The 42806-nt window shown below is 73.5% G+C and carries 39 protein-coding genes; 28 read left to right on the top strand and 11 right to left on the bottom strand.

All coding sequences use genetic code 11. The features are described from left to right. The 5 genes from VF202_10565 to VF202_10585 all read right to left on the bottom strand — a co-directional run. On the bottom strand, positions 1 to 398 hold a 398-nt coding region (locus VF202_10565; GenBank protein ID HEX7040548.1), incomplete at its 3' end, for an ATP-binding cassette domain-containing protein. A 61-nt stretch (positions 399 to 459) separates the two neighbouring features. Then, a complete protein-coding gene (locus VF202_10570; protein ID HEX7040549.1) occupies positions 460 to 1182 on the bottom strand; it encodes an ATP-binding cassette domain-containing protein in 723 nt (240 codons plus the stop codon). Beyond that, positions 1160 to 2119 (bottom strand): branched-chain amino acid ABC transporter permease, encoded by a 960-nt coding sequence (locus tag VF202_10575; GenBank protein ID HEX7040550.1) that lies wholly within the window; start codon positions 2117 to 2119, stop codon positions 1160 to 1162. Before VF202_10575 ends, VF202_10570 begins: the two co-directional genes overlap by 23 nt. Positions 2120 to 2184: 65 nt before the next feature. Then, a complete protein-coding gene (locus VF202_10580) occupies positions 2185 to 3066 on the bottom strand; it encodes a branched-chain amino acid ABC transporter permease (protein ID HEX7040551.1) in 882 nt (293 codons plus the stop codon). A gap of 33 nt (positions 3067 to 3099) precedes the next feature. Continuing rightward, positions 3100 to 4290 carry an ABC transporter substrate-binding protein gene (locus VF202_10585; GenBank protein ID HEX7040552.1) on the bottom strand — a complete coding sequence of 397 codons (1191 nt, stop codon included), beginning with the start codon at positions 4288 to 4290 and terminating at the stop codon, positions 3100 to 3102. Between the two features lie 218 nt (positions 4291 to 4508). Between VF202_10585 and VF202_10590 the strand changes: the two genes are divergently transcribed. From VF202_10590 to VF202_10610, 5 genes are all read left to right on the top strand, one after another. Further along, positions 4509 to 6095, top strand: coding sequence for a Na/Pi symporter (locus VF202_10590; GenBank protein ID HEX7040553.1), 1587 nt, complete (start codon positions 4509 to 4511; stop codon positions 6093 to 6095). 42 nt (positions 6096 to 6137) lie between these two features. Further along, the gene (locus VF202_10595; protein HEX7040554.1) at positions 6138 to 7373 is read left to right on the top strand and encodes a GNAT family protein; all 1236 of its coding nucleotides are present in this window, start codon (positions 6138 to 6140) and stop codon (positions 7371 to 7373) included. Positions 7374 to 7548: 175 nt separating this feature from the next. Then, positions 7549 to 7899, top strand: a complete 351-nt coding sequence (locus VF202_10600) for a hypothetical protein (GenBank protein ID HEX7040555.1) — start codon at positions 7549 to 7551, stop codon at positions 7897 to 7899. 43 nt (positions 7900 to 7942) lie between these two features. Continuing rightward, positions 7943 to 8158, top strand: a complete 216-nt coding sequence (locus tag VF202_10605) for a heavy-metal-associated domain-containing protein (GenBank protein ID HEX7040556.1) — start codon at positions 7943 to 7945, stop codon at positions 8156 to 8158. Then, positions 8155 to 8490: a metal-sensitive transcriptional regulator gene (locus VF202_10610; GenBank protein ID HEX7040557.1), complete on the top strand. Its 336-nt coding sequence runs from the start codon at positions 8155 to 8157 to the stop codon at positions 8488 to 8490. The genes VF202_10605 and VF202_10610 overlap by 4 nt, the downstream gene beginning before the upstream one ends. A gap of 90 nt (positions 8491 to 8580) precedes the next feature. Here VF202_10610 and VF202_10615 read toward each other — a convergent pair whose 3' ends face one another. From VF202_10615 to VF202_10625, 3 genes are all read right to left on the bottom strand, one after another. After that, positions 8581 to 9486 (bottom strand): NmrA family NAD(P)-binding protein, encoded by a 906-nt coding sequence (locus VF202_10615; protein ID HEX7040558.1) that lies wholly within the window; start codon positions 9484 to 9486, stop codon positions 8581 to 8583. 68 nt (positions 9487 to 9554) lie between these two features. Next, on the bottom strand, positions 9555 to 11165 hold the full coding sequence (locus tag VF202_10620; protein HEX7040559.1) for a gamma-glutamyltransferase family protein: 1611 nt from the start codon (positions 11163 to 11165) through the stop codon (positions 9555 to 9557). Beyond that, positions 11162 to 11677, bottom strand: coding sequence for an Lrp/AsnC family transcriptional regulator (locus VF202_10625; protein HEX7040560.1), 516 nt, complete (start codon positions 11675 to 11677; stop codon positions 11162 to 11164). Before VF202_10625 ends, VF202_10620 begins: the two co-directional genes overlap by 4 nt. Before the next feature lie 217 nt (positions 11678 to 11894). On the opposite strand from VF202_10625, the gene VF202_10630 reads away from it, so the two are divergent. Genes VF202_10630 through VF202_10640 form a run of 3 tightly spaced genes read left to right on the top strand, consistent with a single transcriptional unit; the run spans position 11895 to position 15267 of the window. After that, a complete protein-coding gene (locus VF202_10630; GenBank protein ID HEX7040561.1) occupies positions 11895 to 13412 on the top strand; it encodes an ABC transporter substrate-binding protein in 1518 nt (505 codons plus the stop codon). 23 nt (positions 13413 to 13435) lie between these two features. Beyond that, a complete protein-coding gene (locus tag VF202_10635; GenBank protein ID HEX7040562.1) occupies positions 13436 to 14380 on the top strand; it encodes an ABC transporter permease in 945 nt (314 codons plus the stop codon). Beyond that, entirely contained in the window at positions 14377 to 15267 is an 891-nt protein-coding gene (locus VF202_10640) for an ABC transporter permease (GenBank protein HEX7040563.1), read from the top strand. The genes VF202_10635 and VF202_10640 overlap by 4 nt, the downstream gene beginning before the upstream one ends. Before the next feature lie 10 nt (positions 15268 to 15277). On the opposite strand, the gene VF202_10645 is transcribed toward VF202_10640, so the two are convergent. Then, the gene (locus VF202_10645; GenBank protein ID HEX7040564.1) at positions 15278 to 16348 is read right to left on the bottom strand and encodes a hypothetical protein; all 1071 of its coding nucleotides are present in this window, start codon (positions 16346 to 16348) and stop codon (positions 15278 to 15280) included. Between the two features lie 240 nt (positions 16349 to 16588). Here VF202_10645 and VF202_10650 point away from each other — a divergent pair, with 240 nt between their 5' ends. From VF202_10650 to VF202_10670, 5 genes are all read left to right on the top strand, one after another. Then, a complete protein-coding gene (locus tag VF202_10650) occupies positions 16589 to 17728 on the top strand; it encodes an ABC transporter substrate-binding protein (GenBank protein HEX7040565.1) in 1140 nt (379 codons plus the stop codon). 127 nt (positions 17729 to 17855) lie between these two features. Then, entirely contained in the window at positions 17856 to 19088 is a 1233-nt protein-coding gene (locus VF202_10655; GenBank protein ID HEX7040566.1) for a branched-chain amino acid ABC transporter permease, read from the top strand. Beyond that, positions 19085 to 20476: a branched-chain amino acid ABC transporter permease gene (locus tag VF202_10660; protein HEX7040567.1), complete on the top strand. Its 1392-nt coding sequence runs from the start codon at positions 19085 to 19087 to the stop codon at positions 20474 to 20476. The genes VF202_10655 and VF202_10660 overlap by 4 nt, the downstream gene beginning before the upstream one ends. 3 nt (positions 20477 to 20479) lie before the next feature. After that, positions 20480 to 21286: an ABC transporter ATP-binding protein gene (locus VF202_10665; protein HEX7040568.1), complete on the top strand. Its 807-nt coding sequence runs from the start codon at positions 20480 to 20482 to the stop codon at positions 21284 to 21286. Then, the gene (locus tag VF202_10670; GenBank protein HEX7040569.1) at positions 21283 to 22059 is read left to right on the top strand and encodes an ABC transporter ATP-binding protein; all 777 of its coding nucleotides are present in this window, start codon (positions 21283 to 21285) and stop codon (positions 22057 to 22059) included. Before VF202_10665 ends, VF202_10670 begins: the two co-directional genes overlap by 4 nt. A gap of 15 nt (positions 22060 to 22074) precedes the next feature. Here VF202_10670 and VF202_10675 read toward each other — a convergent pair whose 3' ends face one another. Further along, complete coding sequence (locus VF202_10675; GenBank protein HEX7040570.1) at positions 22075 to 23292, bottom strand: MFS transporter; 1218 nt, start codon at positions 23290 to 23292, stop codon at positions 22075 to 22077. Between the two features lie 222 nt (positions 23293 to 23514). Between VF202_10675 and VF202_10680 the strand changes: the two genes are divergently transcribed. Both VF202_10680 and VF202_10685 read left to right on the top strand, forming a co-directional pair. Beyond that, positions 23515 to 23688, top strand: a complete 174-nt coding sequence (locus VF202_10680) for a hypothetical protein (GenBank protein HEX7040571.1) — start codon at positions 23515 to 23517, stop codon at positions 23686 to 23688. Then, positions 23685 to 25982, top strand: coding sequence for an alpha-glucosidase (locus VF202_10685; GenBank protein HEX7040572.1), 2298 nt, complete (start codon positions 23685 to 23687; stop codon positions 25980 to 25982). Before VF202_10680 ends, VF202_10685 begins: the two co-directional genes overlap by 4 nt. A gap of 103 nt (positions 25983 to 26085) precedes the next feature. Here VF202_10685 and VF202_10690 read toward each other — a convergent pair whose 3' ends face one another. Further along, entirely contained in the window at positions 26086 to 26616 is a 531-nt protein-coding gene (locus VF202_10690) for a GNAT family N-acetyltransferase (GenBank protein ID HEX7040573.1), read from the bottom strand. A gap of 260 nt (positions 26617 to 26876) precedes the next feature. Here VF202_10690 and VF202_10695 point away from each other — a divergent pair, with 260 nt between their 5' ends. The 13 genes from VF202_10695 to VF202_10755 form a co-directional block, all read left to right on the top strand. Further along, entirely contained in the window at positions 26877 to 27509 is a 633-nt protein-coding gene (locus tag VF202_10695) for a hypothetical protein (GenBank protein ID HEX7040574.1), read from the top strand. 125 nt (positions 27510 to 27634) lie between these two features. After that, positions 27635 to 28960 (top strand): hemolysin family protein, encoded by a 1326-nt coding sequence (locus VF202_10700; GenBank protein ID HEX7040575.1) that lies wholly within the window; start codon positions 27635 to 27637, stop codon positions 28958 to 28960. Continuing rightward, entirely contained in the window at positions 28957 to 30006 is a 1050-nt protein-coding gene (locus VF202_10705) for a hemolysin family protein (protein ID HEX7040576.1), read from the top strand. Before VF202_10700 ends, VF202_10705 begins: the two co-directional genes overlap by 4 nt. A gap of 9 nt (positions 30007 to 30015) precedes the next feature. Next, positions 30016 to 31314, top strand: coding sequence for an MFS transporter (locus VF202_10710; protein HEX7040577.1), 1299 nt, complete (start codon positions 30016 to 30018; stop codon positions 31312 to 31314). A 42-nt stretch (positions 31315 to 31356) separates the two neighbouring features. Then, positions 31357 to 33309, top strand: a complete 1953-nt coding sequence (gene iolD, locus VF202_10715; protein ID HEX7040578.1) for a 3D-(3,5/4)-trihydroxycyclohexane-1,2-dione acylhydrolase (decyclizing) — start codon at positions 31357 to 31359, stop codon at positions 33307 to 33309. After that, positions 33306 to 34349: an inositol 2-dehydrogenase gene (gene iolG, locus VF202_10720; GenBank protein HEX7040579.1), complete on the top strand. Its 1044-nt coding sequence runs from the start codon at positions 33306 to 33308 to the stop codon at positions 34347 to 34349. Before iolD ends, iolG begins: the two co-directional genes overlap by 4 nt. A 58-nt stretch (positions 34350 to 34407) precedes the next feature. Continuing rightward, entirely contained in the window at positions 34408 to 35373 is a 966-nt protein-coding gene (locus tag VF202_10725; GenBank protein ID HEX7040580.1) for a TIM barrel protein, read from the top strand. Continuing rightward, a complete protein-coding gene (gene iolB / locus VF202_10730) occupies positions 35370 to 36266 on the top strand; it encodes a 5-deoxy-glucuronate isomerase (protein ID HEX7040581.1) in 897 nt (298 codons plus the stop codon). The genes VF202_10725 and iolB overlap by 4 nt, the downstream gene beginning before the upstream one ends. Next, positions 36263 to 37390 (top strand): 5-dehydro-2-deoxygluconokinase, encoded by a 1128-nt coding sequence (gene iolC, locus VF202_10735; protein ID HEX7040582.1) that lies wholly within the window; start codon positions 36263 to 36265, stop codon positions 37388 to 37390. Before iolB ends, iolC begins: the two co-directional genes overlap by 4 nt. A 155-nt stretch (positions 37391 to 37545) precedes the next feature. Continuing rightward, complete coding sequence (locus VF202_10740; protein ID HEX7040583.1) at positions 37546 to 38547, top strand: ABC transporter substrate-binding protein; 1002 nt, start codon at positions 37546 to 37548, stop codon at positions 38545 to 38547. A 174-nt stretch (positions 38548 to 38721) separates the two neighbouring features. Next, positions 38722 to 40944 carry an iron ABC transporter permease gene (locus tag VF202_10745; GenBank protein ID HEX7040584.1) on the top strand — a complete coding sequence of 741 codons (2223 nt, stop codon included), beginning with the start codon at positions 38722 to 38724 and terminating at the stop codon, positions 40942 to 40944. A 106-nt stretch (positions 40945 to 41050) separates the two neighbouring features. Then, a complete protein-coding gene (locus VF202_10750) occupies positions 41051 to 42133 on the top strand; it encodes an ATP-binding cassette domain-containing protein (protein HEX7040585.1) in 1083 nt (360 codons plus the stop codon). After that, on the top strand, positions 42112 to 42806 hold a 695-nt coding region (locus VF202_10755), incomplete at its 3' end, for an HAD hydrolase family protein (GenBank protein HEX7040586.1). The genes VF202_10750 and VF202_10755, both read left to right, overlap by 22 nt.

Consider the following 42806-nt stretch of genomic DNA (forward strand, 5'->3'; position numbering starts at 1 on the left):
CCGGCCGGGACCCGGCGCTTGTCGTAGAGGTCGGGGAAGAGCTCGTAGACGGCCGCGAACCCCTCCTTGCGCCTGGCGCGCGCCGGCCTCAGGTAGGCGCCGAGGCCCAGGTTCTCCTCGACCGTCATGTCGGGGAAGAGCTGCCTGCCCATGGGGACGTGCGCGAGGCCGCGCAGCGCCAGCTCGTGCGGGGTGAGCCCGGTGACGTCCTCGCCCCCCAAGACGACGCGCCCGCGCCACGGACGGATCATCCCCGACACCGCGCGCAGGATCGTCGACTTGCCGCTGCCGTTGCCGCCGACCAGGCCCACGAGCTCGCCGGCGCCCACGCCGAGGCTGACCCCGAACACGACCTGCAGCTCGCCGTAGCCGAGGTCGGCGTCCACGAGCTCGAGCACCGGCTCCGGCGGTGGGGCGGCGTCCGGCGACGCTGCCGCCGGCGCGGGGGCCGCGCGGGGCTCACTCATCCTCGTCGACCCCCAGGTAGGCCTCGACGACGCGCGGGTCGCTGACCACCTCCCGCGGCGCCCCCCTGGCGATGAGCTCGCCGAAGGCCAGCACGTAGACCTCGTCGCAGAGCTCCGTGACCGCCTGCATGATGTGCTCGACCATCACGATCGCCATGCCGGTGCGCGCCAGGCCGCGGACGAACTCGATCATGTCGCGCAGCGCCGGCGGGTTCAGGCCGGCCATCAGCTCGTCGAGGAAGAGCACCTGCGGCTCCGTCGCCAGGGCCCGCGCCAGCTCCAGGCGCCGCCGGCGAGCGAGGTTGAGGTCGCCGGCCGGCTGCAGCGCCCTGTCGCCGAGTCCCACGGTGTCGAGGGCGGCGCGCGCTCGACGCTCGGCCTCGCGCCTGTCGGCGGTGCGGAGGAACGCGCTCACCAGCACGTTCTCGAGGACCGTGAGCGCGGAGAAGGGCCTCTCGACCTGGAAGGTCCTGCCCATGCCGAGGCGCGTGCGCGCGTAGGCGGGCAGGCGCGTGACGCGCCGCCCGAGCAGCCTGACCTCGCCGCGGGCGCGCACGTGGCCGGTGAGGGCGTTGAAGAGGGTCGTCTTCCCGGCGCCGTTCGGCCCGATGAGCCCGACGATCGCCCCCTGCGGCACGCTCAGCGACACGCCGTTCACGGCCGTGAGGCCGCCGAACGTGACGGTGACGCGCTCAGCCTCGAGCGCTGCGGGCATACCGCCTCCTCACGAGCCGCCTGTTCAGCTCGCCCACGAGCCCGTGGGGCGCGAACAGCACGACGACGACGATGAGAGCGCCGTAGATGAGCAGGTTCGCCTCGGCGAACGCGTTCCTGAACAGCTCGGCCGCCAGGGTGAGCAGGGCCGCGCCGACGAGCGGGCCGAACAGCGTGCCGCGCCCGCCGATGATCGCGACGAGGGCGATGCGCACCGAGAGGTGCAGCTCGAACATCGGCTGGGGCTGCAGCGCGGACAGCACGACGCCGTAGAGGCAGCCGCCCAGCGCGGTGAGGGCGCCGGAGATCGCGAAGGCCCGCAGCTTGACGGCCTCGGGGTCCACGCCGGCGGCCTCCGCCGAGGGCTCGTCCTCGCGCACGGCGCGCATCTGGTAGCCGAGGCGCCCGTGCGTGATCACCGCCACCACCGCCAGCGCCAGCAGCAGGTACCCGAGCGCGAACCAGAACTCGACGGCGCGGTCGAAGAGGTCGAGCCCGAACGGCTCCTCGAGGTCGAAGATGAACAGGCCGACGGCGCCGCCGGTGAGCCCCCGCTGGTTGATCGCCACGAGCCTGAGGATCTCGGCCACGGCGATCGTCGAGAGCACGAAGTAGGAGCCGCGCAGCCGGAACGTCACCTTGCCCCACAGCAGGGCCAGGGCGGCCGCCAGCGCCATCGCCAGCAGGGCGCCCCACCACGGGGCCAGGTCCCAGCGGTTGGCCGTGACGCCGATCGTGTAGGCGCCCAGTCCCACGAACGCCGCGTGCCCCAGCGAGGTCTGGCCCGACCAGCCGCCCAGCAGGTCCCAGGCGCTCGCCCAGCCGGCCAGGAGCATCAGGTTGACGCCCAGGGTGCGGTAGTCGGGCAGGAGCAGGAACCAGGCCAGGCCGAGGAGGGCGACGCCGCCGAGGCGCAGCCACGCGCCCCGCGGGCTCATGCGCGACTCCCGTGCGGGCTCATGCTCGGCTCCCGAGCGGGTTCATGCGGCCTTCCCCCACGGGCTCATACGCGCTTGACCTCGCGCCCGAACAGGCCCTGGGGCCTGAAGAGGAGCACGAGCAGGAACGCGAACAGGCCGTAGGCGTCGCGGTAGCCGGACGAGAGGTAGGAGGCGCCGAGGAACTCGACGACGCCCAGCAGGAGACCGCCCCCGATCGCCCCCGGCACGCTGCCGAGGCCGCCCAGGACCGTGACGACGAACGCCTTGAGCGTGTAGCTCGAGCCGACGGTCGGCACCGCGAACAGCAGCGGGGCGAGGATCACGCCGGCGCACATCGCCAGCGCCATGCCGACTCCGAAGACCAGCGCGTGGACCCGCCGCGTGTCGATGCCGACGAGCTCCGCGCCCAGGCGGTTCTGGGCGGTGGCGCGCACGGCGCGGCCCACCTCGGTGCGGTTGAGGAGCAGCCACAGCGCCGCGATCACGACCAGCGTGATGCCGCCGGCGATGAGCTGCGCCACCGGCAGGCGCACGCCGCCCACGCCCACGGTCGCGGTGGCGTAGGGGACGTAGATCGAGGCCGGCTCGGCGCCGAACAGCAGGAACAGCGCGTTGGCGACGACCAGCGAGAGGCCGAGGGTGGCGAGCAGGGTGCTGTCGCCCGGCGCGTCGACGAGGCGGGAGAGGGCGATGCGCTGGACGACCCAGCCCGCGATCACGCCGCCCGGCAGGGCGATGGCCAGCGTCAGGTAGGGGTCGAAGCCGAGGTCGCGGAACAGCGCGATGGCGAGGTACATGCCGATCGCGACGAAGTCGCCATGCGCGAAGTTGATCACCCGCATGACGCCGAAGATCAGTGACAGCCCCACGCCGATGAGCGCGTAGATGCCCCCGATCAGCAGGCCGCCGGTGACGTTCTGGAGGAGCGGGACGAGCCCTTCCACCTCGTCAGCTCGCCCCGCTCCTAGGACCCTGGCTCAGCGCTCGGCCCAGGAGGGCGTGTCGACCATCGGGCTGATGACCTGCCCGTTCACGTAGACGGTGACGAACTGGCCGTCCTGCACCTGCTGCGCGACCGCGGGCAGCCGGGCCTGGTTCGTGTAGCCCTGGTAGTCGGTGAACGAGATCGGCCCGTAGACGGTGGTCGGCATGTTCGTGGCCTCGAGCGCGGCCCTCACGTCCTCGGGCGAGAACGACGCGGCGCGGCTGAGGACGTCGACGGCCGTGATCACGGCGGCGTAGGCCTGGGCCGCGTGGTAGCTGGGCGTGCGTCCGAGGACCTCGGCGAGCCTGTCGTTCAGCTCCTGGGCGCCGGGGTAGGGCACGTCCTTCGTCCACATCGTGGCCGTGTAGACGTAGTCGGCGGCCGGTCCGGCGCCCTCGATGAAGTTCGGCAGGGCGAAGCCCGCGGCGCCGCCGGCGAACACCTTGGCGTCGAGGCCGACCTCCTGGATCTGCCTGGCCAGCGCGACCGAGTCGGCGGCGTAGGAGACCATGAACACGATGTCGGGGTTCAGGCCCTTGAAGCGGTTGAGGATGGGCCTGAAGTCGGAGCCTGACTGGTCGTAGTCCTGGCGGTCGAGCACCGTGTAGCCGCGCTCCTCGGCGAGGAGGTCGACGGCGTCGGCCACGGCGGTCTCGAAGGCGCCGTTGCCGTGGACCGTGACGATCGTCTGGAGGTAGTCCTCGCCCTTGTCCGCCCTGATCTGGTCGAAGACGTCGAAGAGGATCTCGGCGTAGGCGAACGACGGCTGGTTGATGCGGAAGACCCACTCCGAGCCGGGCCGGGTGATGGCGTCGTCGGAGGAGGTGAACACGAGGAACGGGCGCTCCTGGCGCGTGAAGTACTGCGCCAGCGGGTTGGTGATCGAGGAGGAGTAGGCGCCCATGACGAGCGGCAGGTCCTGGTTGACGAGGCGCTCGGCCGCGGCCAGGGCGGCGTTCACGTCGGAGGTGTCGTCCTCCCACACGATCTCGACCGGCCTGCCGTTGATGCCCCCGGCGGCGTTGACGTCCTCGAGGGCCACCTGGATGCCGGCCTGGTGCTGCTCGCCGAACTCGGCGAAGCGGCCGGTGATGCTGGTGATGACGCCGATGCGGACGGGTTCCTGGGCCAACGCCACGCCGGCCATGAGGACGGCGAGGACGATGGCGACTCGCGACAGCATGGTTCCCTCCTAGCGCACTATGGCTTGTGGACTGACCCGCGAAGGTTATCACGCGTCCCGCTCCGCGCGGACCCCGCCGCGGACGGTGGGAGACACGGCGCGCGCGTCCGCGGGCGGCGGGTCGGGTGCGCGGGGTCACGTTTCACGGGGCCGCGCCGCGGCTTCGTCATAGACTCACTCCTCGACGGCGCCCCGGGCGCGGAAGGGACGTAGGCGGCATGCTCCTCACGATGCTCGGCGGCCTCGCGCTGTTCCTGCTGGGCGTCAACCGCGTCTCGGAGGGGCTGGAGGCCGCCGCCGGGCCCACGGCGCGGCGCTGGATGGCCGCCGCCACGGGCTCGCCCGTCGCGGCCCTCGGCACCGCCACGGCCGTGGGCGCCATGACGCAGAGCGGCACGGCGCTGGCCGTGACGGCGCTGACGATGGTCGCCACGGGCATCGTGTCGCCCGCCAGCGGGCTCGCGATGTCGGTCGGCGCCAAGCTCGGGGCCACCGGCGCGATCCAGCTGGCGGCCTTCAACGTCTCCGAGTACGCCCTGCCGCTCGTGGGAGTCGGCTTCTTCCTCTCGCTGTGGGGGCGTGGCCGCGCGCTGGGCGGCCTGCTCCTGGGCGTCGGCCTGCTGTTCCTCGGCCTCGACCTGACCGTCGACGCCATCGAGGGCCTCGCCGAGGGCGAGGTGTTCCGCCTCGTCATGGCCGCCGCCGAGCAGCAGCCCCTCTCGCTGCTCCTCGTCGGGGTGGTGCTGGGCGCCGTGCTGGCCAGCTCGAACGCCGGCGCGGCGGTGGCCATCGGCCTCGCGGCCAGCGGGGCGGTCTCGCTGCCCACGGCGTTCGCGCTGGTGGCGGGCGGCAACCTCGGCGGCACGTTCCTGCCGCTGGTCGTGTCGCGCGGCCTCGACTCGGCGGCGCAGCGCGTGGCGATCTCGCACGTGATCGTGGCGGGTCTGGCGGCCATCGCCGTGGTCTTCGCCGCCCACCCGACCGCCGAGCTGCTGGCCCTGCTGGGCGGCGACGGCGCCAGGCAGGTCGCGAACGCGCACACCTTCTTCAACCTCGCCGTCGCGCTCGTCGCCACGGCGCTGGGCGGCCCCGTGACCCGCCTGGTGGCGCTGATAGTGCCGACCAGCGAGGACGACTCGACCCCGAAGTACCTCAGGCGCGACGCGCTCGGCGACCCCGCGCTGGCCATCAAGCTCGCCCTGCGCGAGACCGTGCGGATCAGCGACCAGGTGGCCGTGATGGCCGAGCTGGCCGTGGCGAACCTCGGCTCCGGCAAGTGGGACCCGGGGCCCATAGAGGGCCGCGAGGCGAAGACCGACAGGCTCACGCGGGAGGTCGTCGACTACCTCGCCCAGCTCCGCAGCCAGAGCGACGAGCAGAACGACGCCAGCGAGCGGCTGATGCTGGTGGCCACCGAGCTCGAGAACGTGGGCGACCAGATCAGGCGCCTCTACCGGCGCGAGCAGCGCCTGCGCCGGGAGGGCATCGAGTTCAGCGAGCAGGGCAGGGCGGAGCTGGTGTCCACCGCGGCCATGGTCCTCGAGAGGATGAGGCTGTCCTTCACGGCGCTGGCCACCGCCGACGTGGAGATGGCCAGGCAGGTGATCGAGGGCCGCAAGGCGCTGGAGGAGCACGTGGCGGACATGCGGCTGGCGCACCTGGCCCGGCTCGAGGCCCGCCTGGCGCAGTCGCGGGCGTCCAGCTCCCACCACCTCGAGGTGCTCACCCTACTTAGGCAGGTCGACGCTAGCGTCACGCGGGTGGCCGGGTGGATCCTCGACATCTACGCGCCCGCTACCGACTGAGGGGCGGCGACGCGGCCGCCGGGCCGAGGGCGGGGACGTGCGATGATCCGGGCGGAGGTCGAGGTGGGCGACTCTCGTCACCCCAACTACCCGGCACCGGACCACTGCTTCGCGCTGAGGCTCGACGACGAGCTGGCGCTGCGCCTCACCGAGCTGCACCACGCCGCCGGCGTCTACGAGCTGGTGGAGCGCGACCGCGAGCACCTGCGTCGCTGGATCCCCTGGACCGCGACGGCCACGCGGGAGTGGGTCGAGGAGCTCGTGGCCGACGAGCTCGCGCGCTTCGGCGCGGGGCGCGGCTGGCGCGCCGAGCTGTGCTACCGCGGCGAGCCGATGGGCCTGATCTGGCTGCACGAGTGGGGCGGCGCGGGCGGCTCCACGGAGGTGGGCTACCTCGTCGCCAAGGAGCACGAGGGCAAGGGGCTGGTCACGCGCAGCCTGCGCGCGCTCATCGACCACTTCTTCGCGGAGCGGGGCGTGGGCCGGGTGGCCATAGGCCTGGATGCGCGCAACGAGCGCTCCCTGGCCGTGGTGCAGCGCCTGGGCCTGCGGCCCGAGGCGGTGCTGCGCCGCGTGATCGTGGTCGACGGCGAGCCCGCCGACCTCAGCATCTTCGGGCTGCTGCGCGAGGAGTACGAGCCCCCCGCCGGCGCGGCACGCGCGGCGGACCGGCCGCCGCGCTTCGCCCTGCGCGCCGACCCGGACGACGACGTCTACCTGGCGCTCTTCGAGCGCGACGACGCCGCGGACCTCTACCGGCTCGTGGAGGCCAACCGCGAGCGCCTGGCACGGTGGATGCCGTGGGCCAGGTCGGGCGGGCCGGAGGCGCAGGAGCGCTTCATCGTCGAGCAGGCCATGCCGTCTTTCGCGCGCGGCCACGGTGTGGAGGCGGCGATCTGGCGGGGCGGGGAGCTCGTGGGCGCGGCCGGCGTGCACGACGTCGACGCCCGGTCGCGCAGCGGGGCGGTCGGCTACTGGATCGACGCGCGCCACGAGGGCCAGGGCGTCGTCACGAAGGTCGTGAGGGCCCTCGTCGACCGCTGCTTCAGCGAGCCCCTCCTGGGCGGGGAGCCGTTCGAGCGCCTCGAGGTCCTGGCCCAGGTCGAGAACCTGCGCAGCCGCGCCGTCGCCGAGCGCCTCGGCTTCACCTTCGAGGGCGTGCTGAGGCGCCAGAACCTCGGTCCCGACCGGCCCGACATGGCCGTCTACGGCCTGCTGCGCAGCCAGTGGGAGGCGAGCGCCGCGTCCCCTCGCTCCGCCGCGGTCGTGTCCCGGTAGCCGCCCGCGCACGGGCTCACTTCGTACTCTCCCAGCGTCTGCCGCGGGCCGACCATCCCGGCCCGGCGGACCCGCTCGGTAGCCCATGGCACGGGCATGCCCGTCTCATGTGGGCAACCTAGGTTGAGCGCATCCGCCGAGGCACCGCCGACGCTCGGCGGGAGGAGGCACCCACATGGAGCGCCGCGAGGGACGTCCGGGGCAGCAGCAGGACCGGCGCCTCGAGGAGCTGGAGGCCCGCGCCGAGGCCATCGCCGAGGAGCTGAGCTACCGGGAGCGCCTCGAGTACGAGGAGCGCCACGGGGCGGGCAAGGACGCTCGCCTCGCCGAGGGACGAGGCGACCTCGAGCTCGACGAGGCCGGCGACCAGTCGTTCCCCGCCTCCGACCCGGCCTCCGCCGCGCGCACCGGCGACGCCAGGTCGCAGCAGCGGGCGCTCGACGCCGAGCTCGACGAGGCGCTCGACGACACGTTCCCGGCCAGCGACCCGCCGGCGATACTGGCGCCCAAGGGTCCCCCCGAGTAGGCCGGCCCACAGCACCCCACCCGGGGTGGGGTAGAGTGGGGCCATGAGCGAGACGACCACCGACCTCAGGATCGAAGGCATGAGCTGCAACCACTGCGTCGCCGCCGTCAAGGGCGCGCTCGAGAGGGTGCCTGGCGTCGCGGAGGCGCGGGTCGACCTCGCCACCGGCACGGCCAGGGTCGTCGGCACCGCCGACGCCGCCCAGCTCGTCGCCGCCGTGACAGGCGAGGGCTACAGGGCCGCGCCGCTGCAGCCGTGACCGACGCCGCGGACGCCGGCACGGCGCCGGCGCGGGGCGCCCCGGACGCAGACCACTGCCTCCACCTCGACCCCCAGACCCGCCAGGACGCCGCGCTCAGGCTCAAGAGCGTGCGCGGCCACGTGGACGGCGTGCTGCGCATGCTCGAGGACCCCGACGTCTACTGCGTGGACGTCCTCAAGCAGGTCAGCGCCGTCCAGGGCGCGCTGAAGAAGGTGTCCGAGGCCGTGCTGAGGGCACACGTGCGCGACCACGTCGCCACGGCCGCCCAGCGTGGCGACACCGAGGCGATAGTCGAGGAGCTCATGGAGGCCCTCAAGTACAGGCCGTGACGGCGCGGGGCGAGCTCGCGGCCGGCGTCGCCGCGGCGCTGGGCCGAGCGGCGAGCCGCGGCCCTGCGGCGCGGGCCGAGCGCCCGGGGGTCACGCCGGTTGCGGGGCCAGCGCCCGGCGCAGGAACGCGTCGATGCCCGTGAGCCCGACCCCGTAGCGGTCCGCGACGCCCCTCTCGACGGTGTCGAAGGCCGGCGCCACCGCGTGCAGCGTCAGCAGGTGGGTGACCACCGACCTCACCTCGGGCGCGACCGTGGTCACCTCGGCGCCGATGGGGACGTAGCGGACGCCCAGCTGCGCCCCCATGAGCCTCCCGATGCGGGCTACGACATCGGGGAAAGTGGCGCGCTCCGCTGCCAGGTGGACGACCTCGGCCGGCCCGGTACGCTCGTCGCGCGCCAAGTAGGCCGCGACGGCGGCGACGTCCGGCTCGTCCACGAACGCGGTGGCCTGCGAGCCGTCGCCCACGAGCTCGACGACCCCGCCGCCGAGCTGCGCGCCGACGAGGAACCCGATCCAGTCGCCCATGAAGCGCCCCGGACGCAGGATCACGTGGGGCACCCCGCTCGCGCGCACGGCTTCCTCGCCGCGCCACTTGTCCTGGAACACCCCGGGAGGGGCGTCGGGTCCGGCGCCGCCGGCCGAGACCAGGAGCAGCTTGTCCACCCCCGCCGACGCCGCAGCGCGTGCCAGGTTGGCGGTGCCCGACGCGTCGACGGCCGCCGTCGTGTCGGGGGGCGCCCGCTTCGTGCCGGAAGCCGTGCTCACGACGACGCGCACGCCCCGCAGCGCCGCCCGCAGGCTCCCGAGGTCGTGGAGGTCGCCGTGCACGACCTCCGCGCCCGCCCGCCTCAGCTCGTCCGGGTCCGTGTGCGCTGCGGCGGACCGGGCCGGCGACGACTCGCGCACCAGCGCCCGGACCTCCTCGCCGTCCTCCAGCAGCCTCTTGGCGATGCTCCCGCCCAGCGTCCCCGTGGCTCCCACGACCAGGTACATGACCGACCTCCTTCGCGGTCATGGGACCAGCCGTGGCGTCACACCGGCGTTACAGCGCGGGCGCCGGCTCAGAACCCGACGGCCTGACCGTCCTTGCGGTGGTCGCTGCCGGCCACGTAGCCGCCGCCCGCCAGGCGCGCGATGAGCTGGGCGCCGCCGAAGGCCCCCGCCTCGTGCGGCTCGGTGACGCGCACGTCGTGGCCGCGGTCCGCGAGCTCCTGCACGACCTCGGGCGGGAAGCCGGGCTCGAGCAGCAGCCGGCGGCCGCCCGCGACCTGCCAGCGCGGGGCGTCGCTGGCCGCCTGCGGGTTCTGGCCGTGGACGACCATCCGCAGCGTCACCTGGAGGTGGCCCTGCGGCTGCATCGGCCCGCCCATCACGCCGAGCGCCGCCAACGCCGTGCCGCCGCTCGTGAGCATGCCGGGGATGATCGTGTTGTAAGGGCGCGCGCCGGGGGCCACGGCGTTCGGGTGGCCCCGCACCGTGGAGAAGCAGTTGCCGCGGTTGGTCAGGGCGATGCCCGTGCCGGGCACCACCACGCCGGAGCCGAAGCCGCGGTAGTTCGACTGGATGAAGGACACCATCATCCCCGACGAGTCGGCGGCGCAGAGGTAGACGGTGCCGCCGGGGCGCGGCTCGCCGTGGCCGGGGTCGCCGGCGCGCCGGCGGTCGATGAGGCGGGCGCGTTCCGCCAGGTAGCCGTCGTCGAGCAGGTCGCGCGGGTCGAGCCCCATGCGCGCGGGGTCGGCCACGTGGGCGTGCGCGTCGGCGAACGCCAGCTTCATGGCCTCCACCTGGACGTGCACCCAGTCGGCGCTGTCCACCTCGAGCTCCTCGACGCCCGCCAGGCGGGCCAGCGCCAGCGCCTCCAGCGCGGCGATCCCCTGGCCGTTGGGCGGCAGCTCCCACAGCTCGTACCCGCCCACGCAGGCGCTCAGCGGCTCGACCCACTCGGGGGCGTGCGCCGCCAGGTCCTCGTGGGACATGGCCGCGCCCTCGGCCCGCGCGTGCGCGACGAGCGCGTCTCCCAGCTCGCCGCGGTAGAGCGCCTCCCCCTTCGTCTCACCGATGAGCCTCAGCGACCTGGCGTGCGCCGGCGAGCTGAATGTCTCGCCGGCGGCCGGCGCCCTGCCGCCGGGCATGAACGCTGCCGCGAAGTCCTCGCGGCGCCCGAGGTGCTCGACGGCGCGGGCCCACTGGGCGGCTATGAGCGGCGAGACGGGGAAGCCCTCCTCCCCGTAGCGCACGGCGGGGCCGAGGACGGTCTCGAGCGGCATGCGCCCGAAGCGCTCGGACAGCGCCGCCCAGGCCGATGGGGCGCCGGGCACCGTGACCGCGTCCCAGCCGACGCGCGGGACCTCGGCGAGGCCCAGGTAGCGCTCGGGGTCGAGGCCCAGGGGCGAGCGTCCCGAGGCGTTCAGGCCGTGCAGACGCCGGCCGTCCCACACCAGGGCGAACGCATCGGAGCCGATGCCGTTGCCCGTGGGCTCCACGACCGTGAGCGCGGCCGCCGTCGCGATCGCGGCGTCGACGGCGTTGCCGCCGCGGCGCAGCATCTCGAGCCCGGCCTGGGCGGCCAGCGGCTGCGAGGTGGCGACGACGTCGCCGGCCATGACCGGCTGGCGCGACGAGGCGTAGGGCAGGTCCCAGGTGGGTTCGTACTTGGCGTGGGCGCTCAACTTCTCCTCTTCCCTTCGGCCGGCAGCTCCGTCGCGCCGGGCTCCCCGTCCGCCTCGGCGAACCAGGCGCGCCACTCCCACGAGCTCTTGAGCACGTCGGCGAGCTGCAGGGTCTCGGTGCTCACGATGTCGGGGGCGAGGCGGGGGAGCTCCACGGCCACGAAGTCGTGCAGGGCGCGGATGTCGCGGTGGAGGGTCTGGATCACGACGTCGGCGGAGCCCAGCGAGACACCGACGAACCTCACGTTGGGGAGCTGCGCGAGCCTGCCGGCGACGTCGTGCACCGTGCCGGGGCGCGTCCTGATCAGCGTGATCGCGGCCGTGCTGACGCCCAGCGAGAGCGGGTCGCCGACGGCCGTGATGCGGATGAGGCCGGCGTCCGAGAGGCGGTTCACGCGCGCCCTCACGGTGGCCTCGGCGATGCCGAGGTCGCGCGCGATGTCGCGGTAGGGCCGGCGCCCGTCCTCCTCCAAGGCCACGATTATGCGCTTGTCGAGGTCGTCTATGCGCACGGGCTCCCTCCCCTGCCTGAACTGGCGCGAGCGCGGCCCGCGGACTACGCCGGTTCAGCCGCGAGCATAACGTGCCGCGCCGACCTGCGCATCGCGCGGCGTTCCGAGCCTTCGACGTTGACCATGCGCGGCGCTGCGTACTAGTCTTCGCGCGAAGGGCAAACGCCGGCCGTTAGCGACGACACCGCTCGTCGCGGCCGGCGCCGGGAGGGGAACCATGGTCGCGAGTCTCAGGCGTCATCTGGCCGTCGTCACGGCGGCGGTCCTGGTCACCGCCGCCCTCGCCCAGTCCACGCTTCGCATCGGGCTGGCCGAGGACCCGGACATCCTCGACCCAGCGCTGGCGCGCACCTACGTGGGGCGCATCGTGTTCGCCAGCCTCTGCGACAAGCTGTTCGACATCGACACGTCCGCGAACATCGTGCCGCAGCTCGCCACCGGCTACACGGTGTCGGAGGACGGGCTGACCGTCACCATCGACCTGCGGACCGACGTGGTGTTCCACGACGGCACCCCGATGGACGCCGAGGCCGTGAAGTACAGCCTCGACAGGGCCAAGAACCTGCCCGGCTCGAACCGCGCCAGCGAGCTCGAGCAGCTCGAGTCCGTGAGCGTGGTCGACGCCGACACCGTCGAGCTGCACCTGACCACGCCGTTCGCGCCGCTGATCGCGCAGCTCGCCGACCGCGCCGGCATGATCGTGTCGCCGACGGCGGCCGAGGAGCTCGGCGAGGACTTCGGCAACGCGCCGGTGTGCGCGGGGCCGTTCCGGTTCGTCGAGCGGGTGGCGCAGGACCGCATCGTCCTCGAGAAGTTCGAGGACTACTACCGGGCCGACGAGATCAACTTCGACAGGGTCGTGTTCCTGCCCATCCCCGACACCAGCGTGCGCCTGGCGAACCTGCAGTCTGGCGACCTCGACATGATCGAGCGCCCGGCGCCGACGGACCTCGGCGTCATGCGCTCCGACCCCAACATCGTCATCCCGAGCGTCCCCAGCCTCGGCTACCAGGGCATCACCATCAACATCGCCAACCCCGAGCCGCGCACCGACCCGCTGTCTTCCGACCCGCGCGTCCGCGAGGCGTTCGAGCTCGCGATCGACAGGAACACGATCAACGATGTCGTCTTCGGCGGCGAGTTCGTGGTGGGCAACCAGCCGGTGCCGCCGTCGAGCCCGTGGTACGTGCCGGAGATCGCTGTCCCCGAGCGCGACGTCGAGAGGGCGCGTCAGCTCCTCGACGAGGCCGGCGTCGACCGCGTGCAGTTCGAGATGATGGTCGCGAACAACCCCGAGGCGATCAGGGTGGGCGAGGTGATCCAGGCGATGGCCGGCGAGGTCGGCTTCGACATCACGCTGCGCGCCACCGAGTTCGCGACCGCGCTCGACCTCCAGGAGCAGGGCCAGTACGCCGCGTTCCCCGTCGGCTGGTCGGGACGCATCGACCCGGACGGCAACATCCACCAGTTCCACACCTGCGAAGGGGCGCTGAACGAGTCGGGCTACTGCGACCCGGAAGTGGACAGGCTGCTGAACGAGGCGCGGGCGGCGCCGACCATGGAGGCCCGCTACGACCTGTACCGGCAGGCGCTGGAGCGCTACCTGCCCGACAGGCACATCATCTACCTCTACCACACGGTCCTGTTCTTCCCGCACCGGGCCGACCTGCAGGGCTTCCAGGCGTACCCTGACGGTCTGATCAGGCTGCAGGGGGTGAGCCTCGCCCAGAACTAGCGGCCTGAGGTAGGGAGAAGCCAGTGCTGCCCTTCGTCGGTCGGCGAGCGCTGACGGCGATACCGACGCTGTTCATCGTGACGCTGATGGTGTTCGCCATCCAGCGCTCGCTGCCCGGCGACCCGGCGCTGATCCTCGCGGGCGAGCAGCAGGACCCGGAGGTCATCGCCTTCATCAGGCAGAAGTACCGGCTCGACGACCCGCTGCCGGTCCAGTACGTGGCCTGGCTGGCGCAGCTCGCGCGCGGCGACCTCGGCCTGTCGCTGCGCACGAACGAGCGCGTGCTGGGGCTGATCGGTTCGAAGCTGCCGGTCACCATCGAGCTGGCCGTCCTCTCTATGCTCGTGGCCGTGGCGATAGCGCTGCCCATCGGCGTGCTCGCCGCCGTCAGGCGCGGCACCGCCGTCGACTACGGCGGCACCGTGTTCGCGCTGACCGGCATCTCGGTGCCGAACTTCTGGCTCGGCATCATGCTGATCCTCCTGGTCTCCGTGCAGCTCGGCTGGCTGCCCGCTTCCGGCTACGTGCCGCTCTCCGAGGGCGTCTGGGAGAACCTCAAGCGGATGATCATGCCGGCGTTCGTGCTCGGCACGGGCCTGGCCGGGGTCCTCATGCGCCAGATGCGCTCCTCGATGCTCGGCGTGCTGAGGCAGGACTTCGTGCGCACCGCGCGCGCCAAGGGCCTGCGGGGCGCCGCCGTCGTCGTCCGCCACGCCGCGCGCAACGCGCTCATCCCCGTCGTGACGATCCTCGGCCTGCAGCTGGGCGCGCTGCTGTCCGGCGCCGTCCTCACCGAGCAGGTCTTCACGATCCCCGGCTTCGGCAAGCTCATCGTGGACGCCGTGTTCAACCGCGACTACGCCGTGGTGCAGGGCGTCGTGCTCATCACGGCCACCGGCTACATCCTCATCAACCTGGTCGTCGACGTGGCCTACGCGGTGCTCGACCCGCGGATCGGCGCGCGGTGACCGTCGAGGCCCTCCCGGCCGCGAAGGCCGGCGCCCAGGAGGCCGCGGCGCGCGGAACGCTGGGACGCCCGCTGCGGCGCCTGCTGCGCCGTCCCCCCGCCATCATCGGCGCCGTGGTCATCGTCGCGTTCGTGGCCGTGGCCGTCCTGGCGCCGTGGCTGGCCCCCTACGACCCGTCGCGCCCCGACTTCCTCGCCGTGCGCCAGCCGCCTTCGGCGGAGTACCCGCTCGGGACCGACGAGATCGGCCGCGACGTGCTCTCGCGCACGCTCTTCGGCGCCCGCGCCAGCCTCGTGGCCGGCGTGATCTCGGTGGCGATCGCCGTGGGCATCGGCGTGCCGCTCGGCCTGCTCTCCGGCTACTACCGCGGCGCCCTGGACGAGCTCATCATGCGCGTGACCGACGCCGTGCTGTCGTTCCCCTTCCTGATCCTCGCCATCGCACTGGCCGCCGCGCTCGGCCCCAGCCTGACGAACGCCATGATCGCCATCGGCATCGCCACCACGCCGACGTTCGTGCGGCTGACGCGCGCCCAGGTGCTCTCGGTGGCGGCCGAGGAGTACGTGCAGGCCGCGCGGGCTCTGGGCGCCTCCGACGCGCGCATCATCGCCAGGCACGTCTTCCCGAACAGCTTCGCGCCGCTGCTCGTGCAGTCCACGCTCACGATCGCTCAGGCCGTGATCGCCGAGTCGGCCCTGTCGTTCCTGGGCCTGGGCGTCCAGCCGCCCACGCCCTCCTGGGGCGGCATGCTCAACACGGCCAAGAACTTCCTCGTCCAGGCGCCGTGGATGGCGGTGTTCCCGGGCCTGTCGATCTTCCTGACCGTGCTGGCCTTCAACCTCTTCGGCGACGGCCTGCGCGACGCCCTCGACCCGCGAGACGAGTGAGGCGGCGCGCCTAGCGCAGCGCCCCCAGCACCCGCGAGCCGAGGAGCGCCAGGCCGAACTGCTCCCTGATGAACTCCTCGAGCGTCATCGTGCCGTCCTCGAACGTCAGCTCGAGGTTCTCGCCGGGCACGCCGTCGCCGTCGGCGTCGTCGAGCACGCCGTCCCAGGTCACGGCCAGCTCGCCGTCGATGGTCAGGCGGCCGTTCGTCAGGGCCAGACCGGTAGTTTCCGCCGTAGAGGGGTCGGTGACGGGCGCGAAGTCGGTGGCGAAGCCGACGCTGCCCTCGCCGTCCTCGGCGTCGACGCCGGCGTCGACGCGCAGCCGGCCGGAGGTCACCTTCCCGTCGGTGATCTCGCAGGTCGCCTCGTCGCGCGTGATGTCGAGCTCGAGGCTCGCGTCCCAGTCCACCCACGCCCGTCCGGCGGGCACCGTCAGCTCGAGGCCGCCCGAGCCGTCAGCGGTGGCCGTCGCCTCGCCGGCGTCGACGCTGAACCCCACCATGTCCACGACGAGCGTCGCGTCGCCGTGCGTCACCTGGCCGTCCAGGTAGAGGTCGCCCGGCTCGGTAAGCGTGCCGCACTGGTTCTCCGGCCAGGTGCCGGTCTGGTCGAGGTCGACCACGACCTCCCCGTCCACGGTGAGCGTGGCGTTCGCCCCGGTGGGCAGCTCGACCTGACCGCCGGCGGCGAGCGTCCGCGTCACGGTCGGCCCGGAGGCGTCCCAGTCGACGAGCAGCTCGGCCGGCAGGCCATCCGGGTCAGTGGTCCAGTCGAGCTCGAGGTCGTCGGAGTCGCCGACCTGCACCCAGGTGCCGCTCTCGGAGTCCAGCTCGTAGACGCCGCGAGGGAGCTGGTGACCGTCGCCCTCCGGCAGGCCGGCCGGCGCGATGTCGTCCAGCGCCTGGCCGAGGTCGGCGACCGCCGGGTCGGCGAGCACGCCGCCGGCCCCCATGCCCAGAGAGCTGACCCTGTCGGCGGCCTCCGCGGCCGTCATCGTCGGCCCGGAAGGCGTGGGGGAGCAGGCGGCGAGGCTGGCCGCGAGCGCCAGGGCTACCGCGGCGCGTGTGGCGTGTCTGCGCATATCTCCTCCGATCGCGGCGCCGGTCCTCCCCCCGGCGCTCCCTCGAGGCTGAGGATAGCGGGGCAGGACGTGAGGCGTTGAGCACACTCGCGTTTCCCCGCGCTCGCGTCCCTTCGTTGACAGCCCCCGTGGACGCGCCTATCATCGCGCTGTCGGCCACGACGCAAGAAGTCGCCCTGGGACGCGTTTCCGCGTGGCCCCGCGGGCCAGAGGGCAACCGCTCACGTTGGGAGGAACGGGATGAGAAGGTTCGTTCTGTTGTCGGCTCTGTTCGCCGCGCTAGGCGCCGCGGCGGCGCAGGAGCCCATCGTCATCGGCGTCAACCTCGAGCTGTCAGGGCGCATGACCGTGACGGGCAACGACACGCTCAACGGCATCAGGGTCGCCCACATGCAGCAGGACGAGGTCCTCGGCCGCCCGATCGAGCTCTCGATCTGCGACAACGCCAGCACGCCGGAGGGCTCGATCGCCTGCGCGAACCGCTTCGTCGACGAGGGCGCCGTGGCGGTGCTCGGCACCTACGCCTCCTCCCACTCGATCCCGGCCGCGGGCGTGCTGCAGGACGCCGGCGTCGTGATGGTGTCGACCGGCTCGACGAACCCGGCCACCACGCAGGTGGGCGACTTCATCTTCCGCATCCCCTACACCGACCAGTTCCAGGGCCGCGTCGCGGCCCAGTGGGCCTGGAACGAGGGGCACGGTGAGCGCGTCGCCATCTTCAGGCAGCAGGACGACGACTACTCGGTCGGCCTCAGCGGCTTCTTCCAGGAGGCGCTCGAGGAGATGGGCGGACAGACCATCGTCCTCGACTTCACGGCCAACACCGTCGACTTCTCGGCCCAGATCAACGACCTGCGCTCGTTCGACCCGACGATGATCTACTACACCGGCTTCTGCGCCGAGGCGGCGACGCTGATCCCGCAGGTCAGGCAGCAGGGCTTCGACGTGCCGATCCTCGGCGGCGACGCCTCCGACGACGCGCAGTGCCCCGAGGGCGGCGGCCAGGCGTTCGACGGCTACACGTTCACGAGCTTCGGCGAGCCCGAGGTGCTCTCGGGCGAGGCCGCGGAGCGTGCCACGGCGTTCGGCGAGGTCTACCGCGAGCAGTACCCCGACGCCGGCTTCACCGGCTTCGTGCTGGCCGGCGCCGACGCCTACAAGGTCGTCGTCGCGGCGATCGAGGCCGCCGGCTCCGACGACCCGGCCGCCGTGCGCGACGCCCTCATGCAGCTCGAGAACTTCCCCGGCGTCTCGGGCGAGATCACCTTCGTAGGCACCGACGGCACGCCCGCGAACCGCGTGATGGGCCTCTACGCCTACGCGGTCGCCGACGACGGCAGCTGGGAGAAGGTGGTCATCAGGGGCATCCAGCTCGAGTGAGGCGAGGACAGGCGCGCCGCGCTCACGTGCCGGCAGCGCCCCACAGGCGGCGAGGGCCCCCGGCGGCCCTCGCCGCCGCCTGTTATCGTGTTCGGGTACCACTCAAGGCTAGAGACGGGGTAGCAGCTTGACCACGCCAGCCCATGCCGCCACGCCGCACGGACCCTCCCGGCGAGGGGCCGGCCTGGCGCGCCGGCTCGCGCCGTGGTCCGCGGCCGCGGTCGTGGCCGCGCTGGCCGTGTGGCGCATGCTCTACCTGCACGGCGTCAACGACAACTTCAACGCGGCCTTCTTCGCCGGGGCCGTCGTGAGGTCGCTGCAGCTCGGCTCCCTCTACGCCCTCATCGCGCTCGGCTACACGATGGTCTACGGCATCATCCGCCTCATCAACTTCGCCCACGGCGAGGTCTTCATGGTGGGGGCGTTCGCGGCCTACTTCCTGTTCAGCGCGACCCCGTACCCGTGGCCCGTCGCGGTGCTGGTGGCGGCCGTCGTCGCCTACGGCTTCCTGCGCTTCCTCGGGTTCTTCCGCGTGCTCGGCCGCCCCGTGGTGCTGGCCGCCGCGTCCTCGTGCTTCGTCGCCGTGGCCTTGGCCCTGGCCTCGGTGCGGCTCGGCTGGCTCGGCGCGATGGTCGCGAGCATGTTCGTCACCGGCGTCCTCGGCATGGCCATCGACCGCGTCGCCTACAAGCCGCTGCGCGGGGCGCCGCGCAACTCGATGCTGATCACGGCGATCGCCGTGTCGTTCTTCCTGCAGAACTTCGGCCTGCTGGCGTTCTCGAACCGGCAGACGCCCTTCCGGCCGCAGTCGTTCTTCACCGGCCAGCTCACGTTCCCGGTGGCCGGCGAGACGGTGTTCACGACCTGGATGGTCGTGCTCGTCCCCGCCGTCACGCTGGTCCTGGTCCTGGTGCTCACGACGCTGGTCACGCGCACGCGCCTGGGACGGGCGATGCGCGCCACCTCGCAGGACGCCGAGACCGCGCGCATGATGGGCGTCGACGTCGACAGGGTCATCTCCTCCACGTTCCTGCTCGGCTCGATGCTCGCCGCCGCGGCCGCCGTGATGTGGGGCATGAGCTTCGGCAGCATCAACCAGCCGGCGATCTTCGGGGTGCTGCCGGGCATCAAGGCGTTCGCCGCCGCGGTCATCGGCGGCATCGGCAGCCTGCCCGGCGCCGTGATCGGCGGGGTGCTGCTGGGCTTCCTCGAGAACTTCCTCACCGCGCTGTTCCCGCGCGTCGGCTCGTTCAGCGGCATCACCGAGTACAAGGACACGTTCGCGTTCCTGGCGATGATCCTGATCCTGCTGCTCAGGCCCTCGGGCATCGTCGGCGAGGACCTCTCGGAGAAGGTGTGACAGAGCGCCCCCGCCCCTCCGGCCAGCGCGGCGTCACGCTCAGGCGCCTGCTCAACATCGCGTCAGCGGCGGCGCTGCTCGTCGCGCTCTACCTCGTGAGCACGCAGGGCAGCGTGAAGCTGGGCCAGGTGTTCGCCCTGTTCGCGGTCTGGGGCATCGCCACCGTGAGCCTGAACCTCATCAACGGCGTCACGGGCATCCTCTCCCTCGGCCACCACGGCTTCATGCTGATAGGCGGCTACGTCACCGGCCTGCTGATGCTCCCCGAGGCCGCGCGCGAGAACCTCCGGTTCTCGGCGCGCAACTCGCTCTCGGACTTCGCCATAGGCCTGTCCGTCGAGCGCTGGATGTCCGCCCTCGGCCTCGACGCCCTGGCCACGCCCGAGACGATCGGCGTGCGCTTCGTGATCGCCCTGCTGCTCGGCGGCCTGCTGGCGGCCGTGTTCGGCCTCGTCGTCGGCTTCCCGTCGCTGCGCCTGCGCGGCGACTACCTCGCCGTCGTCACGTTCGCGTTCGGCGAGGTGATAAGGCTGCTGGCCTCGACGCCGCTGCTCGCCTCCTACACGAACGGCGCCCTGGGTTTCGCCGGCGTGCCCAGCGGCTTCGGCAAGAGCGTGTGGTGGACGTTCGGGGCGCTGGCGATAACCGTGTTCGTGTTCGCGCGGCTGAAGAAGGGCTCGTACGGACGGGCCCTGCAGGGCATACGCGAGGACGAGATCGCGGCCGAGGCCATGGGCGTGAACGTCGCCTACCACAAGGTGCTGGCGTTCGTGATCTCGGCGTTCTTCGCCGGCGTGGCGGGCGGCCTGTGGGTGAGCTGGGTCGGCACGGCGCGGCTCGACCTCTTCCTCTTCTCCCTGACCTTCTACTTCCTCGTCGCGATCTCGGTGGGCGGCACGGGCTCGATCACCGGCGCGCTCATCGGCACCGCGCTGGTCGTGTGGGTGCGGCAGTACGGGGACCCCCTCGAGCAGGCCTACCCGCTGGCGACCTGGGCCGGGGCCGCCGGGGCCGTGCTGGTCGTGGCGGCTCTCCTCGGCTACCTCTACCGGCGCAACAGGCGCATGCGCCCCGCCCTCCACCCACTCGCCGTGGGCGCGGCGGCGGTGGGGCTCGTCGTCGCGGCCCTCAGCCTGTTCGGGGTCCTCGACGAGGCCCTGGCGCGCCGTTGGCAGGGCTTCGGCATGAGGGCCATCGCCCTCTCGGTCCTGCTCGTCGTGATCATGGTGTTCAAGCCCGCCGGCATCATGGGCCGGCGCGAGTTCGAGTGGACGTGGCTGCTGCGCGACGCGCGCGACGTGCCCACCGAGGAGGAGCGCCGTCAGGACGCCTGGCTCGAGGCCGGCGCCGGCGCGACGGCTCCCCGACCGCGCGGGGCGGAGGAGTAGGCGGTGCTCGAGATCGAGTCGGTGAACAAGGCCTTCGGCGGCCTCCAGGCGATCTCGCAGCTCTCGCTGCGCGTCGAGCAGGGCGAGATCGTCAGCGTGATCGGCCCCAACGGGGCCGGCAAGACCACGCTGTTCAACCTCGTCACCGGCGTCTACCGGCCCGACTCGGGGCGCATCGTCTTCGAGGGCCGGAGGATCGACGGCCTGCGCCCCAACCAGATCGTGGACCTCGGCATCGCCCGCACGTTCCAGAACCTCAGGCTCTTCAACAACCTCACGGTGCTGCAGAACGTGCTCATCGCCCAGCACCACCGCCTGCGGACCACCTGGCTGGCCAGCGTGCTGCGCACCCCGGGCTACGTGCGCCAGGAGCGGCGCATGCACGAGGTCGCCATGGAGAAGCTGGCCTTCTTCGGCCCGCGCCTGATGACGTTCCGGCTCGAGCAGCCCGTCGAGGTGCTCTCGTACGCGAACCGCCGCCGCACCGAGATGGCCCGCGCGATGGCCACGGGCGCCCGCCTGCTGCTGCTCGACGAGCCCAGCGCCGGCATGAACCCGCGCGAGACGGCCGAGATCACCGAGATCATCAGGCGCATGCGCGACGAGGGCGGCTACACGATCATGCTCGTCGAGCACAAGATGAACCTGGTCAAGGACATCTCCGACCGCGTCGTCGTCCTCGACTACGGACGCAAGATCGCCGAGGGCTCGTACGACGAGGTCGTGAACGAGCCCGCCGTCATCGAGGCCTACCTCGGCAAGCGCGCCACCCGCGAGGGCGTGCCCGCCGGGCTGGGGCTGGAGCCGTGAGCGCCGAGGCGGCGTCGCGCCCGGCGGCGGGGCCCGCCGGCGCCGCGTCGGCGGGGCGCGAGAAGCTCCTCGAGCTGAGGGGAGTCGACACCCACTACGGACCCATCCAGGTCCTGAGGAACGTCGACATGGTCATCTACCCGGGCGAGATGGTCTGCCTGCTGGGCGGCAACGCCTCGGGCAAGAGCACGACCCTGAAGACTGTCCTCGGCCTCGTCAGGCCCAGCGCCGGCGAGGTGTGGTACCGGGGCGAGCGCGTCGACGGCCTCACCACGGCCGAGCGCATCGCGCGCGGCATGGCCGTCGTGCCCGAGAACCGGCGCATCTTCCCGAAGCTGACGGTGCTCGAGAACCTCGACATGGGCGCCTACCTGCGCGACGACAAGGACGGCATCCAGGAGGACCTCGAGTACGTCTTCACCCTCTTCCCACGCCTGGGCGAGCGTCTGAACCAGCTCGGCGGCACGATGTCGGGCGGCGAGCAGCAGATGCTGGCGATGGGCCGGGCGCTGATGAGCCGGCCGCGCCTGATCCTCATGGACGAGCCGTCGATGGGCCTGGCGCCCCTGTTCGTCGAGCGCATCTTCGAGATCATCAAGCAGGTCAACGAGCGCGGCATCAGCGTCTTCGTGGTCGAGCAGAACGCGAACATCGCGCTGCAGGTCGCCGACAGGGGCTACGTGCTGCAGACGGGGGAGGTCGTCCTGCAGGGCGACGCGCGGGACCTGCTGCAGAACGAGGCCATGAAGCGCGCGTACCTCGGCGAGGTCTGAGGGCGCGGCGCCGGCCTAGTCCGCCGCCCGGCTCGGCTGGGCCGCGGCCGCGAGCGCCGCGCGGTTGCGCTTGAAGACGTACGTCACCAGCGCCGCGGCCGGCAGGAGGAAGGCGAAGCCGAGCGCCACCGCCGGACCGATCCCGATGGCCTCCTGCAGCGCGCCGAACGCGATGTAGACGACGCCGGCCGTGCCCCAGGTGAAGCCCATGAGCAGCCCGGACGCGGCCGCGACGTCGTTCGGGGCCAGGTCCTGGGCGCTGAGGACGAGCAGGGGGATGCTGGCGTTGGTCAGCATGCCGGCCAGGGCGACGCAGGCGTAGAAGGGCAGGCCTCCCGCGTCGAGCGCGAGCGTGAGGAGCAGGAAGGGCAGCGCCGCGAGCATGCACGAGACCATCAGGCGCAGGCGACCGAACCGGGTCTCGAGCAGGCCGGCGAGGATGGTACCGGCCGAGGCGGAGGCGCTGTAGATGCCGAGCGTGAGGCCTATGGCCGGCGCGTCGGGCGCGAAGCCGCGGACGTTGGCGAGGAACAGGGGCATGCCGCTCGTGAAGCTGATGAACGCCATCGCCCGCAGGATGCCGGCCGCGGCCAGGGCGCCGACCGGACCGCGCACCAGCGCGAGGTCGATGAGACGGCGCGGGCGCCCGGCCGTCGCCGCCGGCGCCTGCGGCGGCGCGAAGAGCAGCAGCGCCAGGCCGAAGGCGACGCCTACCACCGAGAGCAGCGGCACGTAGCCGGCGCCGAGGCTGCGCACGACCCACAGGATCACGACCGGCATCAGGGCGGTGCCCAGCGACCCGCCGGCCGCGAAGAGGCTCATGCTCACGCTGCGCTGCGCGCCCGTGTCGCGGGCCAGCGACGCGGCGGCCGGGTGGAAGATCGCCGAGCCCAGGCCGCCGAACGCGAGGACGAAGAAGAGGGACCACACGCTGCCGACGACGGAGACGAAGCCCATCAGCGTGGAGCCGACGATCAGCCCCAGCGCCGCCGACTTGCGCCGGCCCCACCTGTCGACGAAGCCGCCGAAGACCGGCTGCAGGACGTTCGAGGAGAGCGAGATGACGGCCACCGCCACGGCCAGCACCGCCTCGCCGAGGCCGAGGCGGTCCTGCAGGGTGGGCAGGAAGACGGGCAGGACGTTCGTGAACGCGTCGTTCGCCGAGTGCGAGAAGGTGAGGAGGAAGGTGAGGCTCAGGCCGGACAACGCCGTCCGCCTCGCTGACGCGGTCACGGCCTAGAACGTACCAGGCGGGGGCGGCCGCCAGCGCGGCGCAAGATAGCCGGCGCTCGCCGGGGTCTCGGACCAGCGCGGCGGGTGACGGCCGGCGTCCCCCGAGGCCTCGGACGAGCACGGGCGGCGCCCAAGAGGAGCCGCGACGCCGTCCACCGGAGGCCCGGCGCCGCCTCGCCCGGCTGCGGGCCGGGCCGCCGCTGACTTAGACTACGCCTGCCCATGAGAGGCGCGTCCTCCCGGCCCCTGCTCGCGCTCGCCCTCGCCGCCGGCGGCGCGCTGGTCCTCTACCGCGCGTTCACCGGCGGCGGGCCCGTCGCCTACTTCGTGTCCGCGGTCCTCTTCGGCATGGCGCTCGCGGCGTTCCAGGCAGGGCGCAGGCCGCCGGGCGGATGACCGTCGGGAGGCTCGGCTCCGGCGTCGCCAGGCTGGCGACGCTGGCGTACCGCTCCGCGTTCACGCCCCCGCCCGCCCGGGCGGGGAGGTTGGTCCTCGAGGGCGACGCCCGTCCGGGCGCCTGGCGCGTGGGCGTCTTCGATGTCGTGCTGCGGCCCGACGGGCTGGTCGTGAGGCACCCCCGCAGCCCCGGCGGCGTCGCCATGTCGTCGGCGCGCCCGGGGGGCTTCGCCGCCGCCGTGAGCGGCGAGGTGCGCTTCGCGGGCGTGGCCGGTCACCTCGGCGTGGAGGAGCGTGTGGTGCGGCGCCTCGCGGACCAGACGGTCGCCTCGGTGGTCCACGCGGGCGGCGAGCTGAGGCTCGAGGGCCGTTTCCTGCACAGGGACGCCGCGGGCGGCCCGCCCTACGCGGCCACGTTCCGCGCCGTGGACGGCGAGACCCTGGAGCTGGAGCTGCGCCTCGGCCGGGCGGGGGAGCCCGCGGACCTCCGCGGCGGCACCGCGGGTCCCAGGTATCACGCGCCTCGCCTGTGGGCCGAGCTGCTGTGGGAGCGCCAGGCCGGCAGCAGCGTGTTCGGCGGCGGCGTGCAGTTCAGCCGCGTCGACCTCGCCGGCCGGCGCCTGCCGGTCCTGACCGCCGAGCAGGGCGTGGGCAGGGGCGCCCAGCCCCTCACGCTCCTCGCCGAGCTCTACGCCGGGGCGGGCGGCCGGTGGTGGAGCACCTACGCCCCGGTGCCGGTCCTCCTCGGCAGCGACCTGCGCGGCCTCTACCTCGTCGACACCTACCCCATGCAGCTGGACCTCAGGCACGAGACCACGGCGAGCGTCCGGGTCTACGCCCCGTCGCTGACGGCGCGGATCGTGGCCGGCTCGAGCCCCGGCGAGCTCCTGGAGGCCTACACGCGCCACGCCGGCCGCATGGAGCCGCTGCCGGACTGGGCCGACAAGGGAGCTTTCGTGGGCCTGCAGGGCGGCAGCGAGAAGGTGCGTCGCGTCGTCACGGACCTCGAGCGCCACGGCGCGCCGCTGGCCGGGGTGTGGCTGCAGGACTGGGTGGGGAACAGGTCCGTCGGCTTCGGTCAGCGCCTGTGGTGGGACTGGCAGCTGAACCCGGACCGCTACCCCGACTGGGGCGACCTGACGGCCTGGCTCCGCGAGCGCGGACTGGCGGCTCTCGTCTACGTGAACCCCTTCCTCGCCGACATGTCGCGGCGCCCCGGCGGACGGCCCGACCTGTTCTCCGTCGCCAAGGCGCAGGGCCGCTTCGTGAAGACGCGCTCCGGCGAGGCCTACATGACGGACCAGGGCGACTTCGAGGCGGGCCTCGTCGACCTCAGCGACGACGGCGCCGTGGAGTGGTACCTGGAGACGCTGGCGGAGAGGCTGGCCGAGACGGGCGCCGGCGGGTGGATGGCCGACTTCGGCGAGGGCCTGCCGTTCGACGCCGTGCTGGCGAACGGCACGGCGCACGAGTGGCACAACCGCTACCCGGAGGCGTGGGCGGCGTTCAACCGGCGGCTGCGCGAGCGCCTGGCCGAGCGTCTGGGCCGCTCGCCCGGCGACCTCGTGACGTTCTTCCGCTCCGGCTACACCCGCAGCCCGCGCGACGCCGGCCTCTTCTGGCTGGGCGACCAGACCGTCACGTGGGACGAGCACGACGGCCTGCGCAGCGCGCTCACGGGCCTGCTCTCCTCGGGCTTCGCCGGCTACAGCCTGCAGCACGGCGACGTCGGCGGCTACACGTCCACCGTCGCCCCGCTGCCCAGGCGCGTGAGGACGCGCGAGCTGCTGGCCCGCTGGGGCGAGCTGATGGCGTTCACGTCGTTCCTGCGCAGCCACGAGGGCAACAGGCCCCAGCTCAACGTGCAGGTGTACACGGACGAGCTGACCCTGGCGGGCTTCGCGCGCGCGGCGCGCACCTTCGTGGCCTGGCGCGGCCTGCGGCGCGAGCTGATGGAGGAGGCGAGCTCCCGGGGTCTGCCCGTCGTGCGGCACCCCTGGCTGGCCTACCCCGAGGACCCGGCGACGCGGCGGCTGCACGGCCAGTTCTTCCTCGGCCGCGGCGTGCTCGTGGCGCCGGTGACGCACCCGGGCCGCGCGTCCGTGAGCGCGTACCTGCCGGCCGGCTCGGGTCTGTGGACCGACCCGTACACGGGCGTCACGCACGACGCCGGCGACGGCGGGACGGTGGAGCTGAGCGCGCCCCTCGGGCGGCCCGGCGTGCTCGTCAGCGAGGCGCTCGCGGGAGGTCGCGCGCTGTCCGAGGCGCTGAGGGCGGCGGCGGAGCCGGGCTAGCCGGCGCGGTGCGCTGCGCCGCGGCGCGGGGCGGCGCCCGGCGGCCGGCCTCCGCGAGCGGCGGCGCCCGGCGGCCGGCCCCGGCGAGCGGCGGCGCCCGGCGTCAGGAGCTCAGCTCGGGCAGGCGGCTGCGTCGCTCGAGCAGCAGGGTGTCGCGCCAGACGCCGTGATGCTTGCCGATGCGCTCGCGACGCCCCACCTCCCTGAACCCGAAGGCGCCGTGCAGCGCGCGCGTGGCGGCGTTCTCGGGGAACACGGCGCTCTGCAGCGTCCAGATGCCGTTCGCCTCCGACTCGGCGATCAGCCGCCCCATCAGCGCCCGGCCGACGCCGCGTCCGCGTGCGCGCTCGGCGACGTAGATGCCCACCTCGGCGACGCCCTTGTAGACCGGCCGGCTGGAGACGGAGGAGAGCGCCGCCCAGCCGAGCACGTCGGCCTCGTCCTCCACCGGGTGGGCCACGAGGCGGCACACCGGCAGCTTGCCGGCCGACCACGTCTCGAAGTCGGCCGGAGCCTCGACCTCGAACGTCGCCTGGCCCGTCGCGATGCCCTCGACGTAGGCCCGGCGCACGCCGGGCCAGTCCTCCGGCCTGAGGGGCCGCACGAGCACGGTCGCGGCTCCTGTCGTCGTCATGGACAGACTCTACCCACGCGCGGTCCGGCATGAGCCGAGCGTGAGAGCGGCGCTCGCCTGTCGCGGCGCATAGGAGAAGCAGGATTAGCTCGGTAAGAGCATCACGAGCGCCCGATGGGCGGCGCGTTAAGGGCGTCTCACTGCCGCGGCGGGCCTTCTCACGGCCGATGGTTAACCGTGGGTCGCGGACGGTCCTCGGCGCGCCGAGGGCCACAGTCGCGAGAGGCCGACCCGCCCCGCGACCACGGAGGGAGGCCACAGTGAACGTGACGACGAACGCCTATGGCAGACCGCTGAGGCGGAGGCTGTTGGGGGCGCTGATGGCGCCCGCCATCGTGCTGGGGCTCGCCGCCTGCGACACGAACCAGGGCATCAGCGCCGAGGACGCCGCCGCCATCAGGGACCAGATACAGCAGGTCGCCGACCGCCTCGACGCGGTCGAGCAGCGCCTCATGGACCTCAGCGCCGAGGGCGAGCAGAACGAGCCGGCGCAGCTGATCAGCGAGGTGCGCGAGGTGAGCAGCGACGTGGGCGAGGCCCGCAGCCTCCTCGACGAGGTGAGCCAGCAGCTCGAGCCGCCCGCCGAGGAGACCGCCCCGCCCGCCGGCGACCCGCTCGCCCCGCCCGCCGGCGACCCGTTGGCTCCGCCTCCCGGCAGCGACCCCCTGGCCCCGCCGGCAGACGACCCGCTCGCCCCGCCTCCTGGCGGCGCCCCCGCGCCCGACGGCGGCCTCGATGCCCCGGCGCCTGACGGCGGCCTGGACACCCCAGCCCCCGACGGCGGGCTCGACTCTCCCGCCTCCGACGACGGCGGCGACCTCCCGCAGGGCGAGGACGGCGGCGAGCCGGCCCCGCTGGACGACCCGCTGGTACCGAACGCGCCCGACCTCTGAGCTGAGGCGCGGCCGCCGCACCAGCGGCTGACACGACGGCCCCGGCCGCGGAGAGCGGCCGGGGCTGACTGTATACTCGGCCGGAACATGGACCTGACTACCCCTCTGGGGTACGCCGGCGGCCTATGAGCGACTGGCTCATGCTCGGCCTCGGCCTTCTGCTCACCGCGGGAACCGGCATCTTCGTCGCCTCCGAGTTCGCGCTCGTGAACCTCGACAGGGCCGTGCTCCAGGCCCGTCAGGAGCGCGGCGAGAAGGGCCTGGCGGCGCTCATCGCGGCGCTGCGCCACGCCTCGACCCACCTCTCCAGCGCCCAGCTCGGCATCACCGTCACCACGCTGCTCACCGGCTACACGATGGAGCCGGCCGTGTCGCGGCTCCTCTCCGGCCCGCTCCTGGACGCGGGCCTGACGAGGGACCTCGTGCGCCCCGCGACCACGGTCGTCGCCGTGGCGCTGGCCACGCTGCTCTCGATGATCTTCGGCGAGCTCGTCCCCAAGAACCTCGCGCTGGCGCTGCCCGAGCTCACGGGCCGGCTCGTCGCGCCACTGCAGATCGCTTTCACGACCGTCTTCGGCCCGTTCGTGCGGCTGCTCAACGGGTTCAGCAACGTGATCGTGAGGGCCTTCGGCGTCGAGCCCCGCGAAGAGCTCTCGTCTGCCAGGACCGTAGAGGAGCTCGCCAGCCTGGTGAGGCACTCGGCCAGCGAGGGCAGCCTCGATCCGCGGGCGGCCACGCTGCTGACGCGGACCCTCGACTTCGCCGAGTTCACCGCCGGGGACGTCATGACCCCGCGCACGCGCATGGTGACGCTGCCCGCGACGGCCACCGCCGCCGACGTCATAGCGCTCGCCCGCGACACGGGGCACTCGCGCTTCCCGATAACCGGGACCGGCATCGACGACGTCATCGGCGTCGTGCACGTGAAGGGGGCGCTCGCGGTCCCCCGCGACGAGCGCGACCTCACGCCCGTGACGGCGTTCATGCGCGAGGTCAGCTTCGTGCCGGACACGCAGACGGTGGCCGTGCTGCTCGGCCACCTCAGGGGCGGCGGCCAGCTCGCCGTGGTCCTCGACGAGTACGGCGGGACGGCCGGCGTCGTGACGCTCGAGGACCTGGTCGAGGAGCTCGTGGGCGAGGTCGCCGACGAGCACGACAGGCGCGAGGCCGTCCCCCGCCGGTGGCCGGACGACTCCTGGACGCTGCCCGGCATGCTGCGCCTCGACGAGGTCGAGGAGCGCGTGGGCCTGCGCGTGCCGGAGGACGAGGACTACGACACCCTGGGCGGCTTCGTGATGGCCGCGCTCGGCAAGGTGCCGGAGCGCGGCGACGCCGTCGCGGTGCCGGGGGGCCGGCTGATCGTCACGCGCATGGACGGCCTGCGGGTCGACAGGCTGCGGTTCGTGCCCTCACCCCCCGACGACGCCGTGGAGGACGGGGCCGAAGGGTGAACGGCTGGTGGGGCATCTTCTGGCTGGTCGTCCTCCTGGCCGGCAACGCCTTCTTCGTGGCCGCCGAGTTCGCCGTCCTGGCCGCCAGGCGCGCGCAGGTGGAGCCGCTGGCCGAGGCCGGCAACCCGGCGGCGCGGGTCGCGCTGTGGGCGATGGAGCACGCCTCGCTGATGCTGGCCTGCTCGCAGCTCGGCATCACCGTCTGCTCCCTGCTGATCCTCAACGTCTCCGAGCCGTCGATCCACCGCCTGGTGGAGGGTCCGCTGCACGCCCTGGGCCTGAGCGAGTCGCTGACCTCCGGCGTGTCGTTCGCCCTCGCGCTGGTGCTCGTCACCTTCCTGCACGTCACGCTCGGCGAGATGGTGCCGAAGAACATCGCCTTCTCGCGCCCCGGTCCGTCGGTGCTGCTCCTCGGGCCCGCGCTGGCCGGCGTGGCCCGCGTCACGCGACCGGCGATCACGGCTCTCGACCGCACCGCGAACTGGTTCGTGAGGCGCCTGGGCGTGGAGCCGCGGGGGGAGGCTACGGCGGCCTTCACCCTCGACCAGGTCGCGACCATAGTGGCCGAGTCGGAGCGGGCGGGGCTGTTCAGGGACGTGAGCGGCACCGTCACGAAGGCGTTCGAGTTCACCGCCAAGCGCGCGAGCGACCTGGCCGTGCCGCTGCGCTCGCTGGTGACCCTGCCGCGCCGCGTCACGCCTCGGGAGGTGGAGGAGGCCGTCGGCAGGCACGGGCACTCGCGCTACGTCCTCGTGGACGAGCGCGGGGAGATGGTCGGCTACGTCCACTTCAAGGACGTGATCGCGTTGCCCGATTCGTCGGTGGACGCGCCGCTGCCCGAGCGCAGCGTCAGGCGCCTCGCCGCCGTGCCGGGGGACGCCGAGGCCGAGGAGGTGCTCGCCTTCATGCGCAGCTCCGGCTCGCACCTCGCCGTCGTCAGGGGCGCCGCGGGCGAGGTCCTCGGCGTGCTCTTCCTCGAGGACATCGTCGAGGAGCTGATAGGCGAGGTGCGCGACATCTCGAGCCGCCGCGCCGCCGAGGTGTAGTCTGCCCGGGTGACGACGCCAGCCGGCGCCCTCCAGGCCGTCGAGCCGGCCACCTACGACGAGGAGCTGAGGCGCGTGCAGGCGCGCCGCATCACCGGCGCGCTCCTCGTCGGCCAGAGCCTCGGCTCGGCCGGCACGGTGGCCGCGGCCACCGTCGCCGCGATCGTCGGGGCGGAGCTGTCCGGCCTCACGTCGCTCGCCGGCCTCCCGGCGGCCGTGAACCAGGTGGGCATCGCCGTGGGCTCGCTGGCGTGGAGCCGCCTCTCGGACACGCTCGGCCGGCGCGGCGCGCTCAGCCTGGCGCTGGTCACGGGTGCCCTCGGCGCCGCTCTCGCCATGACAGGCGTCGCGCTCGGCAGCCTGCCGCTCGTGCTCCTCGGCCTCGTGGTGTCCGGCTCCGGCAACGCGGCCGTGCAGCTCGGCCGCTTCGTGGCCGCCGAGGTGACGCCGCGGGCGCAGCGCGCCCGCGCCATCGCCACCGTGGTGCTGGGCGGCACGGTGGGCAGCGTGCTCGGACCCGCCCTCGTCGCGCCCACCGGCCGCCTCATGGAGTCGCTGGGCCTCAGCGAGATCGCCGGCCCCTACATCGCCACGGCGGTCGGGTTCCTCCTGACGGCGGCGCTGCTGTTCACGTTCCTGCGCCCCGAGCCGCGGCTGATCGGCGCGGCGCTGGGGGCGCGGGAGCGCGGCCGGGCCGAGGAGGCCCCGCCCCGCACGGTGCGGGAGATGCTCGGCGACGCCAACGTGCGCGCGGCCGTCACCTGCATAGTCACGGCGCACATGGTCATGGTCGGGCTGATGCAGATGACGTCCCTGCACATGCACGACCACGACCACTCGCTGGCGAGCATCTCGGTCGTCTTCTCGAGCCACACGTTCGGCATGTTCGCTTTCTCCGTGGTGTCCGGCTGGCTCACCGACAGGTGGGGCCGCAAGCGCGTGGCCACGCTCGGCGCCGCGATCCTGCTCGCCGCCTGCGCCCTGGCGCCCCTCTCCCCGAGCGTGCCGCCGGTGGCCTTCGCCCTGTTCCTGCTGGGCCTGGGCTGGAACCTCTGCTACGTCTCCGGCTCGGCGCTGCTCTCCGACGCGCTGTCCACGGCCGAGAAGGGGCGCATGCAGGGCTTCAACGACCTGCTCGTCGGCGGCTCCGCCGCGGCGGCCGCGCTGCTGGGCGGCCTCGTGATGGCCACCGCCGGCTACACGGTCATGGCCATCCTGGGCTTCGTGGCGACCCTGCCCCTGCTGGTTCTCGTGGTCCGCCTGCCCGCCGTGCGCGTCAGCGTCGCCGGCGCCGCCGGCAGCGACTGAGCCCGGTCCCCCCTCACTGCCGTGTGGTAGGCATATGCGCAGATGCCGACACTGAGGGCCACGGTCGGCCAGGCCGTGGTCAGGTTCCTGGCCGCCCAGTACAGCGAGCGCGACGGCGCTAGGCGCCGGCTCGTGCCCGGCGTGTGGGCGATCTTCGGCCACGGCAACGTGGCCGGCCTGGGGCAGGCGCTGGAGGAGCTCGGCGACGAGCTCGAGCTGCCCACGTACCGCCCGCAGAACGAGCAGGCCATGGTGCACGCCGCGGCGGCCTACGCCAAGCACGTCAACAGGCTTGCCACGTTCGCCTGCACGGCCTCGATAGGCCCCGGCAGCGCGAACATGCTCACGGCCGCGGCCGGCGCGACGATCAACCGCCTGCCCGTGCTGCTCCTGCCCTCCGACCTCTTCGCCTCGCGGCGGCCCGACCCGGTGCTGCAGCAGCTCGAGCACCCGCTCGAGCACGACGTCACCGTCAACGACGCGTTCCGGCCGGTGTCGCGCTTCTTCGCCCGCGTCGACAGGCCGGAGCAGCTCCTCTCGGTGCTGCCCGCCGCGATGCGCGTGCTGACGGACCCGGTCGAGACCGGCGCCGTGACGATCGCGCTGCCCGAGGACGTGCAGGCCGAGGCGTTCGACTGGCCGGCGGCGTTCTTCGAGGAGCGCGTGTGGCGCGTGCCCCGCCCGGTGCCGGAGCCGGAGGCCGTGGCCGCGGCGGCCGACGTGCTCCGCGAGGCCGAGCGGCCGCTGATCGTCGCCGGCGGCGGCGTCGTCTACTCCGAGGCCACCGCCGAGCTGGCCGCCTTCGCGGAGCGCCACGGCGTGCCGGTCGTCGAGACGCAGGCGGGCAAGGGCGCACTGCCCTGGGACCACCCGTGGAACGCCGGCCCCGTGGGGGCCAACGGCGGCAGCGCCGCGAACGAGCTCGCCGCCGAGGCCGACGTGATCCTCGCGGTGGGCACGCGCCTCTCCGACTTCACGACGGCCTCGATGACGGCCTTCCGTAGGCCCGGCGTGCGGTTCGTGGGGCTCAACGTCGCCCCCGCCGACGCCTTCAAGGTCGGGGCGGTGCCCCTCGTCGCCGACGCCAGGCGCGGCCTGGCGGCCCTGTCGCGGTCCCTCGGCGGTTGGCGCGCGCCGGAGCTCTACGCCCTCGAGGTCACGAGCCTCAAGGACGCCTGGCACGGCGAGGTGGACAAGCTGCGCCGCCTGGGCCCGCCCGTCGCCGCGACCGGCGGCGGGGGCGAGGAGGGCCCCAGCGAGCGCGTCCCCGGCGCGATGATCTCGCAGGCCGAGGTGATCGGCATCGTCAACGAGGTGTTCGGGGGCCGCGCGACCGCGATCAACGCCGCCGGCAGCATGCCCGGCGACCTCATGAAGCTGTGGCGCCCCGAGGACCCGAAGGCCTACCACGTCGAGTACGGCTTCTCGTGCATGGGCTACGAGATCCCGGCCGGCATCGGCGTCAAGCTCGCCGAGCCCGAGCGCGAGGTCGTCGTGTTCATCGGCGACGGCTCTTACCTGATGGCGAACTCCGAGATCGTCACGGCCGTCGCCGAGGGCCTCAGCCTCACCGTGGTCGTCGTCGACAACCACGGCTTCCAGTCGATCCACGGGCTGCAGCGCTCGGTCGGCTCGCCGTCGTTCGGGAACGAGCTGAGGGCGCGGGACCGGCGCACGGGCCGGCTGGACGGGCCCGTGGTGAGCGTCGACTACGCGTCGCACGCCGCCGCCATGGGCGCCGCCGCCGTGGAGGCGCACTCCGCGGCAGACCTGAGGTCGGCGCTGGAGGCGGCGCGCGCCGCCCAGGGCGTCACCGTGGTCGTCGTGCGCGTGCACCCCGAGCGCCGCGTGGGCTCGTACGGGTCGTGGTGGGACGTGCCCGTGGCCGAGGTCTCCGGCCGGGCCAGCGTGCGGGCGGCCCGCGAGGCGTACGAGGAGGCCAGGCGGCGCGCCGTGGAGCACCGCGCCGGCGCGACGGCGGAGGTGGAGGCATGAGCGGGCCCGCGGGCCTGGGCGTCGCGGTGGTCGGGGCCGGCCGCATCGGCGCGCTGCACGCCCGCCACCTGCTGGGCGCCGTCGAGGGCGCCAGGCTGGTCATGGTCGTGGACCCCGACGCCGCCGCCGCGGAGCGGGCGGCCGGGGGCGCGGCCCGCGTGGCGACTGGTATCGAGGAGGCGCTGCACGACCCCGCCGTCGACGCCCTGGTGATCGCCTCGCCCACCGACAGGCACTTCGAGCAGCTCCAGGCCGTAGCCGCCGCCGGCAAGCCGGTCTTCTGCGAGAAGCCCGTGGCGCGCACCCTCGCCGCCACCGAGGCGGCGCTCCGCGCCGTCGTCTCCGCCGGCGTGCCGTTCCAGATCGGCTTCAACAGGCGCTTCGACCCCGCCTACGCCGAGGTGGCGCGGGCCGTGCGCGCCGGCGAGATCGGCAGGGTCGAGCTGTTCCGCAGCCAGTCCACGGACCCGGCCCCGCCGCCCGAGGAGTACGTGGCGGTGTCCGGCGGCTTCTTCCGCGACTCGGTGATCCACGACCTCGACACCGCCCGCTTCGTCGCCGGCGAGGTCACGCACGTCACGGCGCTCGGGCGCGTGCTCGTGGACGAGCGCTTCGCCAGGCACCGCGACGTGGACACCAGCGTCGTGACCCTCGAGTTCGCCTCGGGCGCGCTGGGCGTGGTCATGAACTCCCGCCGCGCCGTCTACGGCCACGACCTGCGCGTGGAGGTGCACGGCTCGGGCGGGCGCCTGGTGGCCGAGGACGAGCGCGCCACGAAGGTGTGGCGCTACGACGCCAAGGGCATGCACGGCGACTTCCAGAGCCACTTCCTCGTGCGCTTCAAGGAGGCCTACCGGCGCGAGCTGGAGGCGTTCGTGCGCGCGCTCCGCGAGGGCAGGGAGCCGGAGCCGGGGCCGCGCGACGCGATCGAGTCGCTGCGGCTCGCCGAGGCGGCGCAGGCGAGCCTCGAGTCGGGGGGCCGCGTGGCCGTGAGCGACGTGGCGAGCGGCGCGCCGGCCGAGGGGAGGGCGACGGCGTGACGCTACGGCCCTCCGCTGCGCGAGCCACGAACGCCCTGGCCGAGGGGAGTGCGAGGGCGTGACCGTCCAGCGCACCGCCATACGCGTGGCGAACGCACCCTGCTCGTGGGGCACGATCGAGGGCTTCGGCCAGAAGACGCCGTGGCACGTGATGCTCGACGAGCTGGCCGGCACCGGTTACGTGGGCACCGAGCTGGGCGACCTGGGCTACATGCCCACGGACCCCGGGGTGCTGAGGGCGGAGCTCGACCGGCGCGGCCTGGTGATGCTGGGTGGCTTCGAAGGCGTGCCGCTGCGCCGGCCCGGGGTGGTAGCCGAGCGGAGGGAGCGCCTACTGGCGGTGGCCCGCCACCTCGCCGCACTCGCCGATGAGGGGCGCGCCGGCCGTGCTCCGTACTTCATCCTCGCCGACGAGACGCGGGGGGACCCGGTGAGGACGGCGAAAGCCGGGCGCATCTCGGCAGGAGACGCGCTGCCGCCCGAGGAGTTCGCCGTCTTCGTGCGCAACGCCCAGGAGATCGCGCGGCTGGTGGCCGGCGAGACGGGCCTCAGGACGCTCTTCCACCACCACTGCGCGGCGTTCGTCGAGACGCCGGAGGAGATCGCCCGGTTCCTCGACGCCACCGAGCCGGGGCTCATCGACCTGGTGTTCGACACCGGCCACTACACGTACGGCTGCGGCGTGCCGGACGAGCCGGCCGAGCCCCCGGGCAGCGGGCGCCTGGCCCTCGAAGGGCTGAGGCGCTTCTGGGACCGCGTGCCTTACGTGCACCTCAAGGACTGCCACCCGGGCGTGGCGGCGCGCTGCCGGGCCGAGGGTCTCGACTACACGCAGGCGATCGCCGCCGGCGTCTTCTGCGAGCTCGGACGGGGCAGCGTGGACCTGCGGGGCATCGTGGCCTTCCTGCGCGAGCGGGGCTACGACGACTGGTTGACGGTGGAGCAGGACGTGATCCCCGGCATGGGCACGCCGCGGGAGAGCGCCGCGCGCAACCGCGAGGCGCTGCGAGGCCTGGGGCTGTGACGGGCTCGGGCGGCGACGACCTCGCGACCGGCGCCGAGCTCGCCCGCGGTCGCCACGTGGCGCGCCGCGCGCCGGGGAGCGGCGGCGACGTCGTCGTCACGCCGGAGACGGCCGGCTGGGAGCACCTCTGGTTCGAGGTGCGGACGCTCCAGCCGGGCCAGCGCTTCGAGCACGTCGAGGAGGGGCGGGAGACCTGCGTGGTCGTCCTGTCCGGCTCGGGCGTGCTGGAGCTCAACGGCGAGGAGAAGAGGTTCGCGGGCCGCGCCAGCCCCTTCGCGGGGCTCCCGCACGCCCTCTACGCGCCGCCGCGGACGCCCTGCGGCGTGCGCGCCGAGACCGCGGTCGAGCTGGGCATCGGCGGCGCCGCGGCGTCCGGCCGCCTGCCGCCGCGGTTCATCGGCCCCGGCGACGTGAAGGTGGAGATGCGCGGCGGCCACAACGCCCTGCGGCAGATCACCCACGTGCTCGACCCCGGCGACGCCGAGCGCCTGCTGTGCGTCGAGGTCTACACGCCGTCCGGGAACTGGTCGAGCTACCCGCCCCACCGCCACGACGAGCACGTGCCCGGCGTGGAGGTGGACCTCGACGAGGTCTACCACTACCGCATCGCGCCGCCGGGCGGCTTCGCGCTGCAGCGCCTCTACGACGACGCCCGCGACCTCGACGACGTCGTCGTCGTGAGGGACGGCGACACCGTGCTGGTGCGGCGCGGCTACCACCCCGTCGTGATGGCGCCCGGCTTCGACGGCTACTACCTGAACTTCCTCGCCGGCGAGGAGCCGAGCTGGGTGGCGCGCGACGAGCCAGACCTGGCCTGGGTGCGGGGCAGCTGGGAGGGCAGGGACGACCGCCTGCGCCTGCCGCTCGGGCCGCCGCAGCGGGAGGAGCGTTGACGAACGCGGCGGGCCGTGGGCCGGACGCCCCGGCGGGAGGAGCGTCGACGGCCCCTGGGAGCGGCGCGTCGGCCGCCACGGAGCCTCGGCGGTCGTCGGGCGCCGCGGGCGCGGCGCCGCGCTTCGACCTGCTGGCGATGGGGCGCTCGTCGATCGACCTCTACGCCAACGACATCGGCGCGGCGTTCGAGGACGTCACGTCCTTCGCCGCCTACGTGGGCGGCAGCCCGCTGAACATCGCCGTGGGGGCGCGACGCCTCGGACTGAGGACGGCGCTGCTGACGGCCGTGGGCGACGACAAGGTCGGCGAGTTCATCCTGGCGTTCCTGCGCCGCGAGGGCGTCGACACGTCGTGGGTGCCGGTCAAGCCGGGGCGGCGCAGCAGCGCCGTGGTGCTCGGCATCGAGCCGCCGGACAGGTTCCCGCTCGTCTACTACCGCGACAACGCCGCCGACTTCGCCCTCGACATCGACGACGTCCTGTCAGCGCCCGTGGCCGACGCGGCCGCCCTCGAGGTGTCCGGCACCGGGCTCGCCGTCGAGCCGTCGCGCAGCGCGACGTTCCGGGCCGTGGAGCTGGCGCGGGCCGGCGGGCGGACCGTCTACCTCGACCTCGACTTCCGCGCCGACCAGTGGCACGACCTCCGCGCCTACGGCGTCACCGTGCGGGCGCTGCTGCCGCTCGTGGACGTCGTCATCGGCACCGAGGAGGAGTTCAGGGCCGCCGCACTCGAGTCGCAGGCCGACGTGGTGGTGGCGCACCAGCAGGTGTCGGCGCCGGCGGTGAGGGGCGACCTCGGCGCGGCCATGGCGCGGCTGCGCGAGCGCGCGCCGAGCGCGACGCTGGTCGTGAAGCGCGGCGCGCGCGGGGCGACCGTCCACCTGGCCGACGGCACGGAGCTGGACGCGCCCGGCTTCCCCGTGGAGGTCGTGAACGTCCTCGGCGCCGGCGACGCGTTCGCCGCCGGGCTGATCTACGGGCGCGCCCGGGGGTGGGGCTGGCGCGAGAGCGCGCGCCTGGGCAACGCCTGCGGGGCCATAGTCGTCACGCGTCACGGCTGCGCGAACTTCATGGCCACGTTGGACGAGGCGCTGGCCCTGGCCGACGCGCACGGCGGTCTGTGAGCGTCTAGCCGAACCGGCTCCGCGCGGCGGTGACGGCGCCGTTTGACACGTCCACGACGGCGGCGGTACCCTCCTGCCACATCTGATGCGGTTCGGGCGCCGCGACGGGCGCGCTCTCACGAGGGGCGCGCGCGCGTGCGTCAGAAGGAGTGGACATGAAGCGACTGGTGCTAGTCCTCGCCGCCGTCCTGGCCCTGTGCGGCACCGCCGCCGCGCAGCGCGTGAACGTGCTGTGCTCTCCCGACCTCGCCTGGTGCGAGGCCCTGGGACCGGCCTTCAAGGCGGCCACGGGGATCGACCTCGAGTTCATCAGGCTGTCGTCGCAGGACGCGCTGGCGCGCCTGCGCGCCGAGGCCGCGAACCCCGTCTTCGACGTCTGGTTCGGCGGCACCGGCGACCCGCACCTCGTGGCCGCGACCGAGGGCCTCACCGAGTTCTACCAGCCGACGGTCTGGGACCAGCTCAACCCCGACCTCGTGGCCCAGGTGGGCGGCACCTACATCCCGCTGTACGCCGGCGCCATCGGCTTCGTCGTCAACGAGGAGGCGCTGGGCGGGAAGCCGCTCCCGCAGAGCTGGGAGGACCTCACCGACCCGCAGTACAAGGGCCTCATCGCCATGCCAGACCCGAACAGCTCCGGCACGGCGTACACGATCATCGCGACCCTCGTGCAGATCTTCGGCGAGGACCGCGCCTTCGAGATCCTCGAGGGCATCCACAGGAACATCGCGCAGTACACGAGCTCGGGGGCGGCTCCCGGCCAGCTCGCCGGGCGCGGCGAGGTGGCCATCGCCATCCAGTTCATGCACGACGGCGTGAAGTTCGCCCTGCAGGGCTTCCCCCTCACCGTCTACGCGCCCTCCGAGGGCACCGGCTACGAGATCGGCGGCCTCAGCCTCATCAAGGGCGCGCCCAACCGCGACGAGGCCATCCAGTTCATCGAGTGGGCGCTGACCCCCGAGGCGCAGATGATCGCGGCGCAGCAGGGCGACTCGTTCCAGCTGCCCTCGAACGTGAACACGCCGGTCCCCGAGGCGTCACCGAACCTCGACGAGATCAACCTCATCGACTACGACTTCGAACGCTTCGGCTCCCCAGAGGTCCGTGACGCTCTCGTCGCCCGCTGGACGAACGAGATCTTCCCTCTCCCTCGCTGAGGTGATCGCGCGCGCGGTCGGGCCCCGGACCGGGGCCCGACCGCGCCGGCGCGGGGACCGGCGCGCCTGGACCTTCGGCCGGGCGCGGCGCGGAGCCCCCCGCGGACCGGCGTCTCGCGGATCCACCGGTAGCCTGCCGCGCCGCGTCGCGGCGCACGACGCAGGGGTCGGGGCTTGAGCGTCTCGTCCCCGACCGCCGCGGGGCGCGTCGGCGCGCCCCGCTTCAGCGCGGCGCTGCTGCCCGCCGTCCTGACGCTGGTCGGCCTCCTCGCCCTGCCGCTGGGCCGGCCCGACCGGCCCTTCCTCACCCTCGACCCGAGCCTCTACGCCACCGCGATCGGCGGGCCGCTGGTGTGGGCCGTGCTCGTCGCCACCGCCGCCGCGCTGGTCGTGAGCCTGCTGCCGCTGAGGACCGCGCCGCGCGGCGACGCCGTCCTCGTCACCGCCGGCGTCGCGCTGGCGAGCCTCCTGGCGTGGCTCCTGAGCACGGGCACGCCGTTCGGCTTGGGCTCGCTGGCGGGGCTCGTCGGCCTGACGCTGGCGTTGGGGGCGGGCCTCAGCGAGTCCGGGCGGGTGCGGAGCGACCCGTTCGTGGCCTCGAGCATCCTCTTCGTCGCGTCGTTCGTCCTGCTGTTCATCCTCTACCCGCTCTTCACCGTGCTCAGGGGCGCGGTGTGGATCGACGGACGCTTCGACCTCACGGTCCTGGCGGCCACGCTCAGGCACCCGCTCTTCTTCGTGCTCGACAACCCCGCGACCCCGGCGAACGAGGGGTCGCTGGCGCTGCGCTGGGGCGTGGGAGGGGCGGGGGTCGGCCTGGTCGTAGCGCTCCTGGCGCGGGTCAGGGCCGGCCGCGCCGTCCTCCTCACGGTCGGCCTCGCGGCGGCCGGCGTCGTCGTGGGCGTCCTCGTCTACGGCAGCGGCGCGCTCGTGACGAGCCTGGCCGTGGTCCTCATCGTCGCTCCGCTCTGCACGCTCCTGGGACTGGCCTTCGCGATCCTGGGCCAGCGCGCCAGCTCCGGCCTCGTGCGGCGCTCGCTGGGCGTGATCAGCGTCCTGCCCATCATCACGCCGCCCTTCATCCTCGCCTTCGCGATGGTCTTCCTGCTGGGCCGGCGCGGCCTGGTGACCTACAACCTGCTCGGCCTGTCGTCGAACTGGATCTACGGGATCCCCGGCGTCGCCATCGCGCAGGTGCTGGCGTTCACGCCCGTCGCCTACCTGCTCCTGCGGGGGGCGATCGGCTCGCTCAACCCCGCGCTCGAGGAGGCGGCGCAGACGCTCGGCGCGCGTCCGGGCGTGACCCTGCGCACCGTGACGTGGCCGCTGCTGCGGCCCGCCCTGGCGGCCTCGTTCCTGCTCTCGATGATCGAGTCGCTGGCCGACTTCGGCAACCCCGTCGTGCTGGGCGGCAACAGGCGCTACCTGGCGAAGGAGGTCTACCTCTCGCTCACGGGGCGCTTCAACCCCCGCGAGGCCGCCGTCTACGGCGTGGCGCTGCTGGCGCTGGTGCTGCTGGCGTTCTTCCTGCAGCGCTGGTGGCTGGGCGGCTCGTCGTTCATCACCGTCACCGGCAAGCCGTCGGCGGGCGCGCTGGCGCGCCTGCCGCGCGGCCTCGAGGCGCTGCTCACCGGCCTGCTCGTGCTGTGGGCGCTGTTCGTGGCGGCGCTCTACGCCTCGGTGGTCCTGGGCTCGTTCACCCAGCTCTGGGGCGTGAACTACACGCTCACGCTGCAGAACTACCAGGACTTCATGATCGCGGGCTGGCCGACCTTCCTCTACACGCTGCGGGTGGCGGCCCTGAGCGCCCTGCCGGCGATGCTGCTGGGCCTGCTCGTCGCTTTCCTCATCGCGCGGCAGGAGTTCTTCGGTCGACGGCTCATCGAGTTCGGCTCTCTGCTCTCGTTCGCCACGCCCGGCACCGTGATGGGCGTGGCCTACATCTTCGCCTTCAACACCGGTCCGTGGCTGATGACCTCGACGGCCACGATCATCGTGCTGGCCCTCGTGTTCAGGAACATGCCGGTGGCGATACGCTCGGCGGTCGCGGGCCTCTCGCAGGTGGACCCTAGCCTCGAGGAGGCCTCGACGATGCTGCGGGCGCGGTCCTGGACGACGCTGAGGCGGGTGCTCTTCCCGCTGCTCGTGAACGTCGTCGTCACCGGCCTCGTCTACGCCTTCGTGCGGGCCGTGACGGCCATCAGCCAGGTGATCTTCCTCGTCAGCCCCGGCAACCAGCTCGCCACGGTGCTGCTGCTCGGCTGGGTCGAGCAGGGCCAGCTCGGCCGCGCGGCGGCCATGGGGACGGTGCTCATCGTCTCGATGCTGTTGCTCATACTCCTGGTGCTGGCGTTGGCGCGCCGGTTAGGCTCACGCATGGTGGAGGTGACGCCGTGAGGTCCGCGCCCCGGGCGGCCCGCCCGCGCGGTCGCGGACCGATGCCCCCGATCGGCCGCTCCGTGCGCGCCCCATGCGGCCGCCCGCGCCGCGCGGAGGCGGCGCCGTGACCGCGGTGACCGCGAGCCGCGCCGGCGAGGACGTCCGCGGCTCGGCGAGCGTGAGGCTGCGCGGCCTCGTCAAGCGCTTCGGGCGCGACGTCCTGGCGGTGGACGGCGTCGACCTCGACGTCGGCCGCGGGGAGCTCGTCACGCTCCTCGGGCCGTCGGGCTGCGGGAAGACGACGATCCTGCGCATGATCGCCGGCCTGGAGGAGCCGACGGACGGCCGTATCGTCCTCGACGACGACGACGTCACGCGGCTGCCCGCCTACCTGCGCGACGTCACGATGGTCTTCCAGAGCTACGCGCTCTTCCCCCACATGAGCGTCTACGAGAACGTCGCCTACGGCCTCAAGGTGGCCCGGCGCCCGGCGGGGGAGACGCGCCGGCGGGTGCAGGAGGCGCTGGAGATGGTGGGCCTGTCGGGCCTGGGCGACAGGTCGACGAACGCGCTCTCCGGCGGACAGCAGCAGCGCGTGGCGCTGGCGCGGGCGCTGGTCATCGAGCCGCGGGTGCTGCTCTTCGACGAGCCGCTCTCGAACCTCGACGCCAAGCTCAGGCGCCGCGTGCGCGACGACATCAGGGAGCTGCAGCAGCGCCTCGGCATCACCAGCGTCTACGTGACGCACGACCAGGAGGAGGCCCTGGCGATAAGCGACCGCATCGTGGTCATGCGCGACGGCCACATCGAGCAGCAGGGCGCCCCGCACGAGCTCTACGCCAGGCCGGCCACCCGCTTCGTCGCCGACTTCATCGGCTCGGCGAACTTCCTGCCCGGCACCTTCGACGGCGCCGCCGTCGAGGTCATGGGCTACCGGGTGCCGCACGCGCAGGACGCCGCCAAGGGGCCGGTGACGGTCATGGTCCGACCCGAGGCCATCGAGTTCGCGCCGGAGGGGGAGCCTGGCCTCGCGGCCACGCTGCGCCACGGCGCCTACCTGGGCCCTTTCACCGAGTTCCGCTTCGACCTGGGCGGCCAGGAGCTCTACGCGACGATCTGGGGCGGCGGGCTCACGACGGCGCGCCCCGGCGACGAGGTGAGGCTGAGGTTCAAGCCGGCCGGCCTGTGGCTGCTGCCGCCGGCGTGACGCCGGAGGCGGCGGCTGGCGCGCTCGAGCCGGGGCGGCCGGTCAGGGTCCTCGCCTGCGACGTCGACGGCTGCCTGGCCGCGGCCGGCCACGCCGACTACGACCTGCGGGCCTTCTCCCGCCTGGCCGAGCTCAACCGCCTCGCGGCGCGCGACGAGACCGTGCCGGCCCTGACGCTGGTGACGGGACGTCCGCACGCCTACGTCGACGCCCTGTCCCAGGCCCTGGCCATCGACCTGCCGATGTCTTTCGAGAACGGCGCCGGACTCGCCACCAGGCGGCCCTACGGCTACCGGCTCGACCCGCGGGCCGAGGCGGGTCTGCCGGCGCTGCGGCGCTTGGCCGCCGCCGTGGAGGCCTCGGGCCACCTCATCCTGCAGCCGGGCAAGCTGGCGAGCCTCAGCGTCTTCCCGCGCGCCGCCGGCGCGGACCTGGACGGCCTGACCGCCGAGGTGGCCGCGCTCGTCGAGCGTCTGGGCCTCGACCTCGTGGTGGACCCTTCGACCGACTGCGTGAACGTGCTGGTCCCCGGCGTCGACAAGGCCACCGGGTTCGCCTGGCTCTGCGAGGAGCTGGGCCTGGAGCCCGCGGAGGTGGCGGGCGTGGGCGACAGCGTGGGCGACGCGGCGTGGCTGGCGTCCTGCGGCGTGAGCTTCGCGCCGGCGAACGCCGT

It is taken from the genome of Trueperaceae bacterium (assembly GCA_036381035.1).
In the GTDB taxonomy this organism is placed as follows: domain Bacteria; phylum Deinococcota; class Deinococci; order Deinococcales; family Trueperaceae; genus DASRWD01.

What these genes read in the sequence shown, in the direction of transcription:
- VF202_10645 (HEX7040564.1), bottom strand. Translation starts at nt 16,348, where the DNA reads ATGCGCAGACACGCCACACGCGCCGCGGTAGCCCTGGCGCTCGCGGCC.
- VF202_10630 (HEX7040561.1), top strand. Translation starts at nt 11,895, where the DNA reads ATGGTCGCGAGTCTCAGGCGTCATCTGGCCGTCGTCACGGCGGCGGTC.
- VF202_10575 (HEX7040550.1), bottom strand. Translation starts at nt 2,119, where the DNA reads ATGAGCCCGCGGGGCGCGTGGCTGCGCCTCGGCGGCGTCGCCCTCCTC.
- iolD (HEX7040578.1), top strand. Translation starts at nt 31,357, where the DNA reads ATGCCGACACTGAGGGCCACGGTCGGCCAGGCCGTGGTCAGGTTCCTG.
- VF202_10690 (HEX7040573.1), bottom strand. Translation starts at nt 26,616, where the DNA reads ATGACGACGACAGGAGCCGCGACCGTGCTCGTGCGGCCCCTCAGGCCG.
- VF202_10685 (HEX7040572.1), top strand. Translation starts at nt 23,685, where the DNA reads ATGACCGTCGGGAGGCTCGGCTCCGGCGTCGCCAGGCTGGCGACGCTG.
- VF202_10585 (HEX7040552.1), bottom strand. Translation starts at nt 4,290, where the DNA reads ATGCTGTCGCGAGTCGCCATCGTCCTCGCCGTCCTCATGGCCGGCGTG.
- VF202_10615 (HEX7040558.1), bottom strand. Translation starts at nt 9,486, where the DNA reads ATGTACCTGGTCGTGGGAGCCACGGGGACGCTGGGCGGGAGCATCGCC.
- VF202_10600 (HEX7040555.1), top strand. Translation starts at nt 7,549, where the DNA reads ATGGAGCGCCGCGAGGGACGTCCGGGGCAGCAGCAGGACCGGCGCCTC.
- VF202_10590 (HEX7040553.1), top strand. Translation starts at nt 4,509, where the DNA reads ATGCTCCTCACGATGCTCGGCGGCCTCGCGCTGTTCCTGCTGGGCGTC.
- VF202_10605 (HEX7040556.1), top strand. Translation starts at nt 7,943, where the DNA reads ATGAGCGAGACGACCACCGACCTCAGGATCGAAGGCATGAGCTGCAAC.
- VF202_10650 (HEX7040565.1), top strand. Translation starts at nt 16,589, where the DNA reads ATGAGAAGGTTCGTTCTGTTGTCGGCTCTGTTCGCCGCGCTAGGCGCC.
- VF202_10680 (HEX7040571.1), top strand. Translation starts at nt 23,515, where the DNA reads ATGAGAGGCGCGTCCTCCCGGCCCCTGCTCGCGCTCGCCCTCGCCGCC.
- VF202_10700 (HEX7040575.1), top strand. Translation starts at nt 27,635, where the DNA reads ATGAGCGACTGGCTCATGCTCGGCCTCGGCCTTCTGCTCACCGCGGGA.
- VF202_10595 (HEX7040554.1), top strand. Translation starts at nt 6,138, where the DNA reads ATGATCCGGGCGGAGGTCGAGGTGGGCGACTCTCGTCACCCCAACTAC.
- VF202_10570 (HEX7040549.1), bottom strand. Translation starts at nt 1,182, where the DNA reads ATGCCCGCAGCGCTCGAGGCTGAGCGCGTCACCGTCACGTTCGGCGGC.
- iolG (HEX7040579.1), top strand. Translation starts at nt 33,306, where the DNA reads ATGAGCGGGCCCGCGGGCCTGGGCGTCGCGGTGGTCGGGGCCGGCCGC.
- VF202_10740 (HEX7040583.1), top strand. Translation starts at nt 37,546, where the DNA reads ATGAAGCGACTGGTGCTAGTCCTCGCCGCCGTCCTGGCCCTGTGCGGC.